Here is a 57162-nt window from a genome sequence, read left to right on the forward strand (position 1 = left end):
GGCCCCCGGCCCTTCCAGCCACTGTCCAGTGTCCCGGAACAACGGCCGGTTCCGGCAGATCGTTTCCGCCCGCACCTGGACGGGTTCTTCAAATGGCCGACCACATGTGACGTTCCGTGAGTGTTTCCGGATGTCGGCCCGGGCGTGTCCCGGCCACCCCCTCACTCATCTGGTGCAGATAAACAGGGCGTACCCCAACAAACCATCACAGGCTGGGTGTCGGTGTCCCGCGAACCCGCTCCCGGAGGTCCAACGTGCCGTGTCAGCTCCCCCTCAAGGGGCTCTCCCGTACGGCGCTCAAGGGGCTCGCCCGGTGGCGCACCCGACCCGGACTGCGCGGCACCGCCGCCGTGTTCACCACGATGTCCGCGCTCGCCGCGACCTCGATCATGTCCAGCCAGTCGGTCGCCGAGCCGTTCTCGACCACACCCTGTGCCCTCAAGCGCACCGACGCCCACCACTCCGAGGGCCTCGACACCTGGAACACCGCCTACCCGCGCCCCACCCGCGCGCTCGACGCGGTGATGATCTTCCTCTCCTTCCCCGACGCGACCCCGCGGACCACCCCCGCCGAACTCGCCGCCGACCACTTCCCGGCCACCACCCGCTTCTACGAGCGCGCCTCCTACGGCAGGTTCACGCTCCGCCCGCACCCGCTGCGGAACTGGATCCGCATGCCGCACCCGTCGACGTCGTACGCCATACAGCGCGACTGGAACCCGGTGAACCGCGCCGCGTACCTCCGCGACGCGCTCGCCGCCGCCGACCCCCAGGTCGACTTCTCGCGCTACGGCATCGTCTACTTCGTGGCCGATCCGGACGCGCCCGGCGTGGACTCGGACGCGACCAAGGTCGTCAACCTGGACACCCCGTTGCGGGCCGACGGCACGGACGTCCGGCGGGTCGTCACGGTCTTCGAGAAGCATCCGCCGGACCGGCTCGTCCTCGCCCACGAGACCGGCCACGTCTTCGACCTCCCCGACCTCTACCACCGGCCGGTGGACGGCAAGGGCGACTGGGACACCTACGTCGGCGACTGGGATCTGATGGGCAGCCAGTTCGGCCTCTCCCCGGACCTGTTCGCCTGGCACAAGTGGAAGCTGGGCTGGCTGGATCCGCGCCAGGTGGTGTGCGTGCGGGGCACCGCGCCGAAACGGCTCACCCTGGAACCGGTGGCCGCCGGGCCGGGTACTTCCCCGGCGGGCGGCGCCGCGGGATCACCGGCCTTCGGCCTCGGCCTGGGGGTCAAACTGGCGGTCGTACGCACCGGGACCGACAGCGCGCTGGCCTTCGAGGCACGCAGCTCCGTCGGTAACGACAGCACGGCCTGCAAACAGGGTGTCCTCGTGTACCGGGTGCGCGGCGGCGCGCCTTCCGGTAACGGCCCGATCGAGGTCGTCGACGCCCACCCGCACACCGAGGCCTGCTGGGAGACCTCGGTCTACCCGCCCCTCGCCGACGCCCCGGTCTCCCTCGGTGAGAGCTTCACCGTGCCCGGCGACAACGTGAAGGTGGAGGTGGAGGGGCGGACGGTTTCGGGGGCGTGGACGGTGACCGTCACGCCGGGGGAGCCGACCGGGACGGGAGGGTGATCCCTCCCGTATGCCGGGTACGTCAAAGGGCCCCTCGTTCTCACGAGGGGCCCTTCGCAGGTGCGCCGCCAGGGACTCGAACCCCGGACCCGCTGATTAAGAGTCAGCTGCTCTAACCAACTGAGCTAGCGGCGCCTGCTGACGTCGTAGACCTTAGCATCCTGATCCGGGGGAGGAAAAATCGATATCCGTACGGCGGTCCGGGCCGCCCGCACAGCCGCCCAGAGCAGGATTTCGGCGCCGGGAAGCCAGGGCCGACGGGTGTCCGGAGCGACCAGCCAGCGCGAGTCGAACGGGTCCGACGCCGCCCCGCCGGCCAGCGCCGGGACGGTCACCGCGTCGCCCCTGCCGTGACACAGCAAGGGCGGGACGGACCCCGTACGGCTGTGCTCCCCGGGGTGCGCGCCCCACTCCTCCCACCCCATCAGCGACGGCAGCCGCTGAGCCGTACCCGGGCTGGCGAACAGGAGCATCCGCCCCCGGTGCGTCGCGACCGGCCCCGACCCCGGCCCCTCCTCCCACAGGCGGTCGACCATGCGCCGCCCGAAGACCACCGGGGCGCTCACCACGTCGAAGGCGGACCCGCAGGGCAGGACGACCGGGGCGTCCGGCCGCTCCCTCCAGAGGGCGAGAGTGCTGCGCGGATACGTTCCTGCCGAGGCGAGCCAGGCGGCACCGTCCGAGGTGACACCCGAGATGTCGAAGCGGTCGGCAAAGGGCTCATCCTGTGTACGGCTCATGTCCCCCAGGTCTACCGGCCGTGAGCGTCCGCTCTCTGAGGGTTGCCGGAAATCGGGACAGGAGGGGGCGGGAGGGAGTATCTTGCCCGACCGGCATATGCCAGAAGTTCTTTCTGGGGGCGGGTGGGGTGGAGGAGAGTTGTGGGGGTTGGGGGTGCTGAGGGGATGGTGGGGCGCGGTGGGGGGCATGGGCACCGCCGGGGTTCTGGGTGCGGCCGAAGGCGTGGGGCGTCGCGGGATCTGCGGGTCGTCGCGAGGAGCTGCGCGCACCGCAGGAGTCGTTGACCCAGATCCCTTGGCCCTCTGACCCCGAGCTACCGATCCCCGCGCTCCCGTCCCGGGAGCCTCCGGGCCCTGGGGATCAAGGTGGCGACGGCCCCCAGCTCCCATCCACCGAGTCCTTGGCACCCCGGCCCGCGAACTCCCGATCCCCGGCTCCCCGTCCCACTAGCCTCCGGCCTCCGGGCCTCCGGTCCCCGAGCCCCTGGCCTCCGGTCCCCGTCCCGCGAGCCTCCAGTCCCCAGGCCTCCGGCCTCTGGGCTCCGGTCCCAGGGCCCTGGCCCCGGGCCTTCGGTCCCCGTCCCGCGAGTCTCCAGTCCCCAGGCCTCCGGTCCCCGAGCCCCAGGCCTCCGGTCCCCGAGCCCCAGGCCTCCGGTCCCCGAGCCCCGGGCCTTCGGTCCCCGTTCCGCGAGTCTCCAGTCCCCTGGCCTCCGGTCCTCGGGCCCTGGCCTCTGGGCTCCGGTCCCCGAGTCTCCGGTCCCCGAGCCCCTGGCCTCCGGTCCCCGTCCCGCGAGTCTCCAGTCCCCTGGCCTCCGGTCCCCGAGCCTCCGGTCCCCGAGCCTTCGGTCCCCGAGCCCCGGGCCTCCGGTCCCCGTTCCGCGAGCCTCCAGTCCCCTGGCCTCCGGCCTCCAGTCCCCTGGCCTCCGGTCCGCAAACGCCCCGCCCCCAGCCCCGAGTCCCGAGCCCCCAAGGTCACACCGGGTCGGCGCCCCCGCTGTCCCTGCCCTCTGTGCCGCGCAGCAGGTCCCGGCCGAACTCGACCATCTTCTTGGCGTAGTCCTCGGTCCACTCGGCGCGCTCGGCGATGTCCGCCGGGGTCAGCCGGTCGAAGCGGCGTGGGTCGGCGAGTTGGGCCGCCGCGATCGCCTGGAACTCCACCGCGCGGTCGGTCGCGGCGCGGAACGCGTGGGTCAGTTCCGTCGCGCGGGCCAGCAGCGCGCGGGGATCGTCCATCGACTCCAGGTCGAAGAAGTGCTCCGGGTCCTCGGCCGCCTGTGCGGGCTCGAAGAGCAGGGGTGCGGGGCGTAGCCGCGATTCGTTGCGACGCGGCGTGTGCTCCGCCATGTCTTCTCCTCCTCGTACGTCACTGATGACCCGCCTCACGAGCGGGACCATCGTCCATTGTCCCCCGGCGGCGCAAGGGGCCCCGGGCATACTCCCGAGGCACCGATCCCGCACCGCATGATTGGATGCCCAGCCGCCCGCCCCGGTATTCATCACCCCACGGACCGAACCGCGAGGGGGCGCAGGTCAAGGTCTCGCGCCCCCCGGCGTTCGGACCAGCGGGCCGGTCACGGTCTCCACGCCACCCGGTGTTCCGCGAGATGCGCCAGCACCGCGTGGTTCGCCTCCCAGCCGTCCGGAAACTTCACCGTCACCCCCAGCTGCACCGGCTCCGTGGACGGATGGTCGTCCAGCAACTCGCCGACCCCCGCCCGACAGACCACGATGCACGCGTGCCGGTGTCGGGAGGCCAGGACGCACAGGCGGCCTGTCTCCAGGTGGAAGGCCGTGGCGTCGGGGCGACCGGAGAGCGGGTGCAGGACCACCGTGACGTCGAACTCCCGGCCCTGGAGCCGGTTCGCCGTGTCCACCGTCACGTCCGTGACGCCCAACTCGCCCAGCGCCGCCCGGATCGCCGCCGCCTGGTCCCGGTGCGCGGTGCCGACCGCGATGCGGTCGGCGGTCAGGGGAGTGGGGTCGGGTGAGCGTTCGGACGTGGCCGCGCCGCCCCGGTCCAGCAGGCGTCGTACGACCGTCGCCACCGCCCGCACCGCCTCCGGGTCCGTACGAGGGGTGTGGCGGGCGGGCAGTTCCAGCAGGCCCCAGCCCGACTCCGCGGCCTCGTCGATCACCCGGTCCGGGCCCGAACCGTCCGACGGGACACCGAAGTTGAGCCGCCGGTCGCCGTGGTCCGTGCCGCTGCGGAAGCGGGTGTACGGGTAGAACGCGTCCGAGACCAGAGGGGCCGCCGATGCCGGGAGCCGCCACGACACCGGCAGGCGGTGCTGCGGCAGTTCGGGGTTGTGGGCGAGCAGGGTCGTCACCGCCGAGGACGAGGGGTCGTACGACAGGCCCGCCCACTGCTCCGCGCCGACGATCGCGAACGGGTCCAACTGGCCCGGGTCGCCCACGAACAGCGCCCGCTCGAACAGCCCGGCGACGGCCAGCAGCGAGTCCGAGCGCATCTGGTACGCCTCGTCGACGATCGCGTGCCGCCACGGCTCGTCGACCTTGACGTGCGCCCACTTGGCGGCCGTGGAGATGACGACCGGGAGCCCGGCGAGCTCGCCCGCCTTGGCCGACTTCCGTACGTTCGGCAGGTCGTCCAGTGCCTTGTCGTACGGGTCGGCGTCGCTGCTGTGGAGGCGGCCGACCGGCAGCTCGCCGTTCTTCTCGGCGAGCCGGACGACGAGGTCGTCGACCTGCGCGTTGGTCTGCGCGACCACCATCAACGGGCGCCCGGCGTCGGCCAGTTCGAGCGCCGCGCGGACGACGAGCGTGGACTTGCCGGCGCCCGGCGGGGAGTCGACGACGACACCGCGCGCGGTGCCGTGCAGGGTGTCGCGGAGGATCGCGTCGGTCGCGCGGCCGGCCTCGGCACCGGGGTCGAAGACGGTGTCGGCGCTCACAGGACGTCCTCCTCGGTCACCGGGTCGGCGGCCTCCTGCACGGCGTTCTCCTCGCCCGGCGGACCCCCGTGCGTCCACGGCGTCTCCTCCTGGTCGGGCAACTTCGCGCCGCCCCGCTGCTCGTGCTCGAACAGTGTGAAGCAGATCCGGTCACCCTTCTCCGGCAGCGAACCGGTCTCCGGCTCCTTGCCGCGCCCCATCTTGTCGACGACCCGGAGGACGACGAGGGCGCCCTCCTCCTCGTGGCCCACGAACTCCGCGGACTGCGGCTTCCCGCCGAGCGACCGGAACACCTTCACCCGCTCCCCGAGATGCGGCCGGTCGTCCGTGCGCACGGTCACCAGCGGGCGCGGGCGGGGGCTCTTGCCCTCGCTGTACGCCATGACGACATCGATGACCTCGCCCGCGAACGCCTCCCCGGCGAGCCGCCGCCCGGCCATCACCAGCGGGTCGTCCAGGGCCTCCTGGGCATCCAGCCGGGCCTGTTCACGCTCGCGCGTGGCCAGCTTGTTGGCCGCGGTGACCGCGTCGTCGCGGCGCGGCTGCGGGGGCTCACCGGCGACGATCCGGTCCCGGTGCCCGGTGAACGACCAGCGGTCCCGGGTCCACCGGTCGACGGCGTGCGCGCCCTCCGGCAGTGCCCGCAGCAGGTCGAGCCCGTGCCAGACCGCGTCCCAGGTGGGGCGGGTGATGCTCGCGACGAGGGACCTGATCTCCCGCTCGGCGGCGGTGAGTTCACCGAGCCGGTCGTCGGCCTCCAGTCCGTCCTCGGCGGCGGCGAGGGCGGTACGGGCGCGGTCGTAGCGCTCGATGGCGGGGGCGAGCAGCTTGTTGTCGAACGCCGGGTCGGTGGCCGGGCCGGCCGGCGGGCATGCCAACTGGCCCCGCGCGTCCCGCCGTAGCTCCGCTTCGAGCGCGGCCTCGGCGCCGGAGACACCGTCCGGCGGGTCGATCCAGGCGAGCAGCGCGGCCAAGTGCTGGTCCTCCAGGCTGGATTGGCCCGTGGCCCAGTGCCGGCCGAGGACCTCGGTGAGCGCGAGCAGCAGCGCGGAACCGGGCACCCGGGCCCGCTCCCCGAAGTGCGTCAGCCACCGCCCGAGCAACGGCACGCGCGGGGGTGCGGGATGTGGCGTCTCCGGGTCCTGTTCGGCCGTACGCCGGAAGCGCATCGAACGGCCCAGCAGTCGTACCAACTCGATGCCCGCGCGACTCGGCACGATCAACTGCGGTGCGTCCGCGCACAGTTCGACCTCGACCTTGACCCGCTTCCCGGTCTCCGGATCGGTCTCGCTCCGCTCGGCGGCCTCCACGTCGTCCGCGAACGTGTCGATGTACGGCAGGACCACGTCCGCCAGTTCGGCGAGAAACGTGAACCTGAGGTCCCGGTCCCGCGGCTGCGGTACGACGAACAGCCGCGGCGCGTCCCGGTCCGTACCGACGAGCGCACCGAGGGGCGCCCCGGCCTCACCGGCGGTGGTCAGCGGCACGAGGACGAGGGGGCGCGCGGAGAGGTGCCGGTGCAGGACGGTGGCGGTGGGCTGGGCGCGGCCGGTCTGAACTGCCTCCAGCCGGGCGAGAGTTGACATCAGTGACACGGGGTCCCCTTGGGGTGGGTGACCGGGAGCGGGGTGCGGTGGTGCGGGCTGTGTGGGCTGTGTGGGTGGTGCGGGGCGCGGGATGTCGGCGGGCGGCGCGGTGCCGGGGCGACGGGGGCGTCCGGGGTCGCGGGCGTCGCGGGTCGCGCCGGGGTGGCGACGGCGGCGTAGGGGCTCGGGGTCACCCCGTGTCGCGTGGTGGCGGTGACGCCGGCTCGGGGGAGCGAGGCCGTCGTGTGGTGCGTCGGCCCCGCGACGACGGCGCACGGGTTCGTCGCCGTCGCGGCTCGCGCCTCGGCGGCGACCGTGCCGAAAAGGATCACAGTCACCGCGCCCCACCGCCCGTCGCACTTCCCAGTGCCTCCATCGGCAACCCGGCCGCGCTGCCCGGCGCCTGCCCGCGCGGCGCAGCCGCGTCCCTCAGTGCCGCCGCGTTCTCCAGGGCCTCGGCCCGCAGCTCGGCCGCTCTCCGCAGCGCCGCCACCGTCGGGTCGTCCGGGTCGCCGGACTTGCCGTGGGCCGCCGACAGGACCTCGTCGACCGTGGTCAGGTCGCCGAGTTCGGCGCGGAGGGAGCGGCCGAGGGTGGTGACCGCGCCGGAGGTGCGGGAGTGGTCGCGGCAGTGGAAGGCCAGCTCGCAGGCGGCCAGGCACTCGGGGGCGTAGGCCGCGGGGACCGACTCGACGGCGGCGGTCAGCTCGGCGGCGGGGCGGTCGGGGGCGAAGCAGGTGCCCTCGGGGAGGGTGTCGGCGATGTCCTCGATGCGGGTGAGGCGGTCCAACTGGCGGCCGGTGACCGCGCGTTGCTTGCGGATGTCGACGGCGGACGCGGTGGGCAGGTTCGAGAAGTCCTTCGGGCAGACCAGGAGGATGCGGTGGCGGACCCGGGGAGCGGGATCCAGTTTGGCCGCGACCTCTTCCAGGGCCAGCACGTACACCGCCGACTGGCGGGCCGCCGCGCCTACCTTCGCCGGGTCAGCCGAACCGTCCAGCATCGGGAAGGACTTGATCTCCACGACCGTCCAACTGCCGTCCGGGTGCACGACGACCGCGTCCGGCTCCAGGAACGCGGGCGACCCCGCCACGTCGAGGGCGAGCATCGGGTGGTCGAGCAGGGTCCAGGCCGTGGCCTCGGTGGCCTCGCGCAGCGCGAGCGCCGTACGCGCCGCGCGCCCCTCGGGGCCGATCGCCTCCAGCTCGGGCACCCGCGCGCGGGTCGGCGGCTCGGCCCCCGGGTCCAGCTTCTCGTGCACCAGCCGCAGCAGCTCCGCGCCGCCGTCCGCCTTGACCCGGGCCTCGAACGCGTTGCCTCGCATGAAGGCGAACTGGGACTGCCCGAAGGACGACGGCGAGCCGAGCGCGTCGGCCAGCACCGCCTTGTTCACCCCCGCGCCGTCCAGGATCGCCCGCCGTTTGCAACCCGGGTTCGCGGCCAGCGCCGCGAGGGCGCGCGCGTCCAGCGCCTTGGCCGGGACGTCCGGGCCCCGCAGCTCAGCGAGCCGGTGCCGGAGCGCCGTCCCCCGCGTCCGTGGGGGAGGCACCCGGCTCGGCTCCGGTACCGAGCTGTGACTCGCGCTGCCGTGGAATTCGCTCACCCGGCGAAGTCTGGCATCCGCCACTGACAATTGAGGTTTCTGAGCCACGAGAGGCGTCACGAGGGGCGTCGTGGGGAGCGTCCCGAGCGGCGTCACGCGAGCGGGCCGCGACGAGCGATCCGCGTCCCTCGAACCGCGCCCTGAGCCGGTCCGCCGCCTTCATCACCTGCGGCGTCAGCAGGAACCCGAGCCCCATCACGACCACGCCCGCGACCGCGTCGAGGAGATAGTGGTTGGCTGTGCCCATGACGACGATCGCCGTGAGCAGCGGATAGGCGACCCCGACGACCTTGGTCAGCCGGGTCCCGCCGTAGCGCCAGAGCATCACACCGCACCACAGCGCCCAGCCGCAGTGCAGGCTCGGCATCGCCGCGTACTGGTTCGTCATGCCGCCGAGGCCGCGCGGCGCGCTCGCGTCGCCGCCCCACCAGCCGTACGAGCTGTACTTGGCCATCGTGTCGACGAAGCCGTAGTCCGGGGACAGCAGCCGGGGCGGGCAGGTCGGGAGCAGGGTGAAGCCGATCAGGCCGATGAACGTGGACGTCATCAGCCAGGTGCGGGCCGCGCGGTAGACCTGGGAGCGCGACCTGAACAGCCAGATCAGGATCGCGGGCGTGATCAGGTAGTGCAGCGACGCGTACCAGAAGTCCGCCGGGATGCCGATCCAGGACTCGCGCGTGAAGAGGCGGTTGAGCGGGTGCTCGGCGTTGATGTGCAGGACCTTCTCGATCCGCAGGATCGACAGACCGTGGTCCACGGCACTCGCCGTGTCGCCCCGGGCGAGCAGCCGGCCCGCCGAGTACGAGGCGTACACCATGAGGATCAGCGGCAGCTCGGTCCACCAGCGCAGCCGGCTTCGCCGGTCCGCCTCGATGCCTGGTGTCTCGGTCTGCGGCATCCGATCGCCCTCCCCCTTCTGTTCTGAGCGCTGCCCCGTGGTCCGGCTTCCCGATAGCCCGGTCGGAACACTTTACGGCGTAGGTGAGCGCCCTGTTTCGGGCGCCCCCGGACCTCAAAGACGCAGAGATCGCCCCCCGGGTTGCCCTTCTCAAGGGTGCGCGATGATGGAGTGACCCGCCTCTCGTTTCTCCCGGAAAGGTCGCTCATGGCACCGCGCATCCTGTTGGCCCGGCACGGACAGACGGAATGGTCGCTGTCCGGGAAGCACACCGGCAGGACCGACGTCCCTCTCCTCGAAGAGGGCCGTCGCGGCGCCAAGGTGCTCGGCGAGCGACTGCACCGGCCCCCCTTCGACGGCCTCCCCGGTGTGGAGGTCCGCACCAGCCCGCTGGCACGCGCGCGTGAGACCTGCGAACTCGCCGGCTTCGGCGACCGCGCGACCCCTTGGGACACCCTCATGGAGTGGGACTACGGCGCCTACGAGGGCCTGACCCCGGAGGAGATCCGTTCCGTACGCCCCGACTGGCTGATCTGGCGCGACGGCGTCCCCGAGGGGGAGACTCTCGCCGAGATCACCGCCCGCGCGGACGAGGTCGTCACCTGGGCCCGCTCCGAGGACCGCGACGTCCTGGTCTTCGCCCACGGCCACATCCTCCGCTCGATCGGCGCACGCTGGCTGAACCTACCGATCGACTTCGCGGCGCGGATACGCCTCAACCCCACGTCCCTGTCGATCCTGGGCTGGGCCTACGGCGACCCGGCGATCGAGAACTGGAACGACCTGGGCCATCTGACCGCGTAGGCATGGGCGCCCTTCTTTCAGGGGCGCGGGGATGTGTCTATTTGCGGCTCCGCCGCGTGGGCGCGCCCAGCCGCCACCGGCCGGCAGATTCACGACAACGCTTCCCCGGAGGAATCACGCCGCAGTACGAGGCAACCCCGAGTGTCTGTCCAGAAACGTAGACACCCCTGAAGCCCGCCGGTGAGGCAACAGCACCCGCGCGGTACCCGCCAACATCGTCTGAATCCGCGAAGACTGCACCAGATCCAGAAGATCCAACACCCGCATCCCGGCCGTCGCCGCCTCATCCGGCCGCCCGCCGCGCGCCAGGTCATCCGCCAGCTCGGCCATGTACAGCGCGATGTTCCGAGTGAAGTGCGGATCCTGAAGATGCGCCGCCCGCCGTGCGTGACGGGCGGCGCGAGGCCAGTCGCCCAGGGTGGACCAGCACTGCGCCTCAAGCCCCTCCAACTCGGCCTCTCCGTAGAAGCTCATCCACTCCGGGTCGGCGTCCGAATGCCCCCGCGCGAAGAGCGCCTGCGCCCGGGCCAGCGCCTGTTCGCAGCCGGTGCGGTCGGCGAGCCCCGCCCAGCCGCCCGCCTCGCGCAGCGCGAGCAGCGACATCAGGCGGGCGGAACCCAGCGGGCGTCCGACGCGCTGCGCGGCCTGCGCGGCGCGCACCGCCTCCCGTGGCCGACCGGCGTCCCGCGCGAGGAACGCCGTATTGCAGAAGGCGTGTGCCTCAAGGCCGGGGTCGTCGGTCATCCGGGCGGTCGCGAGCGCCTCCGCGTAGTGCGAGCGGGCGTCGTCGAAGCGGCCGGAGTCGTGGGCCAACCAGCCCACCGAGATGGCGAGTTCACCCGCTCCGGAGTGCAGTCTCTCGGCGACCGACTGCCGGGTGGTGCCCGCGTCGAGCAGGGCGTAGGCGGCGCGCAGCGGGGCCGCCGCGCGCCGGTAGAGGCCGTCGGCGCCGTGCCGGTCGTCGAGCAGCCGGATTCTGCGGACGGCCTCTTCCAGGGCGCCCGCCTCGCTCGTACCGGGGCGGCGGACGGAACGTTCCGTTGCCACGGCGTCCAGGGTGAGCCCCAGGGGGCCCAGCGTGCCGGCGGCCACCGTGACGGTGCCGCCCCTCATGAATACGCGACGCAGCACGTCGCTCTCCTCGTGGTTCTCGTGGTTCTCGTGCGTGTCGTACGGGTCCTGCGTGTCATACGGCTCGTACACGTCTCGCGTCTCACCCGTCCTGGCCGCCTCATCCGTGCTGAGGGCCGGGATCGTGAGGTGTACGGGGGGCGTGTCCTCGGCGGTGCGCGCCCCGCGTCCGCGTACGGACGAGCGGGGCGCGAAGCCGAGGTCGGCGAGCGTGCGGCCGGGGAACATGTGCAGGAACACCCGCTCGTACGCGTAGTTGGGGCAACGGATCTCGCCGGCCTCGACGCGGCCTACGTAGCGCGCGTCGCAGCTGACCCGCTCGCCGATCTCCCGCGCGGACCGGCGTACGGCCGCGGCGAACTCCGCCGGTGAGCGCTGTCCGCGCAGCCGCCGGAAGGCGAGATTGGGTCTCGGTGGTCGGGGGAACGGGGACGGGGTCACCATTGACGACGCCATGGCCGGGTCCTCTCGTGCGAACCGTCGAACCATGCCGGATTCAGGGTGACTTGTTGAGTGACGCCCTGTTTCCAGCGGGCAAGAACGTACCTGCTGTGCACGACCCGACACACAGGGTTTGGCTACAAACCGGATATCTCATCCGGGATCTGCCATGAACTGCCATCCTTTGCGGCTGACTTGTGCCGTAGCCGTTGACGCTTCAACGCGTTGAACTCCATGGACCCGGGAGCCACCCGACTCCCGACCCGCTCGTCCAAGGAGGGGTTCCGTGGTGGAGACCGGGATGGAGACCAGGCAGAGCGTCGATCCTCGAATGCCGAGCGCGGAATGCAGTGCGCCACCGTTCGTGGACCCGGCCTGTGATCTGGTGACGGTGCCGACGCGGCAGGGCCTGGAGGCGGTCGACATCCTGCGGCGCGGCGCGTGCGACGGGGTCGGCCCCGTCCTGCACGACGACGGCGACGACACGCTCGGCTTCCTCGTACCGCCGGGCACGGCGGCGGCGTGGGACCTGCCGGGCAGCACGTGTACGGAGACCCACGGCAGGGGACTGCGCCTCGCCCCCGACCCCGAGCCGCCCGTCGAGGGCTCGGACTGGCTCCTGCCGCCGGGGGACGCCGACCTGGCGACCGACCCGGAGGTGCTGCGCGCCGCGCTGGGTGAGGCGGCTCGGTTGATCGAGGCGGCGGACGGCTGCCGGTAGCTCCGCCGGGCGGCGGTGATCAATCTGCGGGCCGGTGGGGGCTGGTCGCGCCCACGCGGCGGAGCCGCATATCGACACAGCCCCACGCCCCTTTGGGGCGCTGATGCCACCCGGGACTCATAGGCCGAACGCGCCGGACCACCCTCGGCCGCCGATAATGGGCCAATGGGAAAGTCCAGGAGTACCCGGCGAGGCGGTGCCGGCACCGCCGAAGCCGTCGTCGAGGCCGTCGACGGTGGGCTTGCCGAACTCATACCCGACCGGGAACGCGCGCGTGCCTGGACGTTGCTGATCGACGGGGCGCCGCAGTCGTACGTCGATCTCGACGACCCGGCGTATCTGTCCTTCGAGTACCAGCGGCGGCTCGGGCACGTCATCGACCTCGTCGCGCCGGCCGGGAAGCCCGTCCACGTCGTGCACCTCGGCGGGGGTGCCCTCACGCTCGCCCGGTATGTCGCCGCCACCCGGCCCCGATCCACCCAGCAGGTCGTCGAGTTCGACGCGGCGCTGGTCCAACTGGTCCGGCGGGAGCTGCCGTTGGACCCGAACGCGCGGATCCGGGTGCGGTCGGCCGACGCCCGCGGGGGGCTCGCGAAGGTGCCCGAGGGGTGGGCCGATCTCGTCGTGGCGGATGTGTTCAGCGGAGCCCGTACGCCCGCCCACCTCACCTCGACCGAATTCCTCGACGAGGTGCGCCGGGCGCTGAAACCCGGTGGGTTCTACGCCGCCAACCTCGCCGACGGCCCCCCGCTCGCCCACCTCCGCGGCCAAATCGCCACCGTGGCCGCCCGGTTCGCGGAACGCGCGCTGATCGCCGACCCGACCGTGCTGCGCGGCAAGCGGTTCGGCAACGCGGTGCTCGTCGCCTCCGACCACCCGCTGCCGCTCGCCGAGTTGACCCGGCGCGCCGCCTCCGACCCGCACCCGGGCCGGCTCCAACACGGCCGCGAACTCACCGACTTCACCGGCGGAGCCGTACCCGTGACGGACGCGGCGGCGGTCGCCTCACCGGCACCGCCCCCATCCGTGTTCCGCTAGCCGGAACAATTCAGCCGGAGCAATTCAGCCGGAGCAACGCACCCGGAGCAACGCACCCGGAGAACTCAGTAGTTGCCCACGTCCACCCGCGGCGCCCCGTCATGCCACGTGCAGATCACCGACACCTTGTCCGTGTCCTTGGTGAACTCCACCCGGAGCCACGAGTCCGTCTTCCACACCTGCATCGACCAGCCCGTACCCGGTGTCGCCGACACGAGCGCCACATAGGCCGGGGAGGTGTCGAGTTCGAGCACCACCCGCCCGCCGTCCGTGGCGTAGCTCTTCACCTGGCCGGTGGTGGAGGGAGAGGGGGGCGGGCTCGCCGTCGTCGTCTTCGTGGGGGTCGGGCTGGGACTGCGCGTCGGCGTCGGGGTGCTCGTCGGGCTCGGCGAGGACTCGGCCCGCACCGGTGCCGAGGACGGTGGCTGAGCCGCCTGCGCGGTCGGGCCGGCCGCCGTGATGGGCAGGGCGCGCGGCGGGTCGTAGGCCGTGCCGGTCATGACCGTGTGGACGCCCCACCAGGACAGCGTGACGGCCGCGCCGGTGGCGAGCGACCAGGCCAGCACGTGCACGAATCCGTTGACGAGTCCTCTGGGCATCGCCGCCATACTGCCTCACGCGCCCCACAGGTGTCCCGTCGATCTCCCACCGGTTGTCCACAGGCGGGAGTTGTCCACAGGCCCGGATGCGGGTCGCCCGCATGGCGTACGGTGCGGCGCATGGCAAGTGTGCTCGTGGTCGAGGACGACCAGTTCGTGCGCTCGGCCCTCATCCGGCATCTGACCGATGCCGCGCACACGGTGCGCAGTGTCGGTACGGCACTTGAGGCGCTGCGAGAGGTCGCCCATTTCCGTTTCGACGTGGTCATCCTGGACCTCGGACTGCCCGACCTGGACGGGTCCGAGGCGCTGAAGATGCTGCGCGGGATCACGGATGTCCCCGTGATCATCGCCACGGCCCGGGACGACGAGAGCGAGATCGTCCGGCTGCTCAACGCGGGCGCGGACGACTACCTCACCAAGCCCTTCTCGGTCGACCATCTCTCCGCCCGCATGTCCGCGGTCCTACGACGCTCCCGTGCCGCCACCGGCGAGGCACCCCCGTCCACGGTGATCCGCGTCAGCGGTCTCACCGTCGACCCGCTGCGCCGCCAGGCCGAGCTGGACGGCGTCCGACTCGACCTCACCCGGCGCGAGTTCGACCTCCTCGCCTTCCTCGCGGGGCGCCCCGGTGTCGTCGTACCGCGCAAGGAACTCCTCGCCGAGGTGTGGCAGCAGTCGTACGGCGACGACCAGACCATCGACGTCCATCTGTCCTGGCTGCGAAGGAAGTTGGGGGAGACGGCGGCTCAGCCGCGCTATCTGCACACCCTGCGGGGCGTCGGCGTGAAGCTGGAGCCACCGGGAGCGGAGTCACCGCGATGAGGTGGGCGCTGGTCAGGGTCTGTCTGGCGATCGCGGCGATGGTCGTCGTCGCCTTCGCGGTGCCGCTCGGCCTGGTCATCAAGGAGATGGCCCGCGACCGCGCCTTCTCGAACGCCGAGCGGGAGGCCGCCGCCGTCGCCCCCGCGCTGTCCATCACCACGGACCGGGACCAGCTGGAGAAGGTCGTCGCCTCCGCGGGCGCGGACTCCGGGATGGCCGTCCACATACCGGCGGGGGACGGGAAGGCCGCCCTCGACATCGGGTTGCGGCGCGCCGCCGGCAAGGACATCGCGACCGTACGGAAGCTGGGTCGCGCCTCCACCACCGAGGTGCCCGGCGGCTCCGTCCTGCTCCAGCCGGTGGCGCTCAGCTCCGGCGAGATATCCGTCGTCGAGGTCTACGTCCCGGAGTCCGAGGTCAGCAACGGTGTGGGCACGGCCTGGGCGGTGCTCGCCGGGGTCGGCCTCGCGCTGATCGTCGGTTCCGTCGCGGTCGCCGACCGGCTGGGCGTACGGATGGTGCAGCCCGCGCAGCGCCTGGTCGAGGGCGCGCACGAACTGGGGGAGGGGAAGCTGGGGGCGCGGGTGCCCGAGGAGGGGCCGACCGAACTGCGGCTCGCGGCGGTCGCGTTCAACTCCATGGCCGACCAGGTCGTACAACTGCTGGCGAACGAGCGGGAGTTGGCGGCGGATCTGTCGCACCGGCTGCGTACGCCGCTCACCGTGCTGCGGCTGAACGCGGCCTCGCTCGGGGACGGGCCCGCCGCCGAGCAGACGCGGACCGCCGTCGCGCAGCTGGAGCGGGAGGTCGACACGATCATCCGGACCGCGCGCGAGGCCAAGCCGCAGACCGTGGCGGCCGGGCCCGGCGCCGGGTGCGACGCGGCCGAGGTGGTCCGCGAGCGGATGCGGTTCTGGTCCGCGCTCGCCGAGGACGAGGGCCGCAAGGTGCGGGTGGCCGGGGTGGAGCGGCCGGTGCGGATACCCGTGGCCCGGGCCGACCTGGTCGCCGCCCTCGACGCGCTGCTCGGCAACGTGTTCCGGCACACGCCCGAGGGCACGGCCTTCGCGGTCGACGTGCACAACAGCGAGGACGCGGTGATCGTGCTCGTCTCCGACGCGGGCTCCGGCATCCGCGACCCCGAGTCGGCGATGGCCCGCGGGCGCGGCTCCGGCAGCGCCGGGTCGACCGGGCTCGGGCTGGACATCGTGCGCAGGCTCGCCGAGTCGACGGGCGGGGACGTCCGCATCGGCTCCTCGATGCTCGGCGGCACCGAGGTGCGGATCTGGATCCAGCTGGACGGGCGGGAGCCGGAGCGCAACGGGCACCGGGGAGCCGTACGACGACGTCGGCGCGGGAAATTGGTCTCGACCTTTAACCGTTCCCGATCCCTTCCTTAAGCGCACCCTAAGATCGCCAACCTCCGCCCGGATCAGGAGCTTTGCCCGATTCCGGATCGCTAGCGTGCTGCCGCACCCCACCCCCGTACGGCGAAAGCAGGCACGCGATGAGCACGCACCGGCGCAGGATCAGCAACAGGAACAAGGTGATCGGCGGAGCGGTCGCCGTCGCGGTGGTCGGTGGCGGTGCGATCATGCTGACCGGCATCGCCCAGGCGGCGAGCGTCGGCGCGGCCTACACCAGAACCAGCGAGTGGTCGACGGGGTACACCGCGCAGTACGTCGTCACCAACACGACCGGTGCCACGAAGAAGGACTGGACGCTGGAGTTCGACCTGCCGTCCGGCTCCAGGCTCAGCTCGCTGTGGAACGCCGAGTCGAGCGTGAGCGGGCAGCGCGTCACCGTGAAGCCGCCGAAGTGGGACACCGACGGCCTCGCGGCCGGCGAGTCGGTCACGGTCGGTTTCGTGGTCAACGGCACCGGCCGGCCGACCGGTTGTCTCATCGACAACGCCAAGTGCTCGGCGGACGGCACCGCGACCCCCGAGCCGACCGGCCGCCCGACGACCTCGTCGCCGACGCCCGGGCCGACCGCCTCCCCGACCTCCACGCCCACGGCCACCCCCAAGCCCACGGCGACCCCCACCCCCACCGCCTCGCCGACCGGGACGACCGGCACCGGCACGACGGCCGGCGCGGGCTTCGCCCCCTACGTCGACACCTCCCTCTACCCCGCCTTCGACCTGCTCGCCAACGTCACCGCGACCGGCGTGAAGAACTACAACCTCGCCTTCATCACCGACGGCGGCGGCTGCACCCCGAAGTGGGGCGGGGTCTCGGACCTCGGCAGCGACGGCGTGGCCGCGCAGATCGGCGCGCTGCGCGCCAAGGGCGGTGACGTCCGGGTCTCCTTCGGCGGCGCGTCCGGCTCCGAGCTGGCGACGACGTGCGGTACGGCGAGCGCGCTGGCGACGGCGTACGGCAAGGTCGTGGACGCCTACAGCCTCACCAAGGTCGACTTCGACATCGAGGGCGGCGCGCTGCCCAACACCGCGGCGAACACCATCCGCGCCCAGGCGATAGCCAAGCTCCAGCAGCAGCACCCGAACCTGGACGTCTCCTACACGCTCCCCGTGATGCCCGAGGGGCTGACCCAGGACGGGGTGAACTTGTTGTCCAATGCCAAGTCCAACGGCGTCAAGATCAACACGGTCAACATCATGGCCATGGATTACGGACCGGCGTACAGCGGAAATATGGGAACGTACTCACAGCAAGCGGCTACTGCGACTCAGGCCCAAGTCAAGAGTGTTCTCGGGCTCTCGGACAGTGCTGCATGGAAAGCGGTTGCAGTAACGCCGATGATCAGCGTCAACGACGTTTCATCGGAGGTCTTCAAGGTCGAGGACGCGAACGGGTTGGTGGTCTTCGCGAAGGCGAAGGGTCTGGGCGGCCTCTCGATGTGGTCCGCGACCCGGGACGAGCAGTGCCCGGGCGGCGCCAAGGCCGGCGCGGACGCGACGTGCAGCTCGGTCGTCCAGGCCCCGTCCGCCTTCACCAAGGCGTTCTCCGCCTTCCAGTAGGCGCCCCACGGGCCCCGGGAACCCCTCGTGGTCCCCGTGGTCCCGGCCTCCCCGGAGCGGACGTGTGGCCACTCGGCCGCACGTTCGCTCCTTTTGCTCGCGAGTGTCGATTACGTTTCGACAAATGAAGGCGGCGGGTGTTGACGCATGACCAGACATAGGACTGTTATTACGCCACCGTGTTTGGTCGCGTTGGTTTCTGGTCGGTTACGAAGACCTTGGGCCGTGGCGCATTCCGGCCGAACCCTGTCCGTCAGGAGCCGTTCATGCCCGACTTCTCCCTCCCCGCCGCCAGTCGCCGCTCCGTCCTGCGCGGTATAGGCGGCGCTGCCGTGCTCGGCGCCGGCATACCCCTGCTGAGCGCCTGTGGCGGCAGTGGCAGCTCGTCCGACCCGAAGACCGTCACCGTCGGCTCCAACGCGTCCGACGCGGTGCCGAAGAAGGCGTTCGCGAGCGTCTACGCGGACTTCAAGAAGACATCCGGCATCACCGTCAAGGTCAACACGAAGGACCACAACACCTTCCAGGAGCAGATCAACTCCTACCTCCAGGGCACGCCGGACGACGTGTTCAACTGGTTCGCCGGGTACCGCATGCAGTTCTTCGCGGCCAAGAAGCTCGCCACGTCCATCGACGACGTCTGGGCGAAGATCGGTGACAACTTCCCCGACGCGATGAAGCAGCTCAGCAAGGGCGAGGACGGCAAGTACTACTTCGTGCCGATGACCACGTACCCGTGGGCGATCTTCTACCGCAAGAGCGTCTTCGCGGCGAAGGGCTACACCGTCCCCACCACCTGGGACGAACTGGTCGCCCTCTGCAAGAAGATGAAGAGCGACGGTCTGGTCCCGATCGCCTTCGGCGACAAGGACGCCTGGCCGGCGATGGGCACCTTCGACCAGATCAACTTCCGCCTCAACGGCTACGACTTCCACAAGTCCCTGATGGCGGGCAAGGAGGCGTGGACCGACCCGAAGGTCAAGGCGGTCTTCGACCACTGGGCCGAGCTTCTCCCGTACCACCAGGACGGCTTCATGGGCCGCACCTGGCAGGACGCCGCGCAGGGCGTGGTGTCGAAGAAGTCCGGCATGTACCTCCTGGGCACCTTCGTGGCCCAGCAGTTCACCGTCAAGGCCGACCTCGACGACCTCGACTTCTTCGCCTTCCCGGAGATCAACTCCGCGTACGGCCAGGACACCGTCGAGGCACCCACCGACGGCTACATGGTCAGCAAGTCCCCGAAGAACCACGACGGTGTCGTCAAGCTCCTGGAGTACCTGGGCAGCCCGGCGGCCGAGCAGCTGTACCTCAAGACCGACCCGAGCGTGGTGGCCGCCTCCAGCAAGGCCGACACCTCCGCGTACTCGCCGCTGCAGAAGAAGGCGTTCGACATGATCGGCGCCGCCAAGAGCCTCACCCAGTTCATGGACCGCGACTCCCGTCCGGACTTCACCTCGACGGTGATGCAGCCCGGACTGCAGAAGTTCCTCCAGAACCCCAAGGGCGTCGACAGTCTGCTGACCTCGATCGAGCGCCAGAAGAAGACGATCTTCGCCTCCTCATGATCTCCGAGACGACTACGACGAGCCCGGAGGCGGACGCCGTTCCGCCTCCGGGCCCCGCGCCTGAGAAGAAGCGGGTCCCGCGGGGCGCCAAGCGCCTGCTGACCCGCCGTGACCGCATCACGCTCGCCTTCATGGCGGGCGTGCCGACGGTCCTGCACGTGGCCCTTGTCTGGGTCACCGCCCTCGCCTCGATCCTCCTGGCCTTCACCAGCTGGGACGGCATTGGCTTCGGCTCGATCAAGTGGGTCGGCCTGGCCAACTTCAAGGAGCTGTTCAACGACAACCCGCAGTTCTGGCCCGCACTTGAGCACAACGTCATCTGGTTCGTCGTGCTCATCCTGCTGCCGACCCCCTTCGGCCTGTTCCTGGCCGTGCAGCTGGACAAGAAGATCCGGTTCAGCCGCGTCTACCAGACCGCGTTCTTCCTGCCGGTCGTGATGTCGCTGGCGGTCACCGGCTTCGTCTGGCAGCTCATCTACAACCCCGACACCGGCCTGATCAACAGCCTCATCGGGGCCAACAAGCCCGGCCACTACATCGACTGGATCGGCGATCCGAAGCTCAACCTGTGGGCCGTCCTGATCGCCGCGTCCTGGCGGCACGCGGGCTACATGATGATCCTGTACCTGGCCGGCCTGAAGGGCGTGGACCCGTCGCTGAAGGAAGCCTCGGCCCTGGACGGGGCGAACGAGTGGCAGACGTTCAAGAACGTCATCTTCCCGACGCTGCGGCCCACCAACACGGTCGTCCTGGTCGTCACCATCATCGAGTCGCTGCGCGCCTTCGACCTGGTCTACGTCTTCAACAAGGGCGCCCAGGGCACCGAGTTGCTGTCGATCCTGATCACCAACAACATCATCGGCGAGTCCAGCCGGATCGGTTACGGGTCGGCGATCGCCGTCGTCCTGCTGGTCATCTCCCTCGTGGTCATCATTCCGTACCTGATCGCGACCTTCCGGAAGGAGCGGCGCGCATGACCACCCCCACCGCCGCGCTCGGCGTGAAGCGGCGCACCCCGCTGCGCCCGGCCCGGGTCCTGCTGCACGTGTTCCTCGTCGTCACCTCGCTGGCCTGGCTCGCCCCGCTGCTGTGGGCGGTCTACGCGGCCCTGCGCCCGTACTCGGAGACCAGCAACAAGGGGTACGTCTCCTGGCCGGACACGCTGAACCTCGACAACTTCAAGAACGCGTTCGAGCAGTCCGACATGACGCACTACTTCGTCAACACCCTGATCATCGCGGTCCCGGCCGTGCTGCTCACGCTGCTGCTGGCGTCGATGGTCGCGTTCTACGTCAGCCGCTTCGACTTCCGCCTCAACATCTTCCTGCTGCTGGTCTTCACGGCCGGCAACCTGCTGCCCCAGCAGGTCATCATCACCCCGCTGTACCGCATGTACCTGTTGATCGACCTGCCCGGCATCACGATGAGCGGCAAGCTCTACGACTCCGCGCTCGGCCTGGTCCTCATCCACGTGGCGTTCCAATCGGGCTTCTGCGCCTTCGTGTTGAGCAACTACATGCGGATGCTGCCGCACGAGCTGACCGAGGCGGCGCTGGTCGACGGGGCATCGGTGTGGCGGATGTACTGGCAGATCGTGCTGCCGCTGTGCAAGCCGGCGATGGCGGCCCTGGCCACCCTGCTCTCCATCTGGATCTACAACGACTTCTTCTGGGCGATCGTGCTGATCTCGACCGGCGAGAACATGCCGATCACCTCCGCCCTGAACAACCTCTCCGGCCAGTACTTCACCGACCCCAACCTGGTCGCCGCCGGCGCCCTGCTCACCGCGATCCCCACGCTGATCGTGTACTTCGCACTCCAGCGCCAGTTCGTCAGCGGCCTCACCCTGGGCGCCAACAAGGGCTGACCCGCCGGCTGTCGAGCCCTTCGGAAGCGAGGCACCGCGTACGACCATCCCTTCACCCCGCTCACTGGTACCCCGGTACCAGTGACCAGCGGGGTTTGTCACCCGCGGGCCCACGGTGCCTTGTGCGGCCGCTCCTAGCCTCGAAGCAGTGACCCGGCGGGATGCCGGGCAAGGCGGAAGCGGGGAGTGGCGCTGTGATCGAGGTTCGTGGGCTGACGAAGCGGTACGGGGACAGGACGGCGGTGGACGACCTGAGTTTCACCGCCCCGCCCGGACAGGTCACCGGGTTCCTGGGGCCCAACGGGGCGGGCAAGTCCACCACCATGCGGATGATCGTGGGCCTGGACAGGCCGACCAGCGGCACGGCCCTGGTCAACGGCAAGCGCTACGCCCAACACCGGGCTCCCTTGCAGGAGTTGGGGGTGCTGCTGGAGGCGAAGGCCGTGCATCCGGGCCGCTCCGCGTTCCACCACCTGATGGCGTTGGCGTACACCCATGGCGTGCCGAAGCGTCGGGTGGAGGAGGTCATCGACCTGGCCGGTCTGCACGACGTGGCGCACAAGAGGGTCGGGGCGTTCTCGCTGGGGATGGGCCAGCGGCTGGGCATCGCCGCCGCGCTGCTGGGTGATCCCGCGATCGTGGTGCTGGACGAGCCGGTCAACGGACTCGACCCCGAAGGCGTGCGCTGGGTAAGGGAGTTGCTGCGCGGACTGGCCGCCGAGGGCCGCACGGTGATGCTGTCCTCGCACCTGATGAGCGAGATGGCGCAGACCGCCGACCGTCTGGTGGTCGTCGGGCGGGGTCGACTGCTGGCCGAGACGACCGTCGACGCGCTGGTCGAGCGGAGCGAGGGCAGCGGAGAGAAGGGAGTGCGGGTGGCCACCGGCGAGCCCGCGCGGCTGCGCTCCCTGCTGGCCGCACCGGGCGTCACCGTCACCTCGACGGGCGCCGAGCGGCTCGTGGTCTCCGGTCTGGACACGCGCCGGATCGGGCAGGTGGCCGCCGAGCATCAGGTGCCGCTGTACGAACTGGTCACCGAGTCGCTGTCGTTGGAGGAGGCGTTCATGCATCTGACGCAGGACGCGGTGGAGTACCACAGCAGCGAAGCGGGGAGGGCCGCCTGATGAGCGCGAGCACCATCACCGCCACCACGCCGGTGGGTCCGGAGTACCGGGTGACCGGCCGACGGGTGGTCCGCTCCGAATGGTCCAAGTTCTGGTCGCTGCGCTCCAGTTGGATCACGCTGGGGGTGGCCGTGCTGTTCCTGGTGATGATCGGGGTGATCGCCGCCGCTCTCTACAGCCCGAGCGGCCCCCTGGGCGGCAAGGACGCGGCATCCGGTGCCGCGCTGACCCTGGCCCTGGCCGGCACCAACCTCGCGGCACTGGCCGTCGGCGCGCTCGGCGTCCTGCTGTCGGCCGGTGAGTACAGCACGGGGATGGTCCGCTCGACGTTCGCCGCCGTGCCCGGCCGACTGCCCGTGCTGTGGGCGAAGTGCGCGGTCTACGGCCCGATCGCCTTCGTCACGTCCACCGTAGGCGCCCTGGTCTCGTTCCTGCTCGGAAGCGCCGCCCTGCACGGCGAGAAGATCGCCCTGTCCCTGGGGGACGCCGGGGTCTTCCGGTGCCTGGTGGGCGCGGGCCTGTATCTGGGCCTGGTCGGCGTGTACGGCGTGACGGTCGGCCTGATCGTGCGCAACAACGCCGGGGGCATCGCGATCCTGGCCGGTGCGGTGCTCGTACTGCCCGGCCTGACCGGACTGCTGCCCAGTTCCCTGGGCGACACCGTCAGCCGCTACCTGCCCAGCAACGCCGGCCAGTCGGTGATGACCCTGCACGAGTCCAGTGACTCCCTGGTCGGCCCCGGAGCGGGTCTGGCGGCGCTGCTGGTGTGGGCCGTGCTGCTGCTGGCCGGTGCCGCCCATCGGCTGCGCCGCAGTGACGTCTGAGGCCGCGTCCGCGAGGATGGAGCCGATGGATCACACAAGGTCGGGTCACTCGGGCCGGGTGGGGACGGCTTCCCCCTCGGCCGGGTCTGCCCGGGCAGGGGCGGCCTCGCCCTCGACCGAGCCGTCCCTCGGGCCGGAAGGCGTCCGCCCGGGGCCCGAGGCCGTCTGGGCGCACCCCGTCATACGGACGCTGCTGCGGGTGCTGACCCGTCTGCGGACGGCCGACCGGCGGCGTCCATGGCTCCTCGACACCACCGTGGTCGTCCTGGTCGCCGCTGCCGCGCCGCCGGACCTGCTCGTGCACAGCCCCGGTCACCCCGTGTCGCGCCCGGTGGGAGCCGGCCTGCCCGTCGGCGTGGTGCTGGCCATCGCCGCCGTGCTGGTCGTACCGCTGTGGTGGCGGCGCCGCGCTCCCGTCGCGGTCTACGGTGTCTGCCTCCTGGTGTGTCCGGTCATGTGGTCGCTGGGCCTGGGGCCCGCAGGGGCCGCCGTTCTGCTGATCGCCCTGTTCGACCTCGCGCTGCACGCTTCGCCCCGGGCGATCTGCTGGGCGCTGCCGGTGACCGTGGCGGGGTGGGTGCTGATCGTGGTCGGCGTCATCCCGGCGGCCGACCCGGTGACCTTCCTGATCCTGTCCGTCGGCACCGGCGTAGGGGCCGTGGCTCTGGGTCTGACCTTCCGGATCAGCCGGCTGTATCTGTCGGCGCTGCGGGAACGGGCGGCGCGGCTGGAGACCGAGCGCGATCAGCGCGTCCGGTTGACGGCCGCGGCGGAGCGCTCGCGGATCGCCCGGGAGATGCACGACATCGTGGGTCACAACCTGTCGGTCATGGTGAACCTCGCCGATGGCGCCGCGGTGCTCGTCGCGCGTGACCCCGGCCGGACCGAGCAGGCGGTGCGGCTGATCGGTGACACCGGCCGGCAGGCGATGGACGAACTCCGGCGCGTGCTGGGGGTGTTGAGCGAGCCCCGGGAACGGGAGCACACCTCGCGGTCCCCGCAGCCGGGTGTCCGGGACCTGGACACCCTGCTCGACCGGGTGCGCGCGGCCGGGCTGCCGGTGGCCTACCGCACCGTCGGCCCGGTCGACGCGCTGGGCCGAGGCGTGCAGCTCACGGTGTTCCGGGTGGTGCAGGAAGCCCTGACCAACACCCTCAAGCACGTCGGCCCCGGTGCCACGGCCGACGTGTCGATCGCGGTCGAGGACAGCGGGCTCCGCGTCCGGGTCACCGATGCCGGTTCACCGTCGCGGGAACGGTCCACGGCTTCCCGGGGAGACACCGGACACGGCCTGGTGGGTATCCGCCAACGGGCCGCGCTGTACGACGGCACCGCCACCATCGGGCCGCGGGACGACGGCCGCGGCTGGGTCGTGGAAGTCCTGATGAACCCGTCCGCCTCGGCCACCTCCGGAGAGCCCGCGCCATGACCACCGTACTGATCGCCGATGACCAGCCACTGCCCCGCATGGGCTTCCGGATGCTGCTGGACGGCACCCCCGGTACGACCGTCGTCGGTGAGGCCGACAACGGGGCGCAGGCCGTCCGTATGGTGGCCGACCTGCGCCCCGACGTGGTCCTGATGGACGTACGGATGCCCGGTGTCGACGGCATCGAGGCGACCCGGCGGATCGTGGCGGCGGGCGGCCGTACCCGCGTGCTCATCCTGACCACCTTCGACCTCGACGAGTACGCCTACGCGGGTCTGCGCGCCGGGGCCAGTGGCTTCCTGCTCAAGGACGTCCGGCCGACGGAACTCCTCGCCGGGATCCAGGCGGTCGCGACCGGCGACGCCGTCGTGTCACCCCGGCTGACCCGCCGCCTGCTCGACGCGCACGCCCACGACGTCCTGGCGCCCGAGGCCGAGCCCCGGGCGGACCCGCGTCTCACGGCGCTCAGCGAACGCGAGCACGAGGTGCTCGTGGCCGTCGGCACGGGCTGGACCAATGTCGAGATCGCCGAACGCCTCGTGCTCACCGAGTCCACCGTGAAGAAGCACGTCGGCCGGGTCATGGCCAAGATCGGTGCCCGCGACCGTATCCAGGCGGTGATCATCGCCTACGACGCGGGACTGGTCGCGCCCCGGTCCTGAGGGTGTGGGTGAGCGGGTTATCGGTGGGTGCGCTTCCTGTACAGCTTCAGCGGTACCCGGCTGATGACGGAGTCGAGGGAGGAGTTGTCGCGCCCGTCGGCCCACGTGACGTACGCGTACCCGCCGGCGAGGGTGATCCCCGACCAGCGGTCACCGGGAGGACCCGTCTCCCCGACCGGCTCGGTCACATGGTTGACCCGCACCGGTGCGCTGAACGAGCGTCCGTGGTCGAAGGAGACGGCCGAGAACGCGTCGCCCGTGGTGGTCCGCCACATGACCCCGAGATCACCGTTGGCGCCGAAGTCGATCGCCGGACGTACCGCGCCCGGAGTGGAGATCGTCGCCGGCCCGGTCCAGGTCCTGCCGGCGTCCGGGGTGACGTAGACGTCGAGGGTGTTGGAGTCCCGGGGCACCATGACGGCGAACCGGCCGCGGTGGGCGGTGTCGGCGGCAACCCACGGGACGGGGTCGGCAGCCGCACCCAGGGCCGGAACCGGCACCAGGGACCCGGTGCCCGCTGGAACGGGGGTTCCCGTGCCGTCGTTCACCGTCGTGTTGGTCCACGTCCTGCCGTCGTCACGGCTGACGTGGAAGTTCACGGGCTCGCCCGCCTCCTGGGAGGCGGACACGAGAATCCCGCCGTATACGGCGATCTCGCGACCCGGGTAGCCGCACACGAGCGGGATGCCCGGCGCCACCTCGATGCACGGCTGCGGGCCCGGGATCACCCGCGAGTCGCTACTGAAGGTCTTGCCGCCGTCGGCGCTGACGGAGACCGCGCTCGGGTACTCCCACGCCGCTCCCGCGACCGCGTAGACCTTGCCGGTCGCGACGTCCACCCGCATCTTCGGGGCACCGCCGAGGAGCAGCGGGGTGGACACCGGGTCGGTCCAACTCCGGCCACCGTCCGTCGACTTGGCGACCTGGTTGTGGTTCACCAGGTTCGCGGCCAGCCCTGAACCGACCTGGTTGTTGTCCACGTACACGGTGCCCTTCGCGTCGAACTGCACGCTCGGCTCACCGCACTTGGGCGCCGCGTCGCCCAACGGCCACGCCACCCGGGTCCAGGTGTCGCCCTTGTCGTTCGAGTAGGCGAGGAAACACCCGCCGTCGACCGGCTCCAGACCCGGCGACGGCGGGAAGATCGTCGATACGAAAACGAGGTTCTTCGGATTCCTGGGGTTGACGGCGACCGTGGGCTGGCCTTCCTTGGTGGCCGGCATGTTGGTGACGTCGACCTCGTGAACGGCCGCTGGACCCGCGCCGTTCGGCGCGGCCACGGCGGCGGACGATTCACAGAGCAGGAACAGCGCGGAGAGTGCCGCCGCACTCAACTTCGCGGACGGACTTCTGAACAGCACCATAGGGATCCCCAAGGCTCATGGATCGGGTCCGGCCGGTGACGGTCACCGGTGGTGCCGGATTCCCGCACCAGGCTAGGAACGCCCACGGCCGTGTCCGTGGGACCGCCGGACACAATCGGCTCGGCCGAGTGGGACCGCGGTACCACTGGCCAACTGGGTTGAGAACCAAGGGTGGTTGAGGATCGGGGTGGTTGAGTCCCGCTGACCGCTCCTCGCTCAGAAGCCCCCGGGCCCACCGAACCCGCCGGGGTGGTGGTACGGCGTGCCCGTGCCGGGCCGCGTGGACGCGGTGTACGTCTGCCCGCCCACCGTGACCTGCCCACCGGCCCCCTGCGCGGGCAACTCGGGCCCGGGGTCGAGTCCCAGGGCGCCACGGGCGGTTCGGATGTGATGCGGCCCCTAGACGGCGGTCTGCGCCACCAGCCCGTACCGCATCGGCGTCGTAGGACTGCTGCGCCGCCCCGGGCCCGGCACCGAATCCGAACCGCGAACTCCCTTTCCCCGCCTGCCTCTTACTGAAGGCGACGGTCCCGCCGACGATCAGGGCCAGCAGCGCCGACACGATGAAAAACATGAGGTCGCTGGACGGGGTCTGAGGGGTGGCTGTGAGTGGCGGCGGGGTTCTCGCCCCTTCGGCCCTGCAGCCTGGATACCTCCATCAGGCGCAACAGTTGCCTGCGCATGACCGCAGGGCCGCCCACGCGCGTGCGGAGCGCGGATGACGGCGCGGTACGTGACGGGTGAGGCGCCGGTCAGCACGCGTTGGCGGGCGGCCCGCGCGGACGCGGGTGCCTTCGACCTGTTGCTGGACTAGGAGAACTACCGTCGCCCGGCGGGAGCTTGAGCCGCCCCTCGCCACAACCCCGCCGGGGCGCGGCACGCCCCCATGACGCGCCGCGCCCCGTCCCCGGAGTCCCCCGTCGCTCAGGCTTCGCCCACCGCCGGTAGCACGCCCGTCCGCGCCGCCTCCCCGTACCACCGCGCGCTCGACTTCGGCGTGCGCGCCAGTGTCGCGTAGTCCACGTACACCGCCCCGAACCGCTTCCCGTAGCCGTACGCCCACTCGAAGTTGTCCATCAGGGACCACAGGTAGTAGCCGCGTACGTCCGCGCCGTCCGTGATCGCCCGGCGTACGGCCGACAGGTGGCCGTGGAGGTAGGCGATCCGCTCGCGGTCGTGGACGTTGCCCTCGGGGTCGGGCTTGTCGTCGTAGGCCGCGCCGTTCTCCGTGACGTACAGCGGCAGGCCCGGCGCCTCCCTCGTGTAGCGCATGATCAGGTCGTGGAGGCCCGTCGGGTCGATCGTCCAGCCCATCTCCGTGCGCTCGCCGGGAGTCTGGAGGAACGCCACGTCGTCCGCGCCCGGCCAGGGGGAGTACGCGCTCAGGCCGTGCCCGTCGGCCCGCGGACCTGCCGGGGCCGCCTCCGTCGCCTCCACCATTGCCGGTGTGTAGTAGTTCAACCCCAGTGCGTCCAGCGGCTGGTGAATGAGCGTCAGATCGCCGTCCCGGACGTACGACCAGTCCGTGACCGACCTCGTCGCCTCGAAGAGGGACTGCGGATACGTCCCGTGCAGCATCGGCCCGTGGAACACCCCGTTGGCCAGGTCGTCGATCTTCCGGGTCGCCGCCATGTCCGCCGGGGACAGTGAAGCGGGCCTGACCACCGCGGAGTTGAGGCTCACCGCGATCGAGTTGTGGGCCGGCATCGCGGACCGCAGTGCCGAAGTGGCCAGCCCGTGCGCCAGGTTGAGGTGATGGGCGGCCCGAAGCGACGCGCCCGCGTCCGTACGGCCCGGCGCGTGCACCCCCGAGCCGTAGCCCAGGAACGCGCTGCACCAGGGCTCGTTGAGCGTGGTCCACTGCTCCACGCGGTCGCCCAGCGCCTCGCCAACGATCTGCGCGTACTCGGCGAACCGGTACGCCGTGTCGCGCTCCGGCCAGCCGCCCGCGTCCTCCAACTCCTGCGGCAGATCCCAGTGGTAGAGGGTCAGCGCCGGTTTGATGCCGTGCGCGAGCAGCTCGTCGACCAGACGGCGGTAGAAGTCCAGGCCCACCTGGACCGCCGGACCCCGGCCGGTCGGCTGCACCCGCGGCCACGAGACCGAGAAGCGGTACGCCGTCAGGCCCAGGTCCGCCATCAGCGCCACGTCGTCGCGGTAGCGGTGGAAGTGGTCGACAGCGACGTCGGCGTGATCACCGCCCGCCGTACGGCCCGGCGTATGACTGAAGGTGTCCCAGATCGAGGGCGTACGGCCGCCCTCCCGCACCGCCCCCTCGATCTGGTAGGCGGAGGTCGCGGCTCCCCACAGGAAGGCGGGAGGGAAGGGCGGGGTCGTCAGGTCGGGCATGGAATCGCTCCCATGGGTCGAGTGGCGCCCATTATGCATGGGAGCGCTCCCATGAGCAAAGGGGTTGCCCGCCCTATGTGTGCGCACGGTCGCCGCGGACACCGCTCAGGCCGACTCCCGCACCACCAGCCGCGTCGGCAGGACCACTTGGCGGTGATCGCCGCCGACCTCATGGCGGTGAGCGCCCCCGCGTCGGGCGATCTCGTCCAGCAGGAGGCTCGCCATGGTGCGGCCCATCTCCTCCAGCGGCTGGCGGACGCTGGTCAGCGGGGGATCGATGTGCCGGGCCACGATCGAGTCGTCGAAGCCGACGACGGCGACGTCGTCCGGCACCCGTCGGCCGGACGCGCGTAGTTCCAGCACGGCACCCGACGCCATCACGTCGGACGCGGCGAAGACGGCGTCGAGGCCGGGGCGTCTGCGCAGCAGCTCCCGCATGGCCGCGCGTCCGCCCTCCTCGCGGAAGTCGCCGTACGCGATCAGGTTCTCGTCGACGGTGAGGCCCGCGTCCTCCAACGCCTCGCGGTAGCCGTCGAGTCGGGCCTGGGCGGCGTCCATGTCCAGGGGGCCGGTGATGGTGGCGATGGTCCGGCGGCCCTTGGCCAGCAGGTGCTCGACCGCGATCCTGGCGCCGCCGTTGTTGTCCGCGCGGACGTGCCCCAGCGGCTCCCCGTGGCCGCGCCGGCCGGCGAGCACGGTCGGCACGGCGAGTTCGTGCAGCCGGTCGGGCAGCGTGTCGCCGCTGTGGACCGCGAGGATCAGCACGCCGTCCACCCGGTGCGCCGACAGGTAGGTGGCCAGCCGCGCGTACTCCTTCTCGTCCGGTGTCAGTACCAGCAGCAACTGCATCTGCGCGATGGCGAGTTGGGCCGACACACCGCGGATGATCCCCGAGAAGTAGGGCTCGGAGAAGAGCCGGTCCTCGCCCTCGGGGACGACCACGGCGACCGAGTCGGTACGGCGGGTGGCCAGGGAGCGGGCGGCGGGGTTGGGGACGTAGCCGAGTTCCTCGATCGCCCGCTCCACCGCCGCGCGGGCGTGGGCGCTCACCTTGGGGGAGCCGTTGATGACCCGGGAGACCGTGCCGCGGCCGACGCCGGCGAGCGTGGCCACGGCGTTGAGCGTCGGGCGCCGGACGTCAGCGCGCCGGGGCGGCTGCTCGGCAGGGCTCATCGTTCACCTTCCGGCGATCAGTGGGGACTTGCCTCATTCTTGCCCAGAAAATCGGGCGACGGCCCGGACGGACGGCCCGGGCGCCGGGCTCGCGCGGCAGACCCTTGGATCACCTGCGTGAATCCTGTGCGAGGCCGGTCCGTGACGGCCCGGTGACGCCTGGTGGAGCGACACATTCCCGTGACGCCCGGAACACGCTTGCGCAACAACGCCGTTTTCAAGTCTTGACACCCGGCCCGGCACGAAGGAGTCTTCCGGCATGCCGCGTGGGAGCGGTCCCACGGAACCTCGGGGGCTTCCTTCCGTGTGGACCAAACCACCAACGGCCCGTCCCTCTATCTCGCATGGCACACCGTTGACCAGCACCTTTTCACCGCACGTACCGTGCTGTGGGCTGGCCGCTGCTCGAAACGAGAGGGCAGGTCCGGATCGTCGAGCCTCGGCGGTCCGATTCCTGAGACCCCGTTCCCCACTGGAACAAGGAGTAGTGGAATGCGCATCACCCGTACCGGCGGCGGCCACGGCCGCAGAGCAGCGGCCCTGACCACGACGGTCCTGACGGCCTCCGCCCTGCTGCTGACCGGCTGCAGCAGCGACGACAGCTCCTCGGACGCCAAGGACTCGAACGGGAACATCACTCTCACGGTGGCCGACTTCGGGCAGTTCGGCTACAAGGAAGCCGGCCTGTTCGCCCAGTACCACAAGCTGCACCCGAACATCACGGTCAAGGAGAACACCACCGCCAACGAGGCCGACTACTACCCGAAGCTTCTTCAGCAGCTGAACACGACCAGTGGCCTCTCGGACGTCCAGGGCATCGAGGTCGGCCGGATCAAGGAGGTCGTCGACACCCAGGCGGCCAAGTTCGCCGACCTGAGCAAGACGATCAACGTGGGCGACTGGGTCTCCTGGAAGGAGAAGCAGGCCACCGCGTCGGACGGTTCGGTCATCGGCGCCGGCACCGACATCGGCCCGATGTCCCTGTGCTACCGCTCGGACCTCTTCAAGGCGGCGGGCCTGCCGAGCGACCGTGACTCCGTCGCCAAGGCCGTCGCGGGCGGCTGGGAGGACTACCTCAAGCTCGGCGAGAAGTTCAAGGCGAAGGCGCCCAAGGGCACGTACTTCATGGACTCCGCGAGCGCCATGTACAACGCGGTCGTGGGTTCCTCCGCGGAGCAGTACTACGACGCTTCCGGCAAGGCGATCTACAAGAACAGCCCCGCCGTGCAGCAGGGCTGGAACCTGGCCGCGGAAGCCGCGTCCAAGAAGCTGACCGAGGGTCTGCCCCAGTTCACCGACGCCTGGACGGCGGCGCTGCGCAAGGGCACCGTGGCCACCGTGGCGTGCCCCGCCTGGATGGCCGGCCAGATCTCCACCAACGCCGGTGACGCCTACAAGGGCAAGTGGGACATCGCCCGTGCGCCCGGTACCAGCGCGGCCAACTGGGGCGGCTCCTTCCTGGCCGTGCCCAAGAGCGGCAAGAACGTCAAGGAGGCCACCGACCTGGTCAAGTGGCTGACCTCTCCCGAGCAGCAGGCCGCCGTGTTCAAGGCGATCGGCGTCTTCCCGTCGAACAAGGGCGCCTACGACCTCGCCAGCGTGAAGAACGCGACGCTGCCGTACTTCAACAACGCCCCGATCGGCCAGATCTACGCCGACGAGGCGAAGGCCATCCCCGAGGCCGTGCTCGGCGCGAAGGACGGCACGATCAAGGACACGATCTCCACGCAGATCAACAACATGGAGCAGCGGGGCACCAAGCCCGCCAAGGCGTGGAAGGCCGCGACCGACTCGATCGACAAGGTGATCGGCTGACACAGGCCGCGGTGCGGGCGGCCCGGCGGCCGCCCGCACCGCGCCACGTGCGTGGGGCCGCGCGGCGGCCCCCGCCGTGGGCACGGGGCCGTCCGCACCGGCCCCGGTCGTCAAGTGCCGGTCTTCTCAGCGGTGTTCGGCGCACACCCACCGGACACCGCGGCATCGTGTCCGCCGGACCGGCGACTGAGTACGACGACGTGTCCCGGGCCAGCTACCCGCCCCCGCCCGTACCCCGCCGAGATCCAGGGAAGGACCCCCTCCGTGGCAACCACAACCCCCACACGGGGCGCCCCCACCCCGCCACCCGGCGGGGTCGGGGCCGTGTCGAAGGAACCCAGCGTGTGGCGTACCCGTCTGTGGCGTCTGGACGACAAGGCGTCGCCGTACGCGTACATCGCCCCCTTCTTCCTCATCTTCGGTGCCTTCGGCCTCTACCCGATGCTGTACACGGGCTGGATAGCCATGCACCGGGTGGAGATGACGAGCCTGAGCCAGTCCGAGTGGGTCGGCTGGGACAACTTCGCCAAGATCCTCCAGGACTCCGAGTTCTGGACGGCCGTCACCAACACCTTTGTCATCGGCGTCATCTCGACCGTCCCGCAGCTCCTGATGGCCCTGGGCCTGGCCCACCTGCTCAACTACAAGCTGCGCGCCAGCACGTTCTGGCGGACGGTGATCCTCACCCCGTACGCCACCTCGGTCGCGACCGCCGCCCTCGTCTTCGCCCTGGTCTTCCGGGCCGACGGCGGCCTGCTCAACTGGGTGCTGCACTTCGTCGGCGTCGGCAACACCGACTGGGGCAACGGCGAGTGGTCGTCCAAGTTCGCCATCTCGGCCATCGTGATCTGGCGCTGGACCGGCTACAACACCCTGATCTATCTGGCGGCCATGCAGGCCGTGCCCACGGACCTGTACGAGGCGGCCTCGATCGACGGGGCGACGCGCTGGCAGCAGTTCCGCAAGGTGACCATCCCCTCGCTGCGGCCGACGATCCTGTTCACCATCGTCATCTCGACCATCGGTTCCATGCAGCTGTTCGGTGAGCCGCTGCTGCTCCAGGGCGGCACGCTCGGCTCCACCGGAGGCAGCGAGCACCAGTACGAGACGCTCAGCATCTATCTCTTCAACTACGGCTGGAAGCTGGGGCACTTGGGCCCGGCCGCGGCCGTCGCCTGGGCCATGCTCGTCCTGCTGCTGCTCATTGCCCTGATCAACCTGATCGTCGGCCGGGTCCTGCGCAAGAGCGCGGCGTGACGGGAGCGATATCGATGACCACGACCAGTCCCACCCCCACCGCGCCGGACCTCGATCCGGCGCCCCTCCCCGTCACCCCGGGCACCGGCCGCCGACGTTTCAAGATCGGCGCCGGCCAGCAGCTCAAGGGCGGCCCCTTCACCTACGCGGCCCTGATCATCGTCGGCCTGGGCTCGGTCTTCCCGCTGTACTGGACGCTGGTGGCCGCCTCGCACGACCAGCAGCGGGTCCTCGACAGCCCGCCGCCGCTCCTGCCGGGCGGCCGGCTGTGGAGCAACCTCCAGTCGGCCTGGGACCAGGCCCACCTGGGGAAGGCCATCGTCAACACCGTCGTCGTGGCCGGTTCCATCACCGCGGCCACGCTGTTCTTCTGCACCCTCGCCGGCTACGCCTTCGCCAAGATGCGCTTCCGCGGTCGCGGCGCCCTGATGACCGCGGTCATCGCGACCCTCACGATCCCGCCCCAACTCAGCGTCGTACCACTGTTCATGATGATGGCGGACATCGGCTGGGGCGGAAAACTGGAGTCGGTGATCTTCCCGACCCTCGTCGGTGCCTTCGGTGTCTTCTTCATGCGCCAGTACCTGCTGGAGGCCCTGCCCTACGAGCTCATCGAGGCGGCCAAGGTGGACGGGGCGACCAACATCCGCATCGTCTGGAACGTGGTCCTGCCCGCCGCCCGCCCCGCGATGATGGTGCTCGGGATGCTCACCTTCGTGCAGGCGTGGAACGACTTCTTCTGGCCCTTCCTCGCCCTGAACCAGGACAACCCCACCATCCAGGTGGCGCTCGGCCAGCTCAGCGCCTCCTACACCCCCGACCAGAGCATCGTCATGGCCGGGGCGCTGATCAGCACCCTGCCGCTGCTGCTGGTGTTCGTGATCTTCGGCAAGCAGATCATCGGAGGCATCATGGCGGGCGCCGTCAAGGGCTGACGCAGGCCGCCGACTTCCGTTCTCGCAAGCCCCGTTCACCGTCCCGTACGGCCCGCTCCGCAGGCGGGCCGTACCCGGCCGGGCGCCCGTCGTCGTGCCCCGTCCGCTTCCCCGCACCGCCGGATCACCGTCCGGTTTTTACCCACTCCACTTCGGGAGCGCTCACATGACCGCCGTACGACAGGAAACCAAGGCCGAGCCGGCCTCCGCCACCTCCTTCCCCACGGGCTTCGTCTGGGGTGCCGCCACCGCCGCCTACCAGGTGGAGGGCGCCGCCGCGGAGGACGGCCGGACCCCCTCCATCTGGGACACCTTCAGCCACACGCCCGGGAAGGTGCGCAACGGCGACACCGGTGACATCGCCGCCGACCACTACCACCGGTACCGCGACGACGTGGCGCTGATGAAGGACCTCGGCCTGAAGGCGTACCGGTTCTCCATCTCCTGGTCCCGGGTCCAGCCCACCGGCCGCGGACCCGCCGTGGAGCGCGGTCTCGACTTCTACCGCCGGCTCGCCGACGAACTCCTGGCGGCCGGCATCACCCCCGTCGCCACCCTCTACCACTGGGACCTGCCGCAGGAGTTGGAGGACGCGGGCGGCTGGCCGCAGCGCGACACCGTGCACCGCTTCGCCGACTACGCCGAGATCATGGGCCGGGCCCTGGGAGACCGCGTCGGCCTGTGGACCACCCTCAACGAGCCCTGGTGCAGCGCGTTCCTGGGCTACGGCTCCGGCGTGCACGCCCCCGGCCGCACCGACCCGACGGCCACCCTGCGCGCCGCGCACCACCTCAACCTGGGTCACGGCCTGGCGGTCGGGGCGCTGCGCGAGGTCCTGCCGGCCACCGCGCAGACCTCCATCACCCTCAACCTGCACCAGGTGCGCCCGCTCACCGGCAGCCCCGAGGACGCGGAGGCCGCCCGCCGTATCGACGCGGTCGGCAACCGGATCTTCACCGGCCCCCTGCTCGACGGCGCCTACCCCGAGGACCTGCTCGCCGACACCGCGCACCTCGTCGACTGGGCGGAGCTGGTGCGCGACGGCGACCTGGCCGAGATCTCCCGGCCCATCGACGTGCTCGGCGTCAACTACTACGCGCCGACCGTCGTCTCGGCCGGTTCCGGCGACGGCACCACCAAGAACGACGGCCACGGCGCGAGCGACCACACACCGTGGACGGGCTCCGAGAACGTGGACTTCCACCTCGCCAACGACCACCTCACGGCGATGAACTGGGCGATCGACCCCAGCGGCCTGCACACCCTCCTGACCGACCTGGCCGCATCCCACCCCGGGCTGCCGCTGATGGTCACGGAGAACGGCGCCGCGTTCGACGACTACGTCTCCCCCGAGGGAGTGGTGAACGACCCGCAGCGGATCGCCTACCTGCACGCCCACCTCGACGCCGTCCGCCGGGCCGTCGCCGACGGAGCCGACGTGCGCGGCTACTTCCTGTGGTCGCTGCTCGACAACTTCGAATGGTCCTACGGCTATTCGAAGCGCTTCGGCGCCGTCTACGTCGACTACTCCACCCAGCGCCGCATCCCCAAGGCGAGCGCCCACTGGTACACCGGGGTGATCCGGGGCAACGCGCTGCCGACGGCCGGCGAGGACGGGTGAGGCCCGGCGGGCGCTGAACCCGGTCGACGAGGGACGATGGAGGGCGGGGCGTCCGGCCTCGACTGTTACATTCCTGGCCTGAAAGCTGCGAACGGAAGGCGGCGACCATGGCGGTCAGCGGTGGGCGGAACCGGGGCGGCAGGCGGCCGACCCTGGAGGAGGTCGCCGCCCGTGCCGGTGTGGGCCGCGGCACGGTCTCCCGGGTGATCAACGGCTCGCCCAGGGTCAGCGACGCGACCCGCGCCGCCGTCGAGGCGGCGGTCGCGGAGCTCGACTACGTCCCGAACACGGCGGCCCGGGCGCTGGCCGCCAACCGCACGGACGCGATCGCCCTCGTCGTCCCCGAGCCGGAGACCCGCTTCTTCGCGGAACCGTACTTCTCGGACATGCTCAAGGGTGTCGGCACCCAACTGTCCGACACGGAGATGCAGTTGCTGCTCATCTTCGCGGGCAGCGACCGGGAGCGACAGCGCCTCGCCCAGTACCTGGCCGCGCACCGCGTGGACGGCGTGCTGCTCGTCTCGGTCCATGCGGACGACCCGCTGCCGGACCTGCTGTCCGCGCTGGAGATCCCGGCGGTGATCAGCGGCCCCCGCTCGGCCGCCGAGCCCCTGACCTCGGTCGACTCCGACAACTACGGCGGCGCCCGCTCGGCCGTGGAGCACCTCCTGTCCCGCGGCCGCACCCACATCGCCCACATCACCGGCCTCCTCGACGTCTACGGCGCCCAACGCCGCGTCGACGGATACCGCGAGGCACTGCTCGACGCGGGCCACGAGGTGGACGAACACCTCATCCAGCCGGGCGACTTCACCGAGGAGGGCGGCCGGCGCGCGATGAAGGAACTGCTCGCCCGCCGCCCCGACGTGGACGCGGTCTTCGCCGGCTCGGACGTCATGGCGGCGGGCGCCCGCCAGGTGCTCCGCGAGGAGGGCCTGCGCGTACCGGACGACGTGGCCCTCGTCGGCTACGACGACTCGGCCATAGCCCGCCACATGGACCCGCCCCTCACCAGCGTCCGCCAGCCGATCGAGGAGATGGGCCGTGCGATGATCGACCTCCTCCTCGCCGAGATCGCGGACCGCCGCCCGGCGACACCCGACGGCCCGGAGCGGCAACATGCCGTACTGGCGACGGAGTTGGTGACGCGGGCGTCGTCGTGACCGGCGACGCCGACTGGCCGCGTGAGTTGCCCGCCGTCGAGCCCTACCTCCGCACGGTGGGCAAGGTGTTCCGCGCCTTCCGCGAACAGGACTCCGGGTGCGTCTCCTACGGCGTCCAACTCCCGGACGGGGAACGCTGGTTCGTGAAGGAGGCGACAACTCCCGCCGCCCAGACCTCACTTGACGGCGCCTGGACCTTCCACCGAGCCGTACGGCACCCGGCGATCGTCCCGCAGCTGCACCGGATCGCCGTGGCGGCCGGCGGCCGTACGGCGGTCGTCATGCCCTGGCATCACGGCGAGTCCCTCTACGGCCCCGCCCGCGCCCGCTTCCGCGCCCTGCCCCTGGCCTCCGTCCTCCGCGCGGTCGACCGCGTCCTGGACGCGCATCTCGCCGTGGAGGCCGCGGGGTTGGTGGCGGTCGATCTCTACGACGGCGCGTTCCTCTACGACTTCGGCGCCGACGTCCTCCACCTCATCGACCTCGACGAGTACCGCCCCGGCCCCTTCGTCCTCCAGGGCGACCGGCTCCCCGGGTCCGCCCGGTTCATGGCCCCCGAGGAGTGGCACCACGGCGCCCGCATCGACATCCGCACGACGGTCTACGCCCTCGGCCGCACCGCCCGGCTCCTCCTCGACGCGGGGGACGGCGAGCGCGCCTGGCGGGGTACCGCGGGTCAACTCGCCGTGCTGGCAAGGGCTACCCGTGCCGATCCCGCCGAACGGTTCGCGGGCGTACGGGAGTTCACGGACGCGTGGCGCGCCGCCACCTGATCTCGCCGTCCTGCCACGCGTCGGTCGGCGTCAGGCCCGCCGCCGTGGCGACCGCTGCGGATGCCCGGTGGTCCGGGTGGATGTGCGCCACGACCGTACGGACGGCGGGGTGGGCGGTGAGCCACGACACCAGGCCCTGCGCCGCCTCGCTCGCCAGGCCCTGGCCCTGCCAGGAGGTCCCGACCACCCAGGCGATCTCCGCGACCGAACCCGCCTCCGTGACCGTTGCCTGGACCGTGCCCACCAGGCGGTTCTCCACCCGCAGGCGCAGTACCCAGTTGCACCAGACGGTGGCCGGGTCGGGGGAGCCGGCGGCGAGGCGGTCGTAGCGGGTCCGCAGGGCGTCGGGGGAGAGGGGTTCGCCGCCGATGTAGGTGTGCAGGGCGGGGGAGGAGAGGACCGTGGCCATGTCCGCCGCGTGGGCCGTGCTCAGCGGGACGAGATCCAGGCGGGCGGTGCTGATGAGTTCGGTGTCCATCGTGGGCGGGCTCCCGTCGCCGGAAAACGAATCAGCCGGTGACCTCGTTTCCGAGGCCACCGGCTGATTACACAGGGTGAGTGACGGGACTTGAACCCGCGACTTCCTGGACCACAACCAGGTGCTCTACCAGCTGAGCTACACCCACCATGCCCGGTCGTTCACTCTGCGAGTTTCCGACCGGCCGAGAAAAAGTGTACAGGGTCCGAAGGGGTGCTCGCGCACGCCTTTTACGGGGTGGGCAGGACGTGCTTCGCGGCGATCGTGCGGGCGGTTTCCGAGTCGGGGCCGGGCTGCGGGACGAAGATCGCCTCGCGGTAGTAGCGCAGCTCGGCGATGGACTCGCGGATGTCGGCGAGGGCGCGGTGATTGCCCTTCTTCTCGGGGCTGTTGAAGTACGCCCGCGGGTACCAGCGGCGGGCCAGCTCCTTCACCGAGGACACGTCCACGATGCGGTAGTGGAGGTACTCCTCCAGAGTCGGCATGTCACGGAGCAGGAAACCGCGGTCGGTGCCGACCGAGTTGCCGCACAGCGGGGCCCTGCCCGGCTCCTTGACGTGCTCCCGGATGTACGCCAGGACCAGCTCCTCGGCGTCGGCCAGGGTCGTACCGCCGGCCAACTCGTCGAGCAGGCCGGATGCGGTGTGCATCTGGCGTACTACGTCCGGCATCGTCTCCAGCGACTGGTCCGGCGGGCGGATGACGATGTCCACCCCTTCGCCGAGCACGTTCAGCTCGGAGTCGGTGACGAGGGCGGCCACCTCGATGAGAGCGTCGTCTGACAGCGAGAGGCCGGTCATCTCGCAGTCGATCCACACCATGCGATCGTTCATGTGTCTAACCTTAAGGTGCGTGCCGCCCGGCTGAGCCGACCGTGCGCTGACCTTGTGCCGCCGGTACATGCGGAAACCCCCGGAGATCTCCTGCGAGAGACCTCCGGGGGCGTGCGGTTGCTAGGTCGCGCTCCGCTGGCCGGGCAGACTCGCGGCCCGGCTTGTGGCGTACGCCTCACGGCCGTTCTCCGCGGCGGAGGCCGTCGCGGACGCCGTCGCCGACAGCGCGCTGGCCGCCGTACGACGGGTCTGCATCGGGACCGGGCCGTCCGGGTGCAGCGCGGGCGGCAGCCCGGCCGGACCCAGGGACGCCGGACCGCCGGGCTGGCCGGGGGCGCCGTCGCTGTCCACCTGCTTGTCGCCCTGGGGCCTGCGAGCGCGGTACGCGGCCCGGTAGGCGGCGGGCGACGAGCCCAACTGGCGCCGGAAATGGCCGCGCAGAGCCACCGGCGAGCGGAAGCCGCAACGGCCCGCGACCTCGTCCACCGAGTAGTCCGACGTCTCCAGCAGGCGCTGCGCCTGGAGCACCCGCTGCGTGATCAGCCACTGCAGGGGGGCGCTCCCGGTGAGCGAGCGGAAGCGGCGGTCGAACGTACGCCTGCTCATGTACGCGCGTGCCGCCAGCGTCTCCACGTCGAACTGTTCGTGGAGGTGCTCCAGCGCCCAGGCGACGACCTCCGCGAGCGGGTCGGCGCCGATCTCCTCCGGTAAAGACCGGTCGAGGTAGCGCTCCTGACCGCCGCTTCGGCGCGGGGGGACCACCAGGCGCCGGGCGAGCGCGCCGGCCGCCTCGTTGCCGTGGTCCGTCCGCACGATGTGGAGACAGAGATCGATTCCGGCCGCCGTGCCGGCGGACGTCAGCACGTCCCCGTCGTCGACGAAGAGTTCCCTCGGATCGACGTGCACCGACGGATAGCGCTTGGCCAGCGTCGGCGCGTACATCCAGTGGGTGGTCGCGGGACGGCCGTCCAGCAGGCCCGCCGCGGCCAGCACGAAGGCGCCGGTGCACAGGCCGACGATGCGGGCGCCTTCTTCGTGCGCACGGCGGATCGCGTCGAGTGCCTCCTCCGGCGGCGGCGAGGTGATCGACCGCCAGGCCGGCACGACGACGGTGCCCGCCCGTGAGATCGCCTCCAGGCCGTGCGGTGTGGTGAGTTCCAGTCCGCCGGTCGTGCGCAGCGGTCCTTCTTCGCCACCGCAGACAAGAAGGCGGTAGCGCGGAACTCCGGCGTCCTGCCGGTCGATTCCGAACACCGACAGCGGTATGGAACTCTCGAAGATGGGGCCGCCGCTGAACAGCAGCACCGCGACGATCTCCTTGCGGCGTCGCCCGGAAAGTTTCCGGGCCGCGGCTTCCGGCGCGGCAGTGGAGTCGTGGCTCATACTGCTAAGCCCCCCTCGGTGGTCGCGTCGCCCCTATCTTGTCGGGCTTGTCGCTCCAGCACGTTTCCCCTCGGTCCTGCACGAGTCCCCCGCCGTAAGACGTCAAGATCGAATCTACTGTGTCCAGTGGTGCCGGGGTGACCAGTTCGGCAACCGGCATATTGTCGACATGGCAACTTGGCGTGAAGCATTCGATCACGAAGCGTTGCACTCGTGGGCCGTGCAGGGAAGTGCGCCTCGTCGTAGTGGCCAATCCCCGTAGGGTGCGCAAGGCCCCTCAGACCCTTTCGGTGCAGGTGGAACGGGGGTTGGGGGGTGGTTCGGACAACAGATGCGCGGTGACCGGAAGTTGGCTGAAAAGCGTCGGGCGCGTGCGCTGAAACCGGTCAGTCGACCGGTGCACTTCCGCCCGCGTGCCGCCCGCCCCTGTGCGCCCCCGCCGTGGCCCGGTGACGGTGGCCGCGGTGTGAGGAGTGTTCTTCGGCCAGTGGCGGTGCCTGCTCCTCGGGCAGCAGCCTGGCCTCGCCCTGTTCGGAGCGGCGCAGCAGCACCCGGCAAGCGGCGGTGACGGCCGCGAGCCCCAGGGCCGTACCGGTGGCGCCGGCGAACGAGGTGCCGTACCAGAGGAGGACGAGGGGGACGAGGACGCAGCTGAAGACCGCCCAGCGGACCACGTCGGTGGCGGTGTCGTGGCTGGGGTGTGCCTCGGAGGTCGTGCGGTGTCCGGACATGGCGTGCTCCCTGGGGCGGTGGCTCGCCGGGTTCAACGCGTGTTCGATGCGTCGGTCACTGTAGGGCAGTCCATGGAGGGACACGGACGCCCGCGGACAAGTGAATGCTGTGCAAACCGCCTGTACGGGTCAGCAACCATTGCGTTACGGGCGCCCCCTCGTGCATGCTCCGGGGAACTCCGCCGGAGCATGTGCGGGATATGGGCTAAGGAGGAGTGCCGCCGTACCCTTGGGGGTATGGGGTTGGGAAGATGATTCCCGGACACAGCTCCGCCGCACCCTGTTGTCCCCTCCCAAGAGGATCAAAAAGCCGAGACACCCATGGCCGGTCACGAATCTTTCGAACCAGCGGACCGCAAGCGCCCCGTCGCCGATCCCACGGCGGCCGAGCCCCTGGCGGCGGAACAGCCACGTCATTCCTGCGATCCAGCCTTCAAGCACGGAGTGGTCGTCGGCTTCGACGGCTCCACGTCCAGTGAGCGTGCCCTCGCCTACGCGATCGGCATGGCCCATCGCTCGGGCTCGGGCCTGGTCATCGTGCATGTCGCCAACCGGCTGCCCACCACGGTGTGGGCGGGCTGCGAGCCACCGGTCTTCGTCGATGTGCCGGACCACCGCACCGAGGTGCTGGGTCTGGAGCTGGCGTGCGCCGAGTACTTGGCGGAGGTGCCCTGGATCCTCGTCGAGCGGGGTGGCGACATCTGCCATGAACTCGAAGAGGTGGGGCGGGAGTACGAGGCGGACGCGATCGTCGTCGGCTCGACCCACGGCATCGTCGGCCGCATCTTCGGGTCCGTCGCGGGGCGGCTCGCCAAGCGGGCGCAACGACCCGTAGTCGTCATCCCGTAGGTCCGTGGCCCGGCCGGATCGCTCCTGAATTCCCTGCTGTGCAGAGGTGTTCGTGTCCTTGTGAAGGGCATATATCGGTCACACCGCACCAACGCACATGCATGAAGGGAGCCCGCCGTGGACAATGACGTCTCCGCGGGAAGCACCACCTCGATCGCCGGCCGACTCGCCCTGGGAATCACCCTGTTGGCGTTCGGGCTCGGGTACACGAATGTCATCAACGGGGTCTCCACGGCTGACGCCGTGTCACTGGCCCACTATGTGGGCGGAGTTGCCCTCTTCGTCGTCGGACTGCTCGCGTTCCGCGAGGGCGACACGGCTACCGGTACGGCGTTCACCGCGTTCGGCGCGCTCTGGTTCACCTGGGCCGTGAGCGCGGGTAACTCCGTGTCGGACAACGCGGCGGGGTTGTTCCTGGTCCTGTTCGCCCTCGTCGCCCTCTCCGTGACCCTCGCGGGTGGGGACCAACTCACCCAAGGGACATACGGGTTGTTCTTCGTCTCCCTCGTGCTGCTCGCGATCGCCCAGTTCGCCGGGAACGACGGGCTGGGCAAGGTCGGGGGGTGGTTCGGTGTCGCCGCGGGGGCTGTTGCCTGGTACTCGGCGACTGCGGCGTTGGCTCACTGGCCGACGGTGCTTCCGTGGCGGGCTGCGGGTCGGGGCGTGACGGCCACCGGCTAGCGGCGCAGGCTGGGGGTTTCGACTCCCGGCGATGTGAACGAACCCCCCGTGCATTGAGGCTGCACGTGGGGGTTCGTTCTGTTTCGTCGGCCGCCGCGGGTGCGTCGTGGTTGCTCGCGCAGTTCCCCGCGCCCCTAAGAGCAGAAGACCAAAGACCTCTACTCGACCGTGACCGACTTCGCGAGGTTCCTCGGCTTGTCGATGTCGCGGCCGAGTGCCAACGCCGTGTGATAGGCGAGGAGTTGAAGCGGAATCCCCATCAGGATGGGATCCAGTTCGTCCTCGTTCTTCGGGACCACGATCGTCTGGTCGGCCTTTTCCTGGTGCTGGTGGGCCACCGCCAGGATGCGGCCGCTGCGGGCCTTGATCTCCTCCAGGGCGGCGCGGTTCTTCTCCAGGAGGTCGTCGTTGGGGACGATCGCCACCGTGGGGAGGGCGGGCTCGATGAGGGCGAGGGGGCCGTGCTTCAACTCCGAGGCGGGGTAGGCCTCGGCGTGGATGTACGAGACCTCCTTGAGCTTCAGAGAAGCCTCGCGGGCCACCGGGTAGCCGCGGACCCGGCCGATGAAGAGCATCGAGCGGGCCTCGGCGTACTCGGCCGCCAGCTTCTTGATCTCGTCCTCCTGGTCGAGGATCTCGGAGATCTGGGCCGGCAGCTTGCGCAGGCCCTCGATGATGCGCTTGCCGTCGCGGACCGAGAGGTCGCGGGTGCGGCCGAGGTGCAGGGCCAACAGGGCGAACGCCACTGTGGTGTTGGTGAAGCACTTGGTCGAGACGACACAGACCTCGGGGCCCGCGTGCACGTACATGCCGCCGTCCGCCTCGCGGGCGATCGCCGAGCCGACGACGTTCACCACGCCCAGCACCCGGGCGCCCTTGCGCTTCAGCTCCTGGACCGCCGCGAGGACGTCGTACGTCTCGCCGGACTGCGAGACCGCGATGTAGAGCGTGTCGGGGTCGACCACCGCGTTGCGGTAGCGGAATTCGGAGGCCGGCTCGGCGTCCGCGGGGATGCGGGCCAGCTCCTCGATCATCTGGGCGCCGATCATGCCCGCGTGGTACGAGGTGCCGCAGCCGAGGATCTTCACGCGGCGGATCTGCCGGGCCTCGCGGGCGTCCAGGTTCAGGCCGCCGAGGTGCACGGTGGAGAAGCGGTCGTCGATGCGACCGCGCAGCACGCGGTCCACGGCGTCGGCCTGCTCGAAGATCTCCTTGTGCATGTAGGTGTCGTGGCCGCCCATGTCGTAGGAGGCGGCCTCCCACTCGACGGTGGTGGGCTCGGACGTGGTGCGGGTGCCCTCGGTCGTGTATGTCCGGAAGTCGTCGGCCTTGAGGGTGGCCATCTCGCCGTCGTCCAGCGTCACGATCTGGCGCGTGTGCGTCACCAGCGCGGCGATGTCCGAGGCTACGAACATCTCCTTCTCGCCGATCCCGAGCACCACCGGGGAACCGTTTCGAGCCACCACGATGCGGTCGGGGAAGTCGGCGTGCAGGACGGCGATGCCGTACGTCCCCTCGATCACCCGGAGGGCGTCGCGGACCTTGTCCTCCAGCTTCTCCTGCTGCGAGCGGGCGATGAGGTGGGTGAGGACCTCGGTGTCCGTCTCGGAGAGGAACTCGACGCCGTCCGCTTCGAGCTTCTTCCGGAGGTCCGACGCGTTGTCGATGATGCCGTTGTGGACGACGGCGACCTTGCTGTCGGCGGACAGGTGCGGGTGGGCGTTCACGTCGGAGGGGGCGCCGTGCGTGGCCCAGCGGGTGTGGGCGATGCCGGTGGTGCCCTTGAAGCGTGCCGGGACCTTGGCCTCCAGGTCACGGACCCGGCCCTTGGCCTTGACCATCTTCAGGCCGGCCGTCCTGGGGGTCGTCACGACGATGCCCGCCGAGTCGTAGCCGCGGTACTCCAACCGCTGCAGGCCCTCCAGCAGAAGGGGAGCAACGTCACGCTTGCCGATGTATCCGACGATTCCGCACATGTATAAGCATTCCTAGCCGTAGACGATGCGGCGCAACTGCCTGAGCGTGAGCTCCGGCGGTGCGACCGCCCGGTATTTCAGGTCCGCCTCGATCCGGTCGAAGATCGTCGCGTTCACCAGGCCCTGGCCCTGGAGTTCGCGGTGGCGGCGACGGACGTAGTCCTCGGTCGTCTCGTCGAAGTAGGCGAGCACGTCCTGGATCACCCGCAGTGCCTCGCCCCGGTTGAGGGTCGTGGAGCGCGTCAGATGATCAACGAGTTCGTCGTGCACCCGGTTGATCCTGGGGTACCGAAGAGCGGTTTGCAAGAATCCTGCCCGATATCGGGCAACGGGCTGTTGAAAGTCTTATGGGGCTCTGTTCGTAAGCTGTCCATCCTGTGTCTTGCGCACCGTTGCCCATGTCGACGAGTTTCAGACGCCATGGACATTCCTCGTATGGGCGTACCCGCGGAGCTCGCTGAACGCATGAGCATGGCGGAGCAGCACGAGTACCTGCGCTCGAAATTCTCGCGGCGCACGATGATCAGAGGCGGTGCCGTCACGCTCGGCGCCGTCGCGGGTGGCGTGTTCGTACCGGGCGGCATCGCCCAGGCGGCCGTCCCCACCCAGGCCGCCGCCACCACCAGGACCACCCCCGCGACCGAGTCGGTGAACGGGGCCCTCGTCTCCCCGTTCGGCCGGCACCTCGCCTTCGGCAACGACCCGAGCACGGAGGTGACGGTCTCCTGGCAGGTCCCGACCAACGTCAGGAAACCGTTCGTCCGGATCGGCGCGCATCCCTGGGACCTCTCCCACAAGATCGAGGCCGAGGTGCGCTCGCTGTACACCCCGGCGGGCGTCGGCGCGAGCGGCGACCACACCCAGTACTACCTGCACGCCAAGCTGACCCACCTGCGCCCGGGCAAGACGTACTACTACGGCGTCGGCCACGCGGGCTTCGACCCGGCCGAGGCCCACCTGCTCGGCACGCTGGGCACCTTCACCACCGCCCCCGACCGCGCCGTGCCGTTCACCTTCACCGCCTTCGGCGACGAGGGTGTCGGCTACCACGGCCTGGCCAACAACAGCCTGCTGCTCGGCCAGAACCCGGCCTTCCACCTGCACGCCGGCGACATCTGCTACGCCGACCCGGCGGGCGCCGGCCAGACCGCCGACGCCGGCTTCGACTCGCGCACCTGGGACCTGTTCCTCGCGCAGACCGAGTCGGTCGCCAAGTCCGTGCCGTGGATGCCCGCCTACGGCAACCACGACATGGAGGCCTGGTACTCGCCCAACGGCTACGGCGGCGAGGACGCCCGCTGGAACCTGCCGGACAACGGCCCCGACAAGGCGAACCTGCCGGGCGTCTACTCCTTCGTCTACGGCAACACGGCGGTCATCTCGCTGGACGCCAACGACGTGTCCTTCGAGATTCCGGCCAACCTCGGCATCTCCGGCGGCACCCAGACCAAGTGGCTGGAGGCGCAGCTCAAGAAGTACCGCGCGTCCCGGGACATCGACTTCGTGGTGATCTTCTTCCACCACTGCGCGTACTGCACCTCGACGGCGCACTCCTCGGAGGGGGGAGTGCGCAACGAGTGGGTGCCGCTGTTCGAGAAGTACACGGTGGACCTGGTCATCAACGGCCACAACCACCAGTACGAGCGCACCGACGTCATCAAGAAGAACGCGGTCGTCAAGAAGCTGCCGATCGGCGGCACGGCGTACCCGGAGACCGAGGGTGTCGTCTACGTGACGGCGGGCGCGGCCGGCCGCAGCCTGTACGCGTTCTCCGCCCCGGACTCCTACGAGGGTCACGTCGCCGACGTCGACACCGTGGCCGCCTTCGTCAACACGAAGGACGGCAAGGTCAACGAGACGGTCGCGTGGTCGCGTGTCCGCTACCTCAACTACTCGTTCCTGCGCGTCGACGTCCAGCCCGCCCACAAGGGTCGTACGGCGACCCTGACGGTCCGCGGCATCGCCGAGACCGGCGCCGAGATCGACCGCTTCACGGTCGCCCGCAAGGCCAAGTAGCCCTGAAGTAAAGCGAGTTGTGCCCGGAAGGCAGGGCGCCACTCGTCCCGCGGGCGGTCCTCCCCGGATGGTCACATCCGCTTGAGGACCGCCTGTTTGGCCATCGCGAACTCCTCGTCCGTGAGCACCCCGTCCCGGTGCAGCTCACCGAGTTCCCGCAACCGCCGCAACAGCGCGTCGTGCCCGTCCTCCGTCGCGGCCACCAACTCCCGTACGGGCTCCGGCTGTTCAGGTCGTACGTCCGTCTCGGCGGCCGGGTGCGGCAGGCGCGCCTGTACGGCCGCGGCGACCAGGGCCATCAGCGGGTCCTTCTTGAAGCCCCACAGCTCCACGGAGTGGGGGTCGTACTTGGGCGGTGCCTTGGTCGGCGCGTGGCGCACCGAGAAGCGGAGGTAGCCGTTCTCCAGCCCGGCCGACGGACGCCACTCCACGCCGACGAGGTCCGTGACGGCGAGGGTGCGGGCACCGGTGGCGGACTTGGCGTCCTCGGTCTTCCAGTTCCACTCCAGCCGGACGCGCTCGCCGTCGAAGCTCGCCGTGCCGTCCCCGGCGGACACCGAGAGCGGTACGGCGGGGCCCGGCAGCAGGTACGTGTCCACCGGGTCGGCCGGTACCCGGTCGAGCAGCAGGGCGTTGCGCACCTCGTCCACGAAGTACTCGGCGACGCCGTACCGGTCCGACTCGACGGGGAGCTGATAGGGATCGTCGCCCTCGGTGAGCCGGCCGCCGGTGGCGTGCAGCAGCGGGTCGGCGCCGTCGCGCAGCCGCAGTCTCAGCCGCCCGGACCTCCGGCCCTGTTCGAAGGAGACGCCCGCCAACGCGCCCAAGGGGACGACGAGTTCACCCAGGGTCCTGCGGAACAGGCCGACGTTCTTGTCCCGTCCGGGAGTCAGCCGCAAGGCGTCGCCGTCGAAGATCCAGGTGCCGTCCTTCTGGATGATTTCCGCCATAGGAGGGATTGTTCCATCGCTCTGACGACAGAATGGTCTGTACCTGTCCGGGCTCAAAGGAAGTTCAAAGGAAGGGACCGCTCGTGAGACGCCTTGTGAGACAGCGCCACAGAACGACCCGCCTCCTCGGTTCGCTGCTGCTCGTAGCCGCCGCGAGCGTGTCCGTCGTCGGCGCCGCACCCTCCGCCGCGCCCGCCACCGACACCCCGCTGGGCCGGGTGGTTCCGGCACCCGCCAAGGTCACCCCTGCCGGGCATCCGTACAAGATCACGAGCAGCACCCGTATCCGCGTCGACGACACCCGGGAGTCGCGCCAGGTCGGCGCGTACCTCGCGGGCATCCTGCGCCCCTCCACCGGCTACCGGCTGCCGGTCACCTCGCGGGGCAAGGGCGGCATCCAACTCCGCCTGGCCAAGGGCACGTTCGGCGCCGAGGGCTACCGGCTCGTCAGTGGGGTCTCGGGGGTCACCATCACCGCGAGCAGGCCCGCCGGACTCTTCCACGGCGTGCAGACCCTGCGCCAACTCCTGCCCGCCGCCGTCGAGAAGAAGTCGGCGCAGCGCGGCCCCTGGCAGATCGCGGGCGGCACCATCGAGGACTCCCCGCGCTACGCCTACCGCGGCGCGATGCTCGACGTCTCCCGGCACTTCTTCACCGTCGCCCAGGTCAAGCACTACATCGACGAGTTGGCGCTCTACAAGATCAACACCCTGCATCTGCACCTCAGTGACGACCAGGGCTGGCGCATCGCCATCAACTCCTGGCCACGGCTGGCGCCTTACGGCGGCTCGACCGAGGTGGGCGGCGGCACCGGCGGCTCCTACACCAAGGACGACTACAAGGAGATCGTCCGCTACGCCTCCTCGCGCTACCTGGAGGTCGTGCCGGAGATCGACATGCCGGGCCACACGAACGCGGCCCTCGCCTCCTACGCCGACCTGAACTGCGACGGCGTCGCACCCCCGCTCTACACGGGCACGGACGTCGGCTTCAGCTCGCTGTGCGTCGGCAAGGACCTCACCTACCGCTTCGTGGACGACGTGGTCCGTGAGCTGGCCGCGATCACCCCGGGCCGCTACCTCCACATCGGCGGCGACGAGGCGCAGTCCACCAGCCACGAGGACTACGTCAAGTTCATGGACCGGGTGCAGCCGATCGTCACCAAGTACGGCAAGACGGTGATCGCCTGGCACCAGATCACCGGCGCCCACCCGGTGAAGGGCGCGCTCGCCCAGTACTGGGGTCTCGACGACACCGACGCGGCCGAGAAGGCACAGGTCGCCGAGGCAGCGAAGAACGGCACCGGGCTGATCCTCTCGCCCGCCGACCGGGTCTACCTCGACATGAAGTACACCGAGGACACCTCGCTCGGCCAGGACTGGGCGGGCCTCGTCGAGGTCAAGCGGTCCTACGACTGGGACCCGGGCAACTACCTTGCCGGGGTGCCGAGTTCGGCGATCAAGGGTGTCGAGGCGCCGCTGTGGTCGGAGACCATCGTGACCGGCGCGAACATCGACTACATGGCCTTCCCGAGGCTGCCGGGCGTCGCCGAACTGGGCTGGTCGCCGGCCTCCACGCACGACTGGGACACGTACAAGGTGCGGCTCGCGGCACAGGCCCCGCGCTGGGACGCGCTCGGGATCGACTACTACCGGTCGCCGCAAGTGCCCTGGCCCGCGAGCTAGTTGGCGCGGAAGGCCGCTGAGTCACGGCAGAAGGGCGGGCACCCCGGGGGACCGTACCCCGGGGTGCCCGCCTGCTTGTGGTGTCAGAACCCGGCGATGGGGTTCTTCAGGGTGCCGACGAGCTGGAGCGCGCCGGACGGGTCCGCCAGGTCCACCATCTGCTTGTTGTCGCGCAGTTGGAGACGGTTGAGGCAGGACAGCGAGAACTCGGGCGCGAACATGTCGTACTGCCGGAACTTGTCGGCGAGTTCGGGTGCCGCGTCCTGGTACTCGCGGGTGACCTCCGCGACCGTACGCCAGAAGTCGTCCTCCTCCAGGACGCCCTCGGCGGCCAGGTCGGCGGCGAGGAAGCGGAAGAAGCAGTCGAAGACGTCGGTGAAGATCGAGAGCAGTTTCTTGTCCTCGGGGACCTCGACCCGCAGCCGCTCCACCGTCGGCGGCAGGACTGCGTCCGGGTCCATGACGGCGATCTCCTCGGCGATGTCCTTGTAGATCGCGCGCTCGACGACACCGTCCTTCAGGACGAGGACGACGTTCTCGCCGTGCGGCATGAACACCAGGTCGTAGGCGTAGAAGCTGTGCAGCAGCGGGGTGAAGTACGCCCGCAGGTACCGCCGCAGCCACTCCACCGGGGCCAGTCCCGACCGCTCGATCAGCGCGCCGGCGAAGGACGCGCCCTCGTGGTCCAGGTGCACCAGCGAGGCCATCGTCGCGAGGGACTCGCCGTCCTGGAGCGAGGAGACCGGGCTCTCGCGCCACAGCGCGGCGAGCATCTTGCGGTACGGCGAGTAGCGGTCGGTGGCGGCCTCGTACTCCAGGTGGCGGTAGCCGACGGCCGCCTGCTCGCGGATGATCGACAGGCCGGTGGACTTCAACACCGGGTCGTTGTCGATGAGTTGGGCGAGCCAGTCGTTGATCGCCGGGGTGGCCTCCATGTAGGCGGCCGACAGTCCGCGCATGAAGCCCATGTTGATGACGGACAGGGCCGTCTTCACGTAGTGCTTCTCGGGGTTCGACTTGTTGAAGAAGGTCCGGATGGACTGCTGGGCGAGGTACTCGTCGTCGCCCTCGCCGAGGCACACGAGGTGGCCGCGGGCGATCTCGGCCGCGAAGGTGACGCTGAGCTTGTTCCACCACTGCCAGGGGTGGACGGGGATGAGGAGGTAGTCGTCGGGGTCGAGCCCCCGGTCGACCAGGGTCAGCCCGAACCGCTCGACGGTCCCGGCGCCCAACTCCCGGCGCATGAACGACTCGTACTCGATACCCACGCCCGCGGTGAACGCGGCCCGGGAGCGGTGCGCGGCCAGCCACACCAGGCGGACCGGGCTCGCGGTCTCGGGGGCGTACGAGAGGTACTCGTGGATGCCGAAACCGAGCCGGCCGTTGTTGGCGACGAAGCAGGGGTGGCCCTCGGTCATCCCCGTCTCGATGGCCTGGAAGTCGCTCTTCACCAGCTCGGCGACCGGGATCTGCGGCTTGGTGAGTTTGTAGCAGGTACCGGAGAGGGTGGAGGAGATCTCCTCCAGGTAGACCGGCAGGATCTCCTCGCTCAGCCCGAGCGCCTGCTTCAGCTCGATGAAGAACTCCAGCGCGGCGAGGGGGAGTTCGGCGCCGTCGCGGTGACGGGTGATCGAGTCGGCGTCGACCTGCCAGTGGTCGAGGGCGTGCCGGGTGGCGGTGAACCGGTAGCGGGTCAGACCGTCGTCACTGCGGACGATGTACAAGTCACCGTCCTGCTGGGCCAGTTCGGGGGTGATCAGCCGCTCGTGCGCGAACTCGGCGAGTGCCTTGCGGATGAGGAGGCGGTTGGCCTTCTCCCAGCGCTCGGGGGAGAGATGGGCGACGGCGTCGGCGAGACTCATCCGGACACCGCCGTAGCGGCTGTCGCCCTCAAGAACTGTTCCCGTGTGCAGAAGCTCAACAAGGCTTTCTTCTCCGGCTTTTGGATCTCACGCTCGGGCACGAAGCCGACCGCCTCGTTCAGGGCGTGCACGGCGGTGTTGGACACGTCCGGTTCCACGACGACGCGTTCGACGGCAGGGTCCTCGAAAAGGCGGGCCAGCACGGCGGTGATCACCGCACGGGTGAAGCCGTGCACGGGCGTCTCGGTGGCCGGCGTCAGGAAGTGCATGCCGACGTCACCGGGCAACGGCTCGTACAGGCCGACCAGTTCGCGGTGACGGGGGTCGTAGTACTCCATCAGGAAGACGGGGACCCCGTCCTGGAGCCCGAGCAGCGCGTGCTGGTGCTCGTCGGCCGCGATCTCCATGTACGCGCGCTCGACGTCCTCCAGTTTCGCGTCCCGCATCATCCAGAACGCGGCCTTGGGGTGGGTGAGCCACCGGTGCAGCAACTCGGCGTCCTGGAGCGGGTCGAGGGGGCGGAAGGCGAAGGCGCCTGTGTCGGTGAGGGTGCTCATACGGCGAACTCCTGGAACGCGATGGTCTGTTCGACCGGGTAGTACTCGGTGCCGAGCAGCTCACGGATGATGTACGAGTTGCGGTACGCGCCCATGCCCAGGTCCGGGGATGTGATGCTGTGCGCGTGGACGCCGGCGTTCTGGAGGAAGACGCCCCGGCCCGTGGTGTCGATCGAGTAGTTGCGCGCGATGTCGAAGTTGCCCCGGGAGTCGTAACGCAGCCGCTCGTGGACGGGCTTGAGGAACTCCGGCTCGGCGTACTTGTAGCCGGTGGCGAGGATCAGGCCCTGGGAGCGCAGGGTGTAGTCCTTCTCCTGCTCCTCCTGGCGCAGGCCGAGTTCGTACACACCGTCGCGGTAAGTGGCGCTGTCCAGCGCGGAGTTGGTGAGCAGCCGGGTGGGAACGGGTCCGCCGACCTTCTTCTGGTAGAGCAGGTCGAAGATCTCGTTGACGAGGTCGCCGTCGATGCCCTTGAAGAGGCCCTTCTGCTCGGCCGTGAGGCGGTAGCGGGTCTGCTCCGGCAGGGCATGGAAGTAGTCGATGTACTCCGGGGAGGTCATCTCCAGCGTGAGTTTCGTGTACTCCAGCGGGAAGAAGCGCGGCGAGCGCGTCACCCAGTTCAACTCGTAGCCGTGGACGTCGATCTCGGCGAGGAGGTCGTAGTAGATCTCGGCGGCGGACTGCCCGCTCCCGACCAGCGTGATCGACTCCTTGGTCTGCAACTCCGCTTTGTGGTGCACGTAACGGGAGTTGTGGATGAAGTCCCCGCCCAACCCCGCGACGGCCTCGGGGAGATACGGCGGGGTACCGGTGCCCAGGACCAGATGCCGGGCGCGGAACACGTCACCGGCCTCGGTCCGGACGACGTAGACCTCGCCCTGTTCCTCGTACGTCACCTCGCTCACCGTCGTGCCGAAGCGCACGTTGGTGAGCTTGCCTGCGGCCCAGCGGCAGTAGTCGTCGTACTCGACGCGCAGCGGGTAGAAGTTCTCGCGGATGTAGAAGGGGTACAGACGCCCCTTCTCCTTCAGGTAGTTGAGGAAGGAGTACGGCGAGGTCGGGTCGGCGAGGGTGACCAGGTCCGACATGAACGGGGTCTGGAGGTGGGCGCCGTCGAGGAACATGCCGGCGTGCCACTCGAAGTCGGGCTTCGAGTCCAGGAATACGCCGTCGAGTTCGGCGATGGGCTCGGTGAGGCAGGCGAGGCCGAGGTTGAAGGGTCCGAGCCCGATGCCCACGAAGTCGTGGGTCTTGGTGGCGGGTTCAGGAAGCGCGGTCAAGGGACTCTCCCAGGTACTGCTCGGCGTGGCCGGCGATCAGGTCGAGGACGGCGGCGATGTCGTCGGCCGTCGTCTCGGGGTTGAGCAGGGTGAACTTCAGGTAGTGACGGCCCGCGACCTTGGTGCCCGCGACCACCGCGTCACCGGAGGCGAACAGGGCCTTGCGGGCGTACAGGTTGGCGCGGTCGATCTCGGCCGGGTCGGTGACGGCGGCCGGGATGTAGCGGTAGACGAGGGTGGAGAGCGAGGGCGCGGCCACGACGTCGAAGCGCGGGTCGGCGGCCAGCAGCCTCCACCCCTCCTCGGCCAGGTCGCAGACCTCGTCGAAGAGTTGGCCGATGCCGTCGGCGCCCATCACACGCAGCGTCATCCACAGCTTGAGCGCGTCGAAGCGACGGGTGGTCTGGAGGGACTTGTCGACCTGGTTGGGGATGCGCTCCTGCACCGCGCGGCGCGGGTTGAGGTACTCCGCGTGGTAGGTCGCGTGGCGCAGGGTGTCGGCGTCGCGGACCAGCAGGGCGGACGAACTCACCGGCTGGAAGAAGGACTTGTGGTAGTCGACGGTGACCGAGTCGGCGCGCTCGATGCCGTCGATCCGGCCCCGGTACTTCAGCGAGGCGAGCAGACCGCAGCCGTAGGCCGCGTCGACGTGCATCCACACCCCGAACTGCGCGCACAGGGCGGCGACTTCGGGCAGCGGGTCGATGGAGCCGAAGTCGGTGGTGCCGGCCGTGGCGACCACAGCCATGGGCACCAGCCCGGCGTCCTTGCAGCGCTCCAACTCGCGGGCGAGCACGACCGTTTGCATGCGCTTGTCGGCGCCGACGGGTATCGACACGACGGAGTCCTGCCCGAGGCCGAGCAGTTTCGCCGACTTCTGCACGCTGAAGTGGCTCACCTCGGAGGCGAAGACACGCAGTTTGGCCAGGCTGTCGGTCTTGGCCTCCTCGCGGGCCAGCAGCAGCGCCTGGAGGTTGGACTGGCTGCCGCCGGAGGTGAACACCCCGTCGGCGTGCGGCCCGAGGCCGATCCGCTCGTTCGTCCAGTCGATCAGTTTCCGCTCGATGAGCGTGCCGCCGGCCGACTGGTCCCAGGTGTCCAGGGAGGAGTTGACGGCGGAGAGCACCGCCTCGCCGAGCACGGCCGGGATGACGACCGGGCAGTTGAGGTGGGCGAGGTAGCGGGGGTGGTGGAAGTAGATCGCGTCACGCAGATAGACCTCGTCCAGCTCGTCCAGCACCGCGCCGGTGTCGTGGAGCGGGCGGTCGAGGTCGATCCGGTCGATGAGGGGGGGAGAGGGCGTCGACCGTGACGCCGGTGAACGGTCGTTCGGTGGTGGCGAGTTTGGCCGCCACCCGCTCCACGCCTTCCGTCACGGAGCGGCGGTAGTGCTCCGCAGTCGTGTCATTGAGCAGGTGCGAGCGCATGTGGGGGTCCTCCGGTGGGGAAGTCCGTGCGGGACAGGTGAGCGGCAGGGTTCCGCAACATCAACTTAGGTAAGCCTAACCTAACTTAATGTCCAGGAAACCCGCCGCTCCCGTGACAGCCGTCACTCACGCCCCGGCTGCCCCGCTCACCGTCACCCGGCGTCGCGCAACTGCTCCTCGCTGAGCCCCTGCCGCCAGTACCCGACAAAGGTCACCCGCCGCCGGTCGAACTCACGCTCACCCACGAAGTGCCGCCGCAGCGCCTTCACTTGACCGGCCTCACCCGCGATCCACATGTACGGCCGCTCGGCGGACGGGAGTTGGGCATCCCGAAGGGCGCCGAGGGCCATGGGGGACCCCTCGACGCCCTGGTTCTCCCGCACCAGCCAGGTGACTTCGGCATCGGCATCGGTCGCCAAGTCCTGGATGTCCCCGGCATGTTGGACTTCCAGCCACACCCGAGCACGGGTACCCGCAGGCAGCCCTTCGAGAATCGCCGAAGCGGCCGGTACGGCGGTTTCATCGCCCCACAGGACCACGAGATCGGCATCCTCCGGCGGCCGGAACCGAATCGCCCGATTGTCCGCCACCGCCGGCCCGAGCAGCACGACCCGATCACCGGCGGAGGCACACGACGCCCAACGGGAGGCGGGCCCGGCGGGCTCGTGCAGCACGAAGTCGATATCGATCTCGTCGGGGCGGCGGCGCAGGGCGCGCAGGGTGTACGACCGCATCACCGCCCTTACGTCGTCCGGGAGTTCACGCCAGCCCTGCCACCACCCGTCCCCGAGCTCGTACGGAACAGCGGGCTCCAGCTGACCGGGTCGGGGGAGGAAGAGCGACAGGGACTGATCACACCCGTCGGAGAAGAAGTACGCCAGATCGTCCCCCGCGAAGGTCACCCGGACCAGAGACGGCCCAAGCCGCTCCGTCCGCACGACGTGGAGTGAGAAGAAGCGGAACGGGGCGGCAACGGCCGTAGTCATAGGGGGTGACTCCTGAGTTGGCGTCAGGGATACATACCTAGGGGCGCGGGGAACTGCGCGACCAGCCACACACGGCCCGCAGCTCCCCACAAAACGCAACCACCCCTAAATCAACCGACCTTCTTCGCACTCTCGATGGCCTTCGCGAGATCCTCAAGCAACGGCGCACACTTGTCGTAGGACAGAATCGGCTCAGGGTTACGCGCGATGACCTGCCCCGCCTTGACAGCCGGGAGCTTCTTCCACGTGCCCTCGGTGATGTCCGCAGGCTGAATCGCCGACGTCCGGTTGTCCATCATGATGACGTCCGCCCCGTACTTGTCGACGTTCTCCCAGCTCAGGTTCTCGTACCACCCACCACTCGCCTTGAGCGCGGCGGCGGACGGCTCGACGAAGTTCACGCCGAGGGACTTGAAGTACTCCAGGTCGACGGAGAGGTTCGACCCGGAGACGTAGAAGATGTCCTGGCTCGCGGAACCCACGAGGACCTTGATGTCCGGCTTGGCCTTGGCCGCGGCGCGCAGCCGGGCGGCGGCGTCCTCGAACCGCTTCTTGGCCGCGGTGATGGTGGCCGAACTCGTGTCCGCGCCAAGGGACTTGGCAAGCTCCAGCATCCGCTGCAACGGCGTCGGCAGCTGGACGTCGTACACCGAGATGCCGACGGTCGGCGCGCCCACGGCGAGGATCTTCTTCTTCGACTCCTCCGGGACGTACCAGAGCGTGCCGGCCGAGTCGAACATCGTGGTGATGAGGACGTCGGGGGAGAGGGCCGCGTACTTCTCGATGTTGAACTGGCCCCACTCGTTGCCGATGACGGTGACCTTGCTGATGTCGAGGTCGCCGGCCTGCACGTCGGCCTTGCCGTCCTTCAGCTTGGTCGGCCCGAAGACGCCCTTGGACTCGATGCCGTAGTCGTGCAGCGCGGCGGCGACACCGATGAACGAGACGATGTTCGCCGGGATCCTGTCGGTCTTCGCGGTGGTGCCGCGGTCGTCCTTGAAGGTCCAGGGGCCGGACCTGGCGGCCGTCGTCTCCTTGTCCGAGCCACCGCTTTTCGCGTCGTCGTCGCCGCAGGCCGCGAGCACGGCACCGAGGCCGAGGGCGCCGCCCGCGGCGAGGATGCCGCGGCGGGAGAGGTGAGTGGCACGGGCGTTGGGCATGTGTGACTGCTTTCGAACAGGGCGGAGCGCCCGCCGGACAATTCGAAGGTAGGTTAGCCTAACCTCACTAACTGTCCAGCGGGCGGGGTGATCACCGCCCGGGACCGCACGCGCGCCGCGCCTGTCCTGTGCCGGGCCTATGAGCCCGTGTCCTATGCGATTTGGCTTTCAACCGCCTTGTCTCGTCCGCCCGTTGTGATCACGCTCCTTCTACGGGGATCTGCGCGCTGCTGTTCGGTCGTCTGCGGAGGTGGAGTGGCTACCACGATGGATGTGACGGACGTGGAAGCGGTGGTCCGGAGCGACGCGGCCCTGCTGGAGGACGACCTCGCCGAGTTCCTCGACGCGCTGACCGCCCCGGCGCGGGCGGCGGCGGTCTCCGTCCACGACACGGCCCTGCGCCGCGCCCTGTACGAACCGGTCGCCGACGCCCTCGGCTCGAAGGTGGGCCAGCAGGCGCTGCCCCCCACGGCCGGAGCACCCGGCGGCCGGGCTCCGCTGCGGCCCTCGATGG

Annotated in this window: 50 protein-coding genes, 2 tRNA genes and 1 pseudogene (1 of these 53 cut by a window edge); 25 read left to right on the forward strand and 28 right to left on the reverse strand. The window is 70.2% G+C overall.

Annotated features, from left to right (window positions below):
• Window positions 1–254 precede the first annotated feature (254 nt).
• The gene (locus OG226_RS31205) at window positions 255–1592 is read left to right on the forward strand and encodes a M6 family metalloprotease domain-containing protein (protein ID WP_329350750.1); all 1338 of its coding nucleotides are present in this window, start codon (window positions 255–257) and stop codon (window positions 1590–1592) included.
• A gap of 61 nt (window positions 1593–1653) precedes the next feature.
• Here OG226_RS31205 and OG226_RS31210 read toward each other — a convergent pair.
• The 8 genes from OG226_RS31210 to OG226_RS31245 all read right to left on the reverse strand — a co-directional run bounded on the left by OG226_RS31210 (window position 1654) and on the right by OG226_RS31245 (window position 9331).
• Window positions 1654–1727 (reverse strand) — tRNA-Lys (locus OG226_RS31210).
• Window positions 1718–2332, reverse strand: a complete 615-nt coding sequence (locus tag OG226_RS31215) for a bifunctional DNA primase/polymerase (RefSeq protein WP_328683090.1) — start codon at window positions 2330–2332, stop codon at window positions 1718–1720. Before OG226_RS31215 ends, OG226_RS31210 begins: the two co-directional genes overlap by 10 nt.
• A gap of 972 nt (window positions 2333–3304) precedes the next feature.
• Window positions 3305–3676, reverse strand: coding sequence for a hypothetical protein (locus OG226_RS31220; protein WP_033283808.1), 372 nt, complete (start codon window positions 3674–3676; stop codon window positions 3305–3307).
• 227 nt (window positions 3677–3903) lie between these two features.
• Entirely contained in the window at window positions 3904–5244 is a 1341-nt protein-coding gene (locus tag OG226_RS31225; protein ID WP_328683091.1) for an AAA domain-containing protein, read from the reverse strand.
• The gene (locus OG226_RS31230) at window positions 5241–6839 is read right to left on the reverse strand and encodes a hypothetical protein (protein ID WP_329350752.1); all 1599 of its coding nucleotides are present in this window, start codon (window positions 6837–6839) and stop codon (window positions 5241–5243) included. Before OG226_RS31230 ends, OG226_RS31225 begins: the two co-directional genes overlap by 4 nt.
• A complete protein-coding gene (locus tag OG226_RS31235) occupies window positions 6830–7168 on the reverse strand; it encodes a hypothetical protein (RefSeq protein WP_329350754.1) in 339 nt (112 codons plus the stop codon). Before OG226_RS31235 ends, OG226_RS31230 begins: the two co-directional genes overlap by 10 nt.
• Complete coding sequence (locus tag OG226_RS31240; protein ID WP_329353559.1) at window positions 7165–8379, reverse strand: hypothetical protein; 1215 nt, start codon at window positions 8377–8379, stop codon at window positions 7165–7167. Before OG226_RS31240 ends, OG226_RS31235 begins: the two co-directional genes overlap by 4 nt.
• The gene (locus OG226_RS31245; RefSeq protein ID WP_329350755.1) at window positions 8330–9331 is read right to left on the reverse strand and encodes a phosphatase PAP2 family protein; all 1002 of its coding nucleotides are present in this window, start codon (window positions 9329–9331) and stop codon (window positions 8330–8332) included. The genes OG226_RS31240 and OG226_RS31245 overlap by 50 nt, the downstream gene beginning before the upstream one ends.
• A gap of 207 nt (window positions 9332–9538) precedes the next feature.
• Between OG226_RS31245 and OG226_RS31250 the strand changes: the two genes are divergently transcribed.
• Window positions 9539–10135, forward strand: coding sequence for a histidine phosphatase family protein (locus OG226_RS31250; RefSeq protein ID WP_329350756.1), 597 nt, complete (start codon window positions 9539–9541; stop codon window positions 10133–10135).
• 114 nt (window positions 10136–10249) lie between these two features.
• Here OG226_RS31250 and OG226_RS31255 read toward each other — a convergent pair whose 3' ends face one another.
• Window positions 10250–11722, reverse strand: coding sequence for a hypothetical protein (locus tag OG226_RS31255; protein WP_328683096.1), 1473 nt, complete (start codon window positions 11720–11722; stop codon window positions 10250–10252).
• A 271-nt stretch (window positions 11723–11993) separates the two neighbouring features.
• Here OG226_RS31255 and OG226_RS31260 point away from each other — a divergent pair, with 271 nt between their 5' ends.
• A complete protein-coding gene (locus tag OG226_RS31260; RefSeq protein ID WP_328683097.1) occupies window positions 11994–12428 on the forward strand; it encodes a hypothetical protein in 435 nt (144 codons plus the stop codon).
• A gap of 165 nt (window positions 12429–12593) precedes the next feature.
• Window positions 12594–13466: a spermidine synthase gene (locus OG226_RS31265; protein ID WP_329350758.1), complete on the forward strand. Its 873-nt coding sequence runs from the start codon at window positions 12594–12596 to the stop codon at window positions 13464–13466.
• Between the two features lie 65 nt (window positions 13467–13531).
• Here the strand turns inward: OG226_RS31265 and OG226_RS31270 are convergent, their stop codons facing one another.
• Complete coding sequence (locus OG226_RS31270) at window positions 13532–14074, reverse strand: hypothetical protein (protein WP_328683099.1); 543 nt, start codon at window positions 14072–14074, stop codon at window positions 13532–13534.
• A gap of 111 nt (window positions 14075–14185) precedes the next feature.
• Between OG226_RS31270 and OG226_RS31275 the strand changes: the two genes are divergently transcribed.
• The 10 genes from OG226_RS31275 to OG226_RS31320 all read left to right on the forward strand — a co-directional run bounded on the left by OG226_RS31275 (window position 14186) and on the right by OG226_RS31320 (window position 25344).
• Window positions 14186–14890 (forward strand): response regulator transcription factor, encoded by a 705-nt coding sequence (locus OG226_RS31275; RefSeq protein ID WP_329350760.1) that lies wholly within the window; start codon window positions 14186–14188, stop codon window positions 14888–14890.
• Complete coding sequence (locus OG226_RS31280) at window positions 14887–16290, forward strand: HAMP domain-containing sensor histidine kinase (RefSeq protein ID WP_328683101.1); 1404 nt, start codon at window positions 14887–14889, stop codon at window positions 16288–16290. The genes OG226_RS31275 and OG226_RS31280 overlap by 4 nt, the downstream gene beginning before the upstream one ends.
• Window positions 16291–16397: 107 nt before the next feature.
• Window positions 16398–17873 (forward strand): glycoside hydrolase family 18 protein, encoded by a 1476-nt coding sequence (locus OG226_RS31285; RefSeq protein ID WP_329350761.1) that lies wholly within the window; start codon window positions 16398–16400, stop codon window positions 17871–17873.
• A gap of 266 nt (window positions 17874–18139) precedes the next feature.
• Complete coding sequence (locus tag OG226_RS31290; protein WP_328683103.1) at window positions 18140–19438, forward strand: ABC transporter substrate-binding protein; 1299 nt, start codon at window positions 18140–18142, stop codon at window positions 19436–19438.
• Window positions 19435–20415 (forward strand): carbohydrate ABC transporter permease, encoded by a 981-nt coding sequence (locus OG226_RS31295; RefSeq protein WP_327403791.1) that lies wholly within the window; start codon window positions 19435–19437, stop codon window positions 20413–20415. The genes OG226_RS31290 and OG226_RS31295 overlap by 4 nt, the downstream gene beginning before the upstream one ends.
• Window positions 20412–21305 carry a carbohydrate ABC transporter permease gene (locus OG226_RS31300; protein WP_329350762.1) on the forward strand — a complete coding sequence of 298 codons (894 nt, stop codon included), beginning with the start codon at window positions 20412–20414 and terminating at the stop codon, window positions 21303–21305. The genes OG226_RS31295 and OG226_RS31300 overlap by 4 nt, the downstream gene beginning before the upstream one ends.
• Window positions 21306–21499: 194 nt before the next feature.
• Window positions 21500–22429, forward strand: coding sequence for an ABC transporter ATP-binding protein (locus OG226_RS31305; RefSeq protein ID WP_328683105.1), 930 nt, complete (start codon window positions 21500–21502; stop codon window positions 22427–22429).
• Window positions 22429–23253 (forward strand): ABC transporter permease, encoded by an 825-nt coding sequence (locus OG226_RS31310; protein ID WP_328683106.1) that lies wholly within the window; start codon window positions 22429–22431, stop codon window positions 23251–23253. Before OG226_RS31305 ends, OG226_RS31310 begins: the two co-directional genes overlap by 1 nt.
• A 25-nt stretch (window positions 23254–23278) precedes the next feature.
• On the forward strand, window positions 23279–24682 hold the full coding sequence (locus OG226_RS31315; RefSeq protein WP_329350763.1) for a sensor histidine kinase: 1404 nt from the start codon (window positions 23279–23281) through the stop codon (window positions 24680–24682).
• A complete protein-coding gene (locus OG226_RS31320) occupies window positions 24679–25344 on the forward strand; it encodes a response regulator transcription factor (protein WP_329350764.1) in 666 nt (221 codons plus the stop codon). The genes OG226_RS31315 and OG226_RS31320 overlap by 4 nt, the downstream gene beginning before the upstream one ends.
• Window positions 25345–25361: 17 nt before the next feature.
• Here OG226_RS31320 and OG226_RS31325 read toward each other — a convergent pair whose 3' ends face one another.
• The 4 genes from OG226_RS31325 to OG226_RS31335 all read right to left on the reverse strand — a co-directional run bounded on the left by OG226_RS31325 (window position 25362) and on the right by OG226_RS31335 (window position 30230).
• Window positions 25362–26708, reverse strand: coding sequence for a sialidase family protein (locus OG226_RS31325; RefSeq protein WP_329350765.1), 1347 nt, complete (start codon window positions 26706–26708; stop codon window positions 25362–25364).
• 512 nt (window positions 26709–27220) lie between these two features.
• Window positions 27221–27409, reverse strand: coding sequence for a hypothetical protein (locus OG226_RS51665; RefSeq protein WP_443044813.1), 189 nt, complete (start codon window positions 27407–27409; stop codon window positions 27221–27223).
• A gap of 223 nt (window positions 27410–27632) precedes the next feature.
• Entirely contained in the window at window positions 27633–29057 is a 1425-nt protein-coding gene (locus OG226_RS31330) for a GH1 family beta-glucosidase (protein WP_329350766.1), read from the reverse strand.
• A gap of 105 nt (window positions 29058–29162) precedes the next feature.
• Window positions 29163–30230 (reverse strand): LacI family DNA-binding transcriptional regulator, encoded by a 1068-nt coding sequence (locus OG226_RS31335; protein ID WP_328683112.1) that lies wholly within the window; start codon window positions 30228–30230, stop codon window positions 29163–29165.
• 492 nt (window positions 30231–30722) lie between these two features.
• Here OG226_RS31335 and OG226_RS31340 point away from each other — a divergent pair, with 492 nt between their 5' ends.
• The 6 genes from OG226_RS31340 to OG226_RS31365 all read left to right on the forward strand — a co-directional run bounded on the left by OG226_RS31340 (window position 30723) and on the right by OG226_RS31365 (window position 37794).
• Entirely contained in the window at window positions 30723–32045 is a 1323-nt protein-coding gene (locus tag OG226_RS31340; RefSeq protein WP_329350768.1) for an ABC transporter substrate-binding protein, read from the forward strand.
• Between the two features lie 264 nt (window positions 32046–32309).
• The gene (locus OG226_RS31345) at window positions 32310–33302 is read left to right on the forward strand and encodes a carbohydrate ABC transporter permease (RefSeq protein WP_328683114.1); all 993 of its coding nucleotides are present in this window, start codon (window positions 32310–32312) and stop codon (window positions 33300–33302) included.
• A gap of 14 nt (window positions 33303–33316) precedes the next feature.
• On the forward strand, window positions 33317–34237 hold the full coding sequence (locus OG226_RS31350; protein WP_327403801.1) for a carbohydrate ABC transporter permease: 921 nt from the start codon (window positions 33317–33319) through the stop codon (window positions 34235–34237).
• Between the two features lie 166 nt (window positions 34238–34403).
• Window positions 34404–35858: a GH1 family beta-glucosidase gene (locus tag OG226_RS31355; RefSeq protein ID WP_329350770.1), complete on the forward strand. Its 1455-nt coding sequence runs from the start codon at window positions 34404–34406 to the stop codon at window positions 35856–35858.
• A gap of 107 nt (window positions 35859–35965) precedes the next feature.
• Window positions 35966–37021 carry a LacI family DNA-binding transcriptional regulator gene (locus OG226_RS31360; RefSeq protein WP_328683116.1) on the forward strand — a complete coding sequence of 352 codons (1056 nt, stop codon included), beginning with the start codon at window positions 35966–35968 and terminating at the stop codon, window positions 37019–37021.
• Entirely contained in the window at window positions 37018–37794 is a 777-nt protein-coding gene (locus OG226_RS31365; protein WP_328683117.1) for a serine/threonine protein kinase, read from the forward strand. The genes OG226_RS31360 and OG226_RS31365 overlap by 4 nt, the downstream gene beginning before the upstream one ends.
• Here the strand turns inward: OG226_RS31365 and OG226_RS31370 are convergent.
• From OG226_RS31370 to OG226_RS31390, 5 genes are all read right to left on the reverse strand, one after another.
• Window positions 37766–38272, reverse strand: coding sequence for a GNAT family N-acetyltransferase (locus OG226_RS31370; protein WP_328683118.1), 507 nt, complete (start codon window positions 38270–38272; stop codon window positions 37766–37768). The genes OG226_RS31365 and OG226_RS31370 overlap by 29 nt on opposite strands.
• Before the next feature lie 75 nt (window positions 38273–38347).
• Window positions 38348–38420: transfer RNA gene (locus OG226_RS31375), tRNA-His, on the reverse strand.
• Window positions 38421–38502: 82 nt separating this feature from the next.
• Window positions 38503–39105: an oligoribonuclease gene (orn, locus tag OG226_RS31380; protein ID WP_328683177.1), complete on the reverse strand. Its 603-nt coding sequence runs from the start codon at window positions 39103–39105 to the stop codon at window positions 38503–38505.
• Window positions 39106–39225: 120 nt separating this feature from the next.
• Complete coding sequence (locus tag OG226_RS31385) at window positions 39226–40488, reverse strand: GlxA family transcriptional regulator (protein ID WP_328683178.1); 1263 nt, start codon at window positions 40486–40488, stop codon at window positions 39226–39228.
• Window positions 40489–40874: 386 nt separating this feature from the next.
• A complete protein-coding gene (locus tag OG226_RS31390) occupies window positions 40875–41219 on the reverse strand; it encodes a hypothetical protein (RefSeq protein ID WP_328683179.1) in 345 nt (114 codons plus the stop codon).
• 321 nt (window positions 41220–41540) lie between these two features.
• Here OG226_RS31390 and OG226_RS31395 point away from each other — a divergent pair, with 321 nt between their 5' ends.
• Both OG226_RS31395 and OG226_RS31400 read left to right on the forward strand, forming a co-directional pair.
• A complete protein-coding gene (locus OG226_RS31395) occupies window positions 41541–42068 on the forward strand; it encodes a universal stress protein (protein WP_019065779.1) in 528 nt (175 codons plus the stop codon).
• Between the two features lie 117 nt (window positions 42069–42185).
• Entirely contained in the window at window positions 42186–42749 is a 564-nt protein-coding gene (locus tag OG226_RS31400) for a GPR1/FUN34/YaaH family transporter (protein WP_328683180.1), read from the forward strand.
• Window positions 42750–42907: 158 nt separating this feature from the next.
• On the opposite strand, the gene glmS is transcribed toward OG226_RS31400, so the two are convergent.
• Window positions 42908–44725, reverse strand: a complete 1818-nt coding sequence (gene glmS, locus OG226_RS31405) for a glutamine--fructose-6-phosphate transaminase (isomerizing) (protein WP_328683181.1) — start codon at window positions 44723–44725, stop codon at window positions 42908–42910.
• Window positions 44726–44737: 12 nt separating this feature from the next.
• Complete coding sequence (locus OG226_RS31410) at window positions 44738–44995, reverse strand: hypothetical protein (RefSeq protein ID WP_328683182.1); 258 nt, start codon at window positions 44993–44995, stop codon at window positions 44738–44740.
• A 165-nt stretch (window positions 44996–45160) separates the two neighbouring features.
• Between OG226_RS31410 and OG226_RS31415 the strand changes: the two genes are divergently transcribed.
• Window positions 45161–46741, forward strand: a complete 1581-nt coding sequence (locus OG226_RS31415) for a purple acid phosphatase family protein (RefSeq protein ID WP_328683183.1) — start codon at window positions 45161–45163, stop codon at window positions 46739–46741.
• Between the two features lie 71 nt (window positions 46742–46812).
• Here OG226_RS31415 and OG226_RS31420 read toward each other — a convergent pair whose 3' ends face one another.
• A complete protein-coding gene (locus OG226_RS31420; protein WP_329350773.1) occupies window positions 46813–47691 on the reverse strand; it encodes a DUF4429 domain-containing protein in 879 nt (292 codons plus the stop codon).
• Between the two features lie 95 nt (window positions 47692–47786).
• Here OG226_RS31420 and OG226_RS31425 point away from each other — a divergent pair, with 95 nt between their 5' ends.
• Window positions 47787–49376, forward strand: a complete 1590-nt coding sequence (locus tag OG226_RS31425) for a beta-N-acetylhexosaminidase (RefSeq protein ID WP_329353561.1) — start codon at window positions 47787–47789, stop codon at window positions 49374–49376.
• A gap of 83 nt (window positions 49377–49459) precedes the next feature.
• Here OG226_RS31425 and OG226_RS31430 read toward each other — a convergent pair whose 3' ends face one another.
• The 6 genes and pseudogenes from OG226_RS31430 to OG226_RS31455 form a co-directional block, all read right to left on the reverse strand.
• Window positions 49460–51238: an IucA/IucC family protein gene (locus OG226_RS31430; RefSeq protein ID WP_329350775.1), complete on the reverse strand. Its 1779-nt coding sequence runs from the start codon at window positions 51236–51238 to the stop codon at window positions 49460–49462.
• Entirely contained in the window at window positions 51235–51795 is a 561-nt protein-coding gene (locus OG226_RS31435) for a GNAT family N-acetyltransferase (RefSeq protein ID WP_329350776.1), read from the reverse strand. Before OG226_RS31435 ends, OG226_RS31430 begins: the two co-directional genes overlap by 4 nt.
• Entirely contained in the window at window positions 51792–53075 is a 1284-nt protein-coding gene (locus OG226_RS31440) for a lysine N(6)-hydroxylase/L-ornithine N(5)-oxygenase family protein (protein ID WP_329350778.1), read from the reverse strand. Before OG226_RS31440 ends, OG226_RS31435 begins: the two co-directional genes overlap by 4 nt.
• Window positions 53059–54502: pseudogene (gene desA, locus OG226_RS31445) on the reverse strand (lysine decarboxylase DesA). The gene OG226_RS31440 and the pseudogene desA overlap by 17 nt, the downstream one beginning before the upstream one ends.
• A gap of 152 nt (window positions 54503–54654) precedes the next feature.
• Window positions 54655–55488 carry a siderophore-interacting protein gene (locus tag OG226_RS31450; RefSeq protein WP_329350779.1) on the reverse strand — a complete coding sequence of 278 codons (834 nt, stop codon included), beginning with the start codon at window positions 55486–55488 and terminating at the stop codon, window positions 54655–54657.
• 110 nt (window positions 55489–55598) lie between these two features.
• Window positions 55599–56648 (reverse strand): ABC transporter substrate-binding protein, encoded by a 1050-nt coding sequence (locus OG226_RS31455; RefSeq protein ID WP_328683190.1) that lies wholly within the window; start codon window positions 56646–56648, stop codon window positions 55599–55601.
• A 255-nt stretch (window positions 56649–56903) separates the two neighbouring features.
• Between OG226_RS31455 and OG226_RS31460 the strand changes: the two genes are divergently transcribed.
• Window positions 56904–57162 carry the beginning of a polyprenyl synthetase family protein gene (locus tag OG226_RS31460; protein WP_329350780.1) on the forward strand. It continues 905 nt past the right edge of the window, so 259 of the gene's 1164 nt are visible here — the first part of the coding sequence; it begins with the start codon at window positions 56904–56906; the stop codon falls past the right edge of the window.

The sequence above is a fragment of the Streptomyces sp. NBC_01261 genome (assembly GCF_036226385.1).
Classification (GTDB): Bacteria; Actinomycetota; Actinomycetes; order Streptomycetales; family Streptomycetaceae; genus Streptomyces.

Excerpts from the sequence above, each read along its gene's own strand:
- OG226_RS31330 (WP_329350766.1), bottom strand. The coding sequence starts at position 29,057 with ATGCCCGACCTGACGACCCCGCCCTTCCCTCCCGCCTTCCTGTGGGGA.
- OG226_RS31430 (WP_329350775.1), bottom strand. The coding sequence starts at position 51,238 with ATGAGTCTCGCCGACGCCGTCGCCCATCTCTCCCCCGAGCGCTGGGAG.
- OG226_RS31335 (WP_328683112.1), bottom strand. The coding sequence starts at position 30,230 with ATGAGCCCTGCCGAGCAGCCGCCCCGGCGCGCTGACGTCCGGCGCCCG.
- glmS (WP_328683181.1), bottom strand. The coding sequence starts at position 44,725 with ATGTGCGGAATCGTCGGATACATCGGCAAGCGTGACGTTGCTCCCCTT.
- orn (WP_328683177.1), bottom strand. The coding sequence starts at position 39,105 with ATGAACGATCGCATGGTGTGGATCGACTGCGAGATGACCGGCCTCTCG.
- OG226_RS31370 (WP_328683118.1), bottom strand. The coding sequence starts at position 38,272 with ATGGACACCGAACTCATCAGCACCGCCCGCCTGGATCTCGTCCCGCTG.
- OG226_RS31420 (WP_329350773.1), bottom strand. The coding sequence starts at position 47,691 with ATGGCGGAAATCATCCAGAAGGACGGCACCTGGATCTTCGACGGCGAC.
- OG226_RS31270 (WP_328683099.1), bottom strand. The coding sequence starts at position 14,074 with ATGGCGGCGATGCCCAGAGGACTCGTCAACGGATTCGTGCACGTGCTG.
- OG226_RS31395 (WP_019065779.1), top strand. The coding sequence starts at position 41,541 with ATGGCCGGTCACGAATCTTTCGAACCAGCGGACCGCAAGCGCCCCGTC.
- OG226_RS31340 (WP_329350768.1), top strand. The coding sequence starts at position 30,723 with ATGCGCATCACCCGTACCGGCGGCGGCCACGGCCGCAGAGCAGCGGCC.
- OG226_RS31300 (WP_329350762.1), top strand. The coding sequence starts at position 20,412 with ATGACCACCCCCACCGCCGCGCTCGGCGTGAAGCGGCGCACCCCGCTG.
- OG226_RS31390 (WP_328683179.1), bottom strand. The coding sequence starts at position 41,219 with ATGTCCGGACACCGCACGACCTCCGAGGCACACCCCAGCCACGACACC.
- OG226_RS31325 (WP_329350765.1), bottom strand. The coding sequence starts at position 26,708 with ATGGTGCTGTTCAGAAGTCCGTCCGCGAAGTTGAGTGCGGCGGCACTC.
- OG226_RS31285 (WP_329350761.1), top strand. The coding sequence starts at position 16,398 with ATGAGCACGCACCGGCGCAGGATCAGCAACAGGAACAAGGTGATCGGC.
- OG226_RS31215 (WP_328683090.1), bottom strand. The coding sequence starts at position 2,332 with ATGAGCCGTACACAGGATGAGCCCTTTGCCGACCGCTTCGACATCTCG.
- OG226_RS31255 (WP_328683096.1), bottom strand. The coding sequence starts at position 11,722 with ATGGCGTCGTCAATGGTGACCCCGTCCCCGTTCCCCCGACCACCGAGA.
- OG226_RS31315 (WP_329350763.1), top strand. The coding sequence starts at position 23,279 with ATGGATCACACAAGGTCGGGTCACTCGGGCCGGGTGGGGACGGCTTCC.
- OG226_RS31295 (WP_327403791.1), top strand. The coding sequence starts at position 19,435 with ATGATCTCCGAGACGACTACGACGAGCCCGGAGGCGGACGCCGTTCCG.
- OG226_RS31310 (WP_328683106.1), top strand. The coding sequence starts at position 22,429 with ATGAGCGCGAGCACCATCACCGCCACCACGCCGGTGGGTCCGGAGTAC.
- OG226_RS31455 (WP_328683190.1), bottom strand. The coding sequence starts at position 56,648 with ATGCCCAACGCCCGTGCCACTCACCTCTCCCGCCGCGGCATCCTCGCC.
- OG226_RS31275 (WP_329350760.1), top strand. The coding sequence starts at position 14,186 with ATGGCAAGTGTGCTCGTGGTCGAGGACGACCAGTTCGTGCGCTCGGCC.
- OG226_RS31355 (WP_329350770.1), top strand. The coding sequence starts at position 34,404 with ATGACCGCCGTACGACAGGAAACCAAGGCCGAGCCGGCCTCCGCCACC.
- OG226_RS31385 (WP_328683178.1), bottom strand. The coding sequence starts at position 40,488 with ATGAGCCACGACTCCACTGCCGCGCCGGAAGCCGCGGCCCGGAAACTT.
- OG226_RS31350 (WP_327403801.1), top strand. The coding sequence starts at position 33,317 with ATGACCACGACCAGTCCCACCCCCACCGCGCCGGACCTCGATCCGGCG.
- OG226_RS31360 (WP_328683116.1), top strand. The coding sequence starts at position 35,966 with ATGGCGGTCAGCGGTGGGCGGAACCGGGGCGGCAGGCGGCCGACCCTG.
- OG226_RS31320 (WP_329350764.1), top strand. The coding sequence starts at position 24,679 with ATGACCACCGTACTGATCGCCGATGACCAGCCACTGCCCCGCATGGGC.
- OG226_RS31245 (WP_329350755.1), bottom strand. The coding sequence starts at position 9,331 with ATGCCGCAGACCGAGACACCAGGCATCGAGGCGGACCGGCGAAGCCGG.
- OG226_RS31265 (WP_329350758.1), top strand. The coding sequence starts at position 12,594 with ATGGGAAAGTCCAGGAGTACCCGGCGAGGCGGTGCCGGCACCGCCGAA.
- OG226_RS31435 (WP_329350776.1), bottom strand. The coding sequence starts at position 51,795 with ATGAGCACCCTCACCGACACAGGCGCCTTCGCCTTCCGCCCCCTCGAC.
- OG226_RS31220 (WP_033283808.1), bottom strand. The coding sequence starts at position 3,676 with ATGGCGGAGCACACGCCGCGTCGCAACGAATCGCGGCTACGCCCCGCA.
- OG226_RS31250 (WP_329350756.1), top strand. The coding sequence starts at position 9,539 with ATGGCACCGCGCATCCTGTTGGCCCGGCACGGACAGACGGAATGGTCG.
- OG226_RS31415 (WP_328683183.1), top strand. The coding sequence starts at position 45,161 with ATGGGCGTACCCGCGGAGCTCGCTGAACGCATGAGCATGGCGGAGCAG.
- OG226_RS31280 (WP_328683101.1), top strand. The coding sequence starts at position 14,887 with ATGAGGTGGGCGCTGGTCAGGGTCTGTCTGGCGATCGCGGCGATGGTC.
- OG226_RS31290 (WP_328683103.1), top strand. The coding sequence starts at position 18,140 with ATGCCCGACTTCTCCCTCCCCGCCGCCAGTCGCCGCTCCGTCCTGCGC.
- OG226_RS31450 (WP_329350779.1), bottom strand. The coding sequence starts at position 55,488 with ATGACTACGGCCGTTGCCGCCCCGTTCCGCTTCTTCTCACTCCACGTC.